We start from the raw sequence: 50,758 nt of genomic DNA, 5'->3' as shown, positions 1-50,758 counted from the left end.
TTCTCTATAAATGAAGGTTTTGCAGAGGTCTCTGAAAGGGATGGGGGAGCGAGACATACTGTAGAAACGATAAAAGCCGAATACTCAACTGAGTATTCGGCTTTTACCTTTCGTGCGCCTGATAGGACTCGAACCTACACAGCGTGAACTACTAGATCCTAAGTCTAGCGCGTCTACCAATTCCGCCACAAGCGCATTTGCGAGTGCAAAGATACATATTTATATTTAGAAACTGCAATTTCCTACGAAATTATTTTGCCAATAATTGTCGGGCATACTCAATGAGCGTATCACGTCCACGTGCGAAATCCGCCGTCGATTGGTGTACCGTATGGTCTGGTTCGATACCAAACTCTGTGTCTTTTTTATCCTTATCGTACATGGGACAAGCACTGAATCGTACACCCCAACCATTGGGTAGCTCACTGGAGAAAGGCAATCCGGCACCACCACCTGTGCGGTCTCCCACCACCACGACGTTCGGACAGCACTTCATATACTTCACAAACTCGTTGGCAGCACTATACACCGAACGGTTTGTCAGCACCACTACGGGTTTTTGCCATCTCACTCCTTTGCTTGGAGAGAGAGTCTGTTCCGTCATCGGCGAGAAGTCGTTGTGTCCCGGACCAGTCTTATGATGCATATAACCGACGAGTATTTGCTCGTTGGTGAAGCGTGCAGCCAACTCCTTAGCACTCGTCATCATGCCTCCGCCATTGTTTCTTATGTCTACAATGAGGCCTCGGCAAGTTACCAATGCCGACAATATATTGTCGAGATTTCCGCTTCCGAAATCGCGATTAAAGGTGGAACAACGCACGTAACCTACGTTATCGTTGAGCACGCGATAGCTCATTCCGTTTGAAATCTTATAGTCTTTCCCCAAATAGATGGACAGCAACGAGTCGCTGAAGTTTTTCGGATAATCTTCATGCCAGCTCCAATTGCGTGCCAAATCGAACGCTGTAAATAGATTCACATGACCGTCTTTCAACTCCGATAACATGTTGGCCAATACCTCAAACAGTTGTGTTTGCGACATGTTGTTGTCTATCTGTGGCGCATAGCGTGCGTGTACTTCGTTCCAATCTACCTTTTTATAAGAGAAGAAACAGTAGTGCTCATCCATGATTTTCCACAATGCTTCGAAATTACCTTGCGGAGTTTGGGCAAATTCTTCTTCGTCTACGCATGATGAAAAACAAAATATCATGCACAAACAGGCGGTCAGAAGCGATATGAAAGGGTGTGGATTCTTCATTTCTTTGCAAAAGAGAAACGTTTGACAAAGCCCACAATGAGGGCGTGGGTATAAATGTGTGTCTTCAAATTGTTCACATACGACTGCTGGAAATCGCCTAAATAACCGGCTCGTATGGTCGTTCTGCCAAGTTTATAATCGAGTGTCAGCATCTGTCGCAAGGATGGAGTAGAGACCGTTGTAGTCGGCACGATGTTATGATCGTAGTTCCCCTCCGAGAATATCTCGTAATAAGCTTGTCCGTAAGCGGGACTAAACATGAGGCCAACGAGCGGTACTGCCACTTCATAACGTACGAAAGTGGGGCGTCCATGCAGTATAAACTGGTAGCTGGCGACGGCTGATGGCTGCAAATTGATGTAGACACGGGCTTGTGCCGGATTGTTTCCGTTGCGGTTATTATAAATAAATCCCACGTTGGTATCAGCCATTCCGCCGAGTTTGAGGTTTAATTTATGATTGGCAAAATGCCAATTGTAATGCCACGCATAGCAGAAGTTGCACATGCCAGCCATCTCAGTTCCGTTGCCGGCGCGATTTCCTGCGAACGCCACATCGCCTTGTATGGTAATCTCGCGCGACCATTTACTATAGTTAGGTTCGCATACCGACTGCCACATCAGGCGTAGTTCGGTGCCTCGATACTTCTCTGGAGAGAGATAGGTGTCTAATAGATTGGTCGTACCTACGCCCACCATGAAGGCATTTAAAACCTTCATGGTATCGCTTTGTGCTTGCATTCCGATGGTCCATAGGCCACTGATTAAGCACAAAACAACCTTCTTGACCGGTTGGGATAGCTTGCTATACATCCACATCATCGAACAAACTCAACTGTCCGGTAATCTCATCTCTCACCTGTTGTTCGCTTTTTCCTGCATCAGGATCAAGGTCTTCGTCTTCCTCTTCTTCCTCATTGGTATCTTGAGATTCAGTGTTTTGAGGTTCTGGGAAGCGCGTTGGCTCCAACTCTTGAATCTCTTCCACCTGCCAAGTGGTAATACGTTTGCCCTTGGCCTTGAATCCTTTGACGCCTACAAACAGCTCTGCGTCTATTTCAAGTGGGGCACGTGAGCCGTCGGCACCACCGAAGTTGACTTGTATACGAGGGTATACCGTGTCGGTAAGCAACACTTCTTTAGACTCCGGATTTTCTCCTAGATAAGTCTGTCTGCGCTTTGTTGCTTCGAGCATGAAGCGTTTCAGATATGGATAATTCTGATTGTCGGCATCGAAGACCACCGCTGTCCACACCTTCTCCGGCACATATTTCTCGATGATACGAATGTTGTCTTCGTAGTGATTGTTTGCATCGAAGTCGGTAATATAGTATTCTCCGTTGTCAAGAACGACGAGAATGCTGTCGTCATCGTTGAATTCGCCGAGGAAACGTCCATGCTCGTCGTAGTTAATACGGTTCACATCGGGGTCGAACCATACCTTGCGACCACCCAAAGTAGAGTGTCCGCGATTCTTCAAACCGATGCGATGAACTTCTTCTTTCACCAAAAGATTACCGCGAGATGCACGTCCCTTAATCTTCACTTCGGCAAAATCTTTCTCTCGGAACAGGCGTGTACGCACCTTCTTCTCGTTCGGTTCGAGTGTAATCTTTATTACTTCGGCCTCTCCGTTGGGGTTGGCTGTCATGTACATAACCTTAGATCCCGGTGTACCGGCAGTTAAATCATACTCTCGATCGCGCGTTACGCCCAACACGTTGAACCGTTTGATGTAGTAATATCCCTTCTTTCCATCGCGATAGACGACGTTGTAGACTGTTCGTCGGTCGTTGCGTTTGAACACTTGTAGGTGGATAATGCCCTTACCCACGAACATTTTGTCGGTTACTTTGGTGATGCGATACTTGCCATCTTTAAAGAATATGATGATATCATCAATATCTGAGCAGTTACAAACAAACTCGTCTTTCTTCAAACCTGTACCCACGAAGCCTTCTTGGCGGTTGATATAGAGTTTCTCATTGGCCTCTACTACTTTGGCAGCTTCAATGGTATCGAACGAACGAATCTCAGTTTTGCGTGGATATTGCTTGCCATATTTCTGCTTGATAAAGTCAAACCAGTTGATGGTAACGTCGGTCATGTGAGCCAAATCATGCTCTATGTCCTTGATTTCGCCTTGCATCTTGGCTATCAGTTCATCGGCTTTATCCTTGCTGAACTTCAAGATACGTTGCATTTTTATTTCCATCAAGCGCATGATATCGTCGTGTGTCACCTCGCGAATGAACGTAGGTTTGAAAGGCTCCAGCCGCTTGTCAATGTGTTTCACGGCTGCATCCATGTTCTTAGCCTCCTCAAATGCTTTGTCTTTGTAGATGCGTTCCTCTATGAAAATCTTCTCTAAAGAGGCGAAGAACAGCATGCCGAGCAACTCGTCTCGGCGTATCTGTAGCTCACGACGCAATAATCCCATCGTGGAGTCTACACTGTGGCGAAGCACATCACTCACAGTGAGGAAGCAAGGCTTGTTGTCTTCAATGACACAACAGTTGGGCGAGATATTCACTTCGCAATCGCTGAAAGCGTAAAGTGCATCTATCGTCTTGTCGGAAGAGACACCCGGAGCTAGATGTACTTGTATTTCTACGTCGGCAGCAGTATTGTCGTCCACCTTCTTAGCCTTGATTTTTCCTTTTTCAATAGCTTTCAGAATGGAATCGATGAGGCTGCTGGTGGTCTTGCTGAACGGTATTTCTTTGATCACAAGTGTCTTGCTGTCGAGCTTTTCTATCTTGGCTCTTACTTTCAAGGACCCACCACGTTGCCCGTCGTTGTACTTACTTACGTCGATAGAGCCACCGGTAGGGAAATCGGGATAGAGTTGGAATGCTTCTCCACGCAGGTAATTGATGGCGGCATCGCATATTTCATTGAGGTTATGTGGCAGCAGTTTGCTACTCAATCCCACAGCGATACCCTCGGCACCTTGCGCTAATAGCAAGGGAAACTTGACCGGTAGAGTGATTGGTTCTTTGTTACGGCCGTCGTAAGAGAGTTGCCATTCGGTAGTCTTCGGATTGAAAACTACGTCGAGAGCAAACTTCGATAGACGTGCTTCTATATATCGTGATGCAGCCGCACGGTCGCCCGTGAGGATGTTTCCCCAGTTCCCTTGTGTGTCGATGAGCAAATCTTTCTGTCCCATTTGTACCAATGCGTCGGCAATAGAAGCGTCTCCATGAGGATGGAACTGCATGGTATGTCCCACGATGTTGGCCACCTTGTTGTATCGACCGTCGTCCATGCGCTTCATAGAGTGTAAGATACGTCGCTGAACGGGCTTCAAACCATCTTCTATATGGGGCACGGCACGCTCCAGAATCACGTAAGAAGCATAGTCAAGAAACCAATTCTTGTACATGCCACTCAGGTGATGTACGGCCGAAGCATCAAACCTGTCGGCAGGCTTGTAGTCGTTTCCTGTGTTCCCAACAAGTGTGTCTTCCGAATTCTCCGATAGTTCGTTGTCTCTTATCTCGTCGTCCATAGAAATATGTTTTCCTTATAATTATAGCGTCAAAGTTACGAAAAAAAACTTAGAAACAAGAAAATATCAGTGGTAGGAAGGCTATTATTGATAAATTGCAACGGCTTGTCAGCGATGCTGTTGAGGCTTTTCAGCATCATTGCCTAGGCTATGCAGCGATGTTGTTTTGACCTTGCAGTCGGGGCATAAAGAAATTGATTTATTGTCAAGTAGATGTGGTATACGATAAAAGGCGAACCATTGGGTTCGCCTTTTAGATTGTTACAAGTCATCGATGAGTGCCGTACTCTTGGCATAGGCCGTACTTTTGGCCTCGAAGAAGTCGGTTTTCACCTTGTTGGCGTTTGAATATTGTGCCACCCATTGCATATCGGCCGGTTCCGAACGATTATCTTCGAAGAGGTAACCGAATCCCAGACTGTGCCAACGCAGGTTGCCTAGATAGCGTATGTAGTCGGAAACCATCTGCTGGGTGAGTCCTTGTACGTTATCGCCAATGACATATTGCCCCCAAGCTATCTCTTGTCGGATGCCCTCGCGCATCATTTCCTCGTACACAGCCATCTTCTCTGACGTGAAGAGATCGGGTTCTTCTTGCTTCAACTCTACGATGATGTTGCGGAAAAGCCATAGATGGGTGTTCTCGTCGCGGTTGATGTAGCGAATCTCTTGAGCCGAGCCCGACATCTTACCGTTTCTACTAAGATTGTAGAAAAACATGAAGCCACTGTAAAAGTAGATGCCTTCGAGGATGAAGTTGGCCATACATGCTTTCATCAAACGGAATTTATCGCGGTGGGCTTGGAACTCGTTGTAGCAGTCGCCGATAAATGTGTTGCGTCTCAACAAGTGTTCGTCGGTCTTCCACTGATAGAGTATGTCGTTTCGTTCTTCGGGCGAACAGATGGTATCCAGCATGTAACTGTAGCTTTGGCTGTGCACACACTCTTGGAAAGTCTGTATATGTAGACAGAGATTTACCTCGTTTGCGGTGATGTACTCACTGATGGTGGGCAGGTTGTTGCTCTGTAATGAGTCGAGAAACACGAGAAAACTCAATATCTTATCGTATGCCGTGCGCTCTGCTTGAGGTAGGTTGGGGTAGTCTTTGGTATCTTGTGTGAGGTTGATTTCTTCCGGAATCCAAAAGTTGTTCATAGCCTGACGATACCAATCGCTTACCCATGGGTAGCGCATATTATTGAAGTCGTTGAGGTTAGTAGAGTTCCCACCTATCATACGGCGTAGTCTTAGGTCGGTGTCTCCTTGTGGATTGAAAAGCGCGTTGCGCTGTAACTGATTATTATCCATATCGTTTATTTTATCAATTCGGTTTATAGGGTGATGGGGTCGTGGGATTATGAGGCACAGCTCTCGCACTCTTCAACCTCCAACGACTTGCTGCGTACGTAGTAAATGGTCTTGACACCGCTCTTCCAAGCAAGCAGATAGAGGTCGAGTACTTGGCGCATGGTGTAGTCGTTGGTAATATAGAGGTTCATGCTCTGGGCTTGGTCTATATGGCGTTGACGGATACCCGATGCCCGTACGCTCCACTGTTGATTGATGTGGTAGGCACCTTTATAGAGCCAGTATGTGCGGTCGGAGAGGGCAGGAGCCACACGTGGAAGCATGGCGCCCTTTTTCTCTTCTAAGAAGAAACGCTGCATGATGGGGTCGAGTCCGGCTGTCGTACCCGCAAGTATGCTTGTACTGCTGGTTGGAGCAATGGCTAATAGATAGGCGTTGCGCATACCTTGGTCGGCAACCTTTTGACGGAGTTGCGTCCATTCTTCCGATTTGTAATCGCGTTTGTCGAAGTATGCCCCTGTCTGCCAGTCGCTTTCGTCGAAGTATTGATACCGCCCTTTCTCCTTGGCTAGGTCTGAACTGGCAGAGATGGCTGCATAGTTGATGGTTTCAAACACTTCGTCCATGAACTCTAGATGGCGGTCGCTCTCCCATTTAATGCCTCTAGTGGCCAGCGCATGATGGTAACCGCTCACGCCGAGACCTATACTGCGATAGCGATGGTTGGTGATTTGGGCGTAAGGAACGGGATAGAAGTTGAGTTCGATGACGTTGTCGAGCGCACGAATGACGGTGGCTACCTTGTCGCACATAGCTTCTTTATCTTCCAAAGGCAATCGGCCGAGCGACAGACTGGCAAGATTGCATACTACGAATTCGCCCGGTTTGACTGTCGTTACCACCACTGTTTCACCGTCTTTGGTTTGTATCTCGCGACTCACTTCGTCGATGGAAGCCATGTTTTGAGCAATCTCGGTACATAGATTAGAGCAGTATATGATGCCTTTATGCGAATTGGGATTGGCTCGATTCACGATGTCGCGGTTGAAAGTGAAGGGAGTTCCGGTCTCAACGGCAGAGCGGAGGATAAGCCTTACCAAGTCTTTGATGGTGATGATGCGGCGTGAGATGCGGGCGTCGTCTATACATTCTTGGTATCTGCGTTCCCATTCTTCGCCGTAATAGTCTTCGAGTGAATAGCCCTTGACGCGCAAAATCTCGTTCGGACAGAACAAGTACCAGTTTTGGTCGAGGCTTTGTTCGGCCATTTTCCAGAATAAATCGGGGTAGCAGATAGCCGGGAATATGTCGTGAGCTTTCATGCGGTCGTCGCCATTATTGGTGCGTAGCTGCAGGAATTCGGGTATATCTTTGTGCCAAGCATCCAGATATACGGCCACAGCTCCTTGTCGCATGCCCAGTTGATCTACTGCCACAGCGGTGTCGTTGACCAATTTCATCCATCTGATGACGCCTCCGGCTACTCCCTTAAAGCCACGGATACTGCCTCCGGTAGCCCTTACTTTGCCGAAGTACATGCCCATACCGCCACCGAATTTGCTTACCTGTGCAAAGTTGTCGATGCTGCGATAAATGCCAGTGAGGCTGTCGGGGACTGTATCGATGAAACAACTGGAGAGTTGATGGTTAGGTTTGCGAGCGTTGGAAAGGGTGGGGGTGGCCATTGTCACTTCCAATTTACTGAGCAAATGGTATATTTTCTCCACCCACATCAAGCGATTTTCTTTCTCCGGCATGGCTAGATGGAGGGCTATACCCATGTACATCTCTTGTACACGCTCAATAATTCGACCGTCGTAAGTGCGGATAAGATAACGCTTGGCCAGCAAGTCGAGCCCACTATAATTAAATAGGTGGTTGCGCGATTCGACCATGAAGCCCTCGGCTTTGGCTATCTCTTCTTTGGAATAGTTGTCTAGTATGTAGCTGCCGTAGAGTCTCTCGTCTGTCAGGTAGCGCAATTTCTCGTAGAAAGTGTTGATTCCTAACTTCCTTTCTTCCTCTTCAATGCCTCGGTTTATTTGGAAGTTGAGCAATCTGCCTGATATCATTTCCCACATCGGACTTTCTGCCGTGGTAAGTTCTACGGCCGCTTTGATGAGCGCGTTGAGTTTTTCTTTTTGGCTCATGAGGGGTTTTGAGAAACTTACAAACTTATCTGATAGAAGTGTGACGCTGTACTCTGCCTCGCGAAAGTCTTGACGAATGCCGTTGAGAACCTCTTCTATGCCATTGTCACCGATATTGAATGCGATGTTCCTAATGTATTTTCGCTGCTCGTTTCGTTGCCATCTGAAGAGGATATAACTTTTGGCTTCGTCGTAGAAACCGTGTTCCATCAAAGTCTTTTCTACCTTGTCTTGAATGTTTTCAACATCTCGTTTGTCGCCATGTTCGTTGAGGTAGCATTCTACCTCGTTTGCCATAGCTTCGATTTCTTGCTCATGTCCAAGATTGTTTACGCTGTTGAAACTCTTCTTGATAGCTGATATTATTTTTTGTAAATCGTATATTTCGATTTTACCATTCCTTTTCTTGATTTCCATTATTGCTGTTTTAACCTAAGTTGTTGATGTTAAATTGGTTATGCTTTGGTTGCTGTTAAACTCTTATTAGACTTTTAAATAAGAGCTATTCTATTTCGTTCAACTTTCGACAAAGTTACGTAAAAAAAGTTATCCAATTGAGAAAACAATTGAAAAGTTTTGTAATGATTACATCTTCTATTATTGTTGCTCAGATAATGTGAACACTATTATGTTTTGTTCTTGCTCTAGAGGTGGTGCTGAAATCAGTTTTTAACAAGATTAAAAAAGTATAAAGAGGGGCGAAAAGTTGGAAATAGGGCGCAAGATTTATTATTTTTGCGATTATAACAATAGAAAACTTTAATAGAAGAAACATGAAAATAAGGCTTAATCATTGGTATAGTGCAATTCTTGCTTCGCTGATTTCGCTGCTCGGTTTTGAATCTTGTGATTCTACAGGTACTGAGGAATATGGTACACCAATAGTGTCTTATCAAGTGAAAGGAAACGTGAAAGGAGACATGGGAAGCGATCTAAGAGGAATTCAAGTGACAATAAAAAGTCGAAATTATCGTGAAACGCAAGGGAGAGATACGGCTTATACCGATGCCAAAGGTAATTTTGAGATGAAGAAGTTAAAGACTTATGGGGAGTCATACTTGAAGAATGAACTTGTTGTAACGTTTGAAGACGTGGATGGCGAAGCTAATGGTGGTACGTTTGAAAAAGACTCTTTGAAAGGTTCGGAGGTCGCTATTGTGCGAAAAGAAAAGGGTTCCGGATGGTATGAAGGCCACTTTGAGGTGACAGCAGATAAGAAACTAGCTAAGAAGTCGAAGTAGATTCACTCCTTATTATAATAGTAACATTTAATGAATTGACCATGAAAGTACAATTTACACATTGGTATAATGCGCTATTGGCAGCATTGTTTACCTTATTAGGATTTGGTTCTTGTAGCAAATCTTTAGACGACCCTGATGGACCAATGATTTGTGAATATGGCGTTCCTAATATTTCATTCCAAGTAAAAGGACAGGTAAAGACGGAAGATGGAGCTCATATCAAGGGCATACGAGTTGTTGCAATACCAACTAATAACTATTTGGGAGGACGCGATACCGTCTATACAGATGCAGAAGGGAAATTCTCTACTAAAAAGTTGTATAGTTCTAGTGAAAGATATTTAAAGGAAGACCTTGTCGTTATGTTTGAAGACGTGGACGGCGAAGCCAATGGTGGCACGTTTGAAAAGAGCTCTTTGAAAGGCACGCAGGTCACTATTGTGCAAAAAGAAAAAGGTTCCGGATGGAATAGAGGGTACTTTGAGGTGACAGCAGATAAGAAATTGAAGAAACAAAAGAAGTAAATGAAAGCAACACCTCTATCATTTCGCCGTAAAGTGGCATTGGAATTGTGGCGCAAAATGCTCAATCAAAAGGTGGAAGAGCATCCCTTGCGCCAGTTGTTTTGGGAATGTACGTTGCGTTGTAATCTTCATTGTAGGCACTGTGGAAGCGATTGTAAGGTGAAGATGGAGGCTAGGGACATGCCGAAAGAAGATTTCTTGCGCGTGTTGGATGGCATTGCTGCCAAGCAAGATCCGCATCAAGTGTTCGTTGTCGTGACTGGTGGAGAGCCTTTGATGCGTGAAGATTTGGAGGAATGTTGCGCTGCTATTTATGAGAAAGGATTCCCTTGGGGTATGGTGACTAATGGGTTGTACTTGACACAAGAACGTTTCAATAAGTTACTGGATGCCGGATTGCATTCCATCACCGTGAGTATGGATGGGCTAGAGGAGGATCATAACTGGATGAGAGGGCACAAGCATAGCTTTGAGCGAGTCTCTTGTGCTATTGATATGATGGTGGCTGCCTATCCATTGGTGTTTGATGTGGTGACTTGTGTGAACCGTCAAAACTATGGAAAGTTGAATGATATCAAGGAGTTTTTGATTGCTAAGGGTGTTAAACTTTGGCGTTTGTTCAGTGTATTCCCTGTGGGTAGGGCTGCCTATGACCCAATGATGCGCCTTACGAATGAAGAATTCAGAGGACTTTTTGATTTCATCAAGCAGACAAGAAAGGAAGGACGAATCCATACGAGTTACGGTTGCGAAGGATTCTTGGGCAACTATGAGGGCGATGTACGCGATAATTTCTTCTTTTGTAATGCCGGTATAACGACCGGATCGGTACTAGTTGATGGTTCCATCTCGGCTTGTGCGAGTATTCGTGCCGACTATCATCAAGGCAATATTTATGAAGATGACTTCATGGAAGTGTGGGAAAATCGATACCAACCCTATCGTAATCGTGAGTGGATGCGTAAGGATGAGTGTGCCGATTGCAAGTATTTCCGCTATTGTAGAGGCAATGGTATGCACTTACGTGATGGTAATGGTAAGTTGTTATTGTGCCATCTAAAACGTCTACAAGCAGTATAAATCACTTACAGGTGTTATTAAGATTTTATGAAAGGGTAAGAACCTTTCCCTATTATATATAATGTAAGAATGAGAAATGGCAGCTATGTATTGATACATAGCTGCCATTTTGTATTTTACAAACTTATTGTTTCTCGGCAATAGCCTGTTTGATTAAGCCTTCAAGTTCCTCGCATAGTTCCGGATTGTCGCGGAGTAACGCCTTGGTAGCATCTCTACCTTGTGCCAATTTTGAACCGTTGTAGCTGTACCAGCTACCACTTTTCTGCACAATACCGTATTCAACGCCAAGGTCTACAATCTCTCCAATCTTGCTAATACCCTCTCCGAACATGATTTCGAATTCTGCCTTGCGGAAAGGAGGAGCCACCTTGTTCTTCACAACCTTAACACGTACTTCGTTACCAATCTGTTGGTCGCCGTCTTTGATGGCTGTGCTGCGACGAATATCTAGGCGCACCGACGCATAGAACTTCAGTGCATTACCACCTGTTGTGGTCTCCGGGTTGCCGAACATCACGCCAATCTTCTCGCGCAACTGGTTGATAAAGATGCAGGTAGTATTTGTTTTGCTGATGGTAGCCGTAAGTTTTCGCAGTGCTTGACTCATCAAACGAGCTTGCAAGCCCACCTTGTTATCGCCCATATCTCCCTCGATTTCCGACTTAGGAGTAAGTGCAGCGACCGAGTCAACGACCAAAATATCAATGGCAGATGAACGAATCAACTGGTCGGCAATCTCTAAAGCTTGCTCTCCATTGTCCGGTTGAGAAATCCAAAGGTTCTCTACATCCACGCCCAACTTTTCTGCATAGAAGCGGTCAAAAGCGTGTTCGGCATCGATGAATGCTGCGATACCGCCGGCTTTCTGCGTCTCAGCGATGGCATGGATGGCTAATGTTGTTTTACCAGAACTTTCCGGTCCGTAGATTTCGATGATTCTTCCGCGTGGGTATCCACCTACGCCGAGAGCCACATCTAGTCCGATACTACCGGTAGGGATGACCTCTACATGTTCTACTTGTTGGTCGCCCATGCGCATGATGGTACCCTTACCGAAATCTTTTTCTATCTTTGACATAGCAGCCTGAAGCGCTTTCAGTTTCCCCTCTTGTGCAGCTTTCAGTGCGTCTGTTGTTTCTTCTTTTGACATAATAAAGGAGTTATGTTGTTAATTGTAGTTATGGAGTTAAGCCAAATGCTTATGGGCGTAATCTCCTTGATATTTATTTTGTTACAGTCTTGATGTTGTTGGAGTTACAGAGGCTTGCGAAGAATTTGTGTAGCGTCTACTATTATCTCATGCATTATATATTTTTTGTCGAAAGAGTGATTGATAATACCCTTACAATATCCATTAAGCAATTTACTAGTAGTTTCTATTTGTATACATAGACTGTCGTGTTGTGGCTGTGATATGTATTTTAAATCTTTCGCTAACAGTATGTAGTATCTGCATTCCTCCAAACTACCTTGAGCTATATTTAGAAACCTTAGCTTGTCGGCTTTGCTGAGTTTGCGATATCCTTCGGCTATATTGGCCGGGATAGAAACGGCTACTTGCTGGAATTGAGAAGTGAGTCCGAATTTCTCAGAATTAGGAAAAGAGGAAGTTACTTGATAAACAGGGAGCACAAACTTATGTGCTTCGCGCCATGCAATAATGTCTTGAAAAGAACAATTCATTGACTTTTATAAGCTTGTGGGAGTATAAGCATTTGGCTTAACTCCCAATTACTCCTCTAACTCCTTAACTCCTTGAAATTACAATTCCAACTCCCCACCGAATACTTCGTGCCAAGGCAGGCCGCACTCATTGAGTTTTTCCATGAATGGGTCGGGGTCGAAGTTCTCTACATTCCACACACCGGGCTTGCGCCATAGACCTTTGAAGAACATCATGGCACCAATCATGGCAGGTACACCGGTCGTGTAACTAACGCCTTGCATGCCTGTTTCCTTGTAAGCTTCTTGGTGTTTGCAGTTGTTGTAAACGTAGTAAGTGAGCTCTTTGCCATCCTTGATACCGCGAATACGGCAACCGATACTGGTCTCACCATCGTAGTTTTCTCCGAGATCTTGTGGATTTGGCAATACAGCCTTGAGGAATTGCAAAGGTACAATCTTTACTTTTGCAGTCTTACCTGAACCATCTGCCAACGGAGCTTCATATTCTATTTCGTCAATACGGCTCATGCCTAGGTTCTGAATACAGTCAAGATAAGTGAGATACTGTTGTCCGAAAGTCATCCAGAAGCGTGCCTGCTTGATGGTAGGGTAGTTCAATACCAAACTCTCCAACTCTTCGTGGTGCATCAAATAGCTCTCGCGAGGGCCGATGTTTGGATAAGTCAGCGCCTTATGTACAGCCAATGGTTCGGTCTCAATCCACTGCCCATCCTTGTAATAGAGTCCCTTTTGTGTAATCTCACGGATGTTGATTTCGGGATTAAAGTTGGTTGCAAAGGCCTTATGATGGTTTCCGGCGTTGCAGTCAACGATGTCAAGTGTATGGATTTCGTCGAAGTGATGTTTGGCAGCATAAGCCGTATAGATACCGCTTACACCCGGATCGAATCCGCAACCGAGGATGGCTGTGAGGCCTGCCTTTTCAAATTTATCTTTATAAGCCCACTGCCAAGAGTACTCAAAGTGTGCTTCATCCTTTGGCTCATAGTTGGCTGTATCGAGATAATTCACCCCACAAGCCAAGCAAGCGTCCATGATGGTGAGGTCTTGATAGGGGAGAGCGAGGTTGATAACCAACTCCGGTTTGAAGCTGTTGAAAAGTGTTTTGAGCTGTTCCACGTCGTCGGCGTCTACCTGAGCCGTTTCTATGGGCATGTTCCATCCAGCTTTATGGATGTCTTCTACTATTTTGTCGCACTTCTCTTTCCGCCGACTAGCAATCATGAAGTCGGTGAATACATCAGCATTCTGTGCTATTTTGAATGCTGCCACGGTAGCTACGCCACCTGCTCCAATCATTAATACTCTTGACATAGTGTTTATTTTGTTGTTTTTGTGATTCTTAATTGACTATCTGTTTAATAGCTCTTTACTTCGTCGGCCTTGATTCCCAGTGCGCTCATGAGGCTGTATCCCAATATTTCTTGCCTGAAATTGCCACCTTCCATGGGTTGCATGGCAAAGATGGTGATGCGCTTTTCGTCGTCTATTTGGCGCAGTGTCTGTCGAATGGTAGCATAGAGCTCGCCTTGTTCTGCGTTAGGGATGACCATGATACGCTTTACTTCCGGGCGTTCCAATGCTAGACAGAGCACGTCTAATATCGCCTCGTCTTTAGAAGTCATCTTTCCTGCAGCGATGGTATTGACACTGAACTCGCCTAACTTCTCGTCTTTGAAAGCACGACCATCCAACTCTTTGGCATAATCAGAAGGTTGAAAGTTGTCCATTTGCAGTTGGTTTTCGTCATGAATGAGAACAATTTGTATTTCATTCTCACCCGGACGGACTCCTCCATCCAGCGCTATACATACACCCCATTGACTCATATCGGCCTTTGGAATGCGTCGTCCAATCATGCGTTCGAAGTTTACGGTGAGGTTAAAGGCCACTTTGTCGATGTAATCGGCATCGGCAATCAACACGTTTTCACTCCATTTGATACTGTTAGTCTCTTGTGGATTCATACTTGCAAAGATAGTGTAATCTACTGGAAAGGCAAAGGAAAGCGTCGTTTATTTTGACTATGAAGGCGTCGTGGAATCACCATTGATTTATTGCAGAGGCTTGGCAGTGTTGCTGTCTCAGCTTTTCAGCATTACTGCCAAGCCCGAACAGAGATATTGCTACGGCCTTGCAGTTTGGTAGTTGAAGAGTTTACAAGTTGGCAAGTAGACGAGTTTAGACTCTAATAGCCCCACTCTTAAATATAAAAAAGGTTATTTTTGTATAGAAAAGCGGTTGGTTATAGTTTGTTATAGATTATTTACCATACCTTTGTTGCGAATTTGAGTTTCGGCTTATTATCGTAACGCTCTTCCTTTTACAAGTTAAATAGTAAGCAGCAGCTCCTTTAATTATTCTCTTAACTCCGATTTCCAGTATTTATTTAAAACATCATTTATTAAAAATGAACATTTACATTTCAGGCCTAAGCTACGGCACAGACGATGCAGCTTTGGGTAACCGTTTTTCAGAGTTTGGGGAAATTACATCAGCAAGAATCATCGCTGATCGCGAAACAGGACGTTCTAGAGGCTTCGGCTTCGTAGAAATGTCCAACGACGACGATGCTCGCAAGGCTATCGACGCACTTAATGAGACAGAGTTCGATGGTCGTACTATTTACGTAAAAGAGGCTATGCCCCGTGAGGAGCGTCCCCGTCGTAACTTCAACAACGACAGGAGAAGATATTAAATAAGAGTTGACGAGTAGACAAGTAAACGAGTAAACTAGTTTATGAGTTTATAAGTGAACGAATGGACAATATGATTGACACCTCGTTAACTTGTCAACTGGTCTACTCGTCAACTTCTTTCAAAAACAAACAATGACATTTCAGGATTTAAAGATTGTAGAGCCTATATTGCAGGCCGTTTCAGAAAAAGGATATACAGAACCTACTCCCATTCAGGAGAAAGCCATACCGGTAGCATTACAAGGGCGCGATATATTAGGATGCGCACAGACCGGAACCGGAAAAACAGCGGCATTTGCCATCCCACTTATTCAACATATCAGTCAGACTTCGCAGAAAAGTCGTGGCATTAGTGCGCTTATATTGACGCCGACTCGCGAGTTGGCTCTACAGATAGAAGAGTGCTTGACCGACTATGCACGTCATACCGGTGTGCGACATGGTGTTATCTTTGGTGGAGTGGGGCAGCAACCGCAGGTCGACATGCTGCGCCGAGGCATTGATATACTCGTTGCTACACCCGGCCGACTGCTCGATCTCAAAGCTCAAGGATTGCTTCGACTCGACAGTATACGCTATTTCGTGCTCGATGAGGCCGACCGTATGCTCGATATGGGATTCATCCACGACATCAAGAAGCTATTGCCCATGCTGCCGAAACAGAAGCAGACCATGCTCTTCTCGGCTACCATGCCACAAGAAATACAGGAGATTACGCGCAAGATATTGCACAATCCCGCCCGTGTAGAGGTGACACCGGTCTCTTCTACCGTCGATACCATCGACCAACGACTCTATTTCGTAGAGAAACAAGAGAAGACTGCGCTACTTATCTCACTGCTCCATGAGCGCGACGAACGCTCCGTACTCGTGTTCTCTCGCACCAAGCATCGTGCCGACAATATCGTCCGTAAGCTTGTAAAAGCAGGTATCAAGAGTCAAGCCATCCATGGTAACAAGAGTCAGTCGGTTCGCCAATCGGCCTTAGGCAACTTTAAGACCGGTAAAACACGTGTAATGGTGGCCACCGACATTGCTGCCCGTGGTATTGATATCAACGAACTACCATTGGTTATCAACTACGATATCCCCGATGTTCCGGAAACTTATGTGCATCGTATAGGTCGTACCGGCCGTGCAGGAAATGAAGGTTTGGCTCTCAGTTTCTGCTGCGATGACGAAAGGAAACAGTTGAAAGATATACAGAAGTTGACGGGTAAGCGCATTCGAGTGGCTCAATAGAGTCTTAGTCCTTACCTATTAGCTTTTTATCATTATCTTTTAGAGCTCTTCAACTCTAAAAGGTTAATTTCTGGCCATGCCCCCAATCGAAACGGCATTGTCCCCCCTAAGCCCAGCGATACATAGAGTGTCTGCTGGGCTTCTTTGTATATACCACCCCATTCTCGGTATGCGAACCGTGCCGGGGAGAGTCGTCCTATCTTCACTTGTCCAGCATGCGTGTGCCCACTCAGCGTGAGTGCGATGTCAGTCCGGTTCACAATGCTGCGTCGCCAGTGCGTAGGATCATGACTTAAGAGTATTTTATACATGTCGTCGGGAAGCCCCTGCATGGCTCGCTGTAGGTCTCCATAAGAGGGAAATGGTGGTCGGCTGGTGTTTTCCACACCAATAAGAGCAATCTTATCGGATGCTTTTTCGAGCAATACGTGCTCGTTGAGCAGCAGTCGCCAACCCATTTTCTCTTCTATGTAGCGCAACATGCGCTGGTTGCGTTCCACATTTTGGAGCGTATGGTCTTTGCCATACTCGCAGTAGTCGTGGTTTCCTAGAATCGAATAGACACCGTATGGAGCGTGTAGTTGGCGTAGATCGCGCATGAATGGCATCACTTCATCGGCGCTCACATTCACCAAATCGCCTGTAAAGACAATGAGGTCGGGATGTAAACGGTTGATTTCTTGTACGAGATGTTGAATGAACGAGTGACTTCTGAGGAATGTCCCGGCATGCAAATCAGAGAAATGAAGGATGCGGAATCCGTCGAACGATGGCGGTAGAAGTTCAGACTTGATAGTCTCTCTACGCACTGTGAGTCGCCGCCAACCCGCAATGAATCCGTAAGCAATGCTTGCCACCAAGGCCAAGGCAATGGTTAGACTTAGCCACGTGGGTAATATCAATGATAAAAGAGCGAATACCAATTTCGGTAATACGATGCATAGATTCAGCGAAAAGAAGATACGCAGGCATGTATTGTGATAGAATCCCAGATTGCCGGCAATGAAAGAACCTATTAAGACCACTGTCGGCAGTGCATAAAGCAGCGTTATCCACCATGCAACATCTGTACCTATGAAGTGAATCCAGATGTAAACATCGGGTACTATGAGTGCTATAAGGAAGGCTATGAAAGCTTTAAGCATAGTGATGTATGATGGTCCTGTTTTTACAAAGATAGCGTTTTCTTTGGTAAAAAAAACATAAACCGACGTGTTTTGTTGCGATTCTTTGGATATATTCCGTTAACTTTGCAATCTAGATTTAACAAAAATAGGTATTAAAAATTATAGGTAATGAAGAATCAAAAGATAACTTGGATAACCTCTGCATTGGCGGTTTTGGCGATCATATTGTTGATAAGTGCCATGCCGGGTAACGATATTATCACCCAAGATAAGGATACAGCCGTAGTCAATACGCAATTGTTGGGCAAGAATGTGAAAGGGTTTAGAAGTATGACGCCCCTTAAAATCTATATTCGTAAGAATAAAGTGGTGAAGATAGAAGCCCTTCCCAACCACGAGACTCCCAAGTATTTCAATCGTGCCAAGGCCCTGTTGGCATCTTATATAGGCAAGACTGTCAGCAAAGCAGCTAAGATGGACGTTGATGGAGTGTCTGGTGCTACTTACTCTTCCAATGCTTTGAAGAAGAATGTACAGCTTGGCTTGGATTATTACAAGCAGCATAAGTAAGAGAGCAATTCCTTCTATAAGTCCCCATGCAATGAGATGAGTCTGTTTGCATGGGGATTTTTGTATCTATATGTAACAATCCTCTTAAAATAGAAGTGCAAAATCAACAAGTTGATAAAGTAAGTAGCATGTTGCCGGTAATTCACTTGGCGACGAGACATATATATTAAAATTCCCCGATAAAGGAGCTTTTACCATCTTCTTTATCGGGGGTGACTTCACTGGGAAGTCGTTTTATTTTCAACTTATATTCTATTTTTTAGGCAATTCAAATTTATGTGGTTTGAGCATCTCTTTGGGGTCGAGAGCCAAATCGAGTTGTTCTTTGGTCATAATGTCTTGCTCTAATACGATGTCGTAGACTGAACGATTGGTTTCGAGTGCCTCTTTGGCCACCTTGGTACTGGTTTTATAACCGATGTAAGGATTTAAAGCAGTAACGATACCGATGCTGTTTTTCACCATTTCGTAGCAACGTTCGCGGTTCACGGTGATGCCGAGCACGCACTCTTCGGTCAATGTATCGATGGCATTACGCAACCACCAGAGGCTTTCAAACATACATTCGGTAATCACAGGCTCCATGACGTTGAGTTCTAACTGGCCTGCTTCGGCTGCAAACGAGATGGTTGTATCGTTACCGATGACCTTAAAGCATACTTGGTTGGTCACTTCGGGGATGACGGGGTTCACCTTTCCGGGCATGATAGAAGAACCGGGAGCCTTCGCAGGTAGGTTGATTTCGTGCAAACCACATCGGGGTCCCGATGCCATGAGGCGGAAGTCGTTGCATATCTTAGACAGTTTCACGGCCAACCGCTTCAATGCCGATGAGTAACTAACGTATGCTCCTGTATCAGGAGTGGCTTCTACGAGGTCGGATGCAGAGATGAATGTCTCGCCAGTGAGTTTGCTTAGATTGGCTGCGCATAGCTTTGCGAAGCCCGGAACAGCATTCAGACCGGTTCCGATGGCCGTACCGCCCATGTTAATTTCGTGCAATAGCTTCACATTACGCTCTAGATTCAGTATCTCTTCTTCCAAGTTGTTGGCGTAAGCATTGAATTCTTGTCCGGCCGTCATAGGTACAGCGTCTTGCAACTGCGTGCGTCCCATCTTGATGGTATCCTTGTATTCGTCGCCCTTGTAGCGCAATGCGCTGATAAGACCGGTGAGGCTGGCTACCAAACTCTTATTCATGCGAATGATGGCAAGGCGAATTGTGGTGGGATAAACGTCGTTGGTAGACTGTCCACAGTTGCAATGGTCGTTGGGATAACAGTATTGGTATTCCCCTTTCTTGTGCCCCATAATCTCCAATGCACGATTGGCTATTACCTCGTTAGCATTCATGTTGACCGATGTTCCAGCTCCTCCCTGCATCATATCAATGGGGAAGTTCTCGTGTAACTTTCCGTCTATAATCTCTCGACAAGCCTGTGAGATGGCTCCGGCAATCTCGTCGTTGATGACACCGAGGCTATGGTTGGTCTGCACGGCAGCCAGTTTAACGTACGCGATGGCGATGACGTAGTCGGGATAGTCGCGCATTTTTTTGCGTGAGATATGATAGTTGTTGATACCACGTTGTGTTTGTACGCCATAATAAGCGTCTGCCGGAACCTTCAGTTCGCCTAAAAGGTCGGACTCTACTCTGAATTTTTCTTCCATATTATTGTTTTTTGTAGGAGTAAGAATAAAGTTATCGGGAGTTAAACAACTTATCGTTGTATGGAGTTAGCAGACAAATGTATATTTGTTAGAGTCTATTTACTATTGTCTGCTAACTTCTGTTGTCTCCAGTTATCTTCTATTTACTCCAGTTATCTCTTTCTCATTAGAAACATTTAATTCTGTACATGAAGCCTAGTTCGATGCGGTTGGTGTTGTAGTCGGCCAAACCTGACTTCTCACTATAATTGAACTTACGCCCTATATAAGCTAAGAACAGGCGGAAATCTTGCTGGTGTACGGGGTAATATTCGATTGAGCCCATGTATCCAAACGATTTGCGATAGTTCTTATACTCTTCTATCTTAGAGACGCTAGCAGTCTCGTACATACCCTTGAGCATGAGGTTCCACTGTGGAGCAAACTGCCAATTGATTTTGCTGATGAACGAGTTATAGTGCACATCGCTGAAGTATCCGGACTGTTCGGAGCCAGTTTGGAGCAGACTACCCAGTTCTCCACTGGCGATACGAAGTCGGTCTAGGCCGTCGAACGCGCCCATATAGTCGAAGTACCATTGGAATTTGGGGAGATTCAACTTCTGTCCCAAGGTTATCATGCGCGAATATTTATGGCGTGCCTGCGTCTGAATACCCCACGCCCAACGAGTCTGTAGCACGTCGTTGAAGAAACTTCCATTCCAGTTGACAATGTAGGTAAGGGGATTATTGCTGCCTGTAACGGCCTTTAATTCGCGTAATGAAGGACCCGCAGTAGCTACAACATTACCGCCATAGTAGTCGGCAAACTTGTCATTATCGGCATCAGAGACTTCTACGGCAATCTCTTGTGTGGGTACAGGTTTATAAGATAACACCACTCCGGCGGTGAAGTTGTCCATGTTATCAACCATATCAGAGTACTGATAGATGTACATAGGGTTCTCATCGAATTCAAATCCCCCCCATATCTGGCACATCTTACCGGCTTGAACGGTCAGTTTGTCGTTGAAACTATAGCCTACCATCATAATGTCGGTGGCTTTGGCAAAGTTGTCTTTGCTCTTGGCCGCGTCGCTTTTATTCAAGCGATGGCGGAAGCGATAGAACAGTTTGTCGGTGATATTACCCTTGATTTCCAAGCGTAACTGCTTGTTGGCGAATCCCGTTCCCCATACACCGTTTGTCTCTGTGGCGCTTCCTGAAGCCGCATAGTTGAAGTATACGTTGAAAGCATCGGTCTTCTTTTCCAGTTTCAGTACTCGTTCGGCCAAGGATTGATAATTCCCGTCTTGTCCGCCCATGCCTGTATTGCTGCCTTGTGCTGCCGCACCCATCGAGATACATAGTGCAGCTACAATTGATAGATATTGTTTCATAAGGTGCTAAATTTGGTTGGCTTTGCCGAAGAGTAGGATGAGTGCGGCCACAGACATCATGATAATCTCAATAGTTTCGGGCATGCCGAGTGTGTTCTTCACACCGTCTACCATGAACGAGGGGCGCAATGAAGGAGCTGAACCGAATATGACGACGAGCACAACTCCTAAAAGGAAAGCCCATACAGAACGTCGTGCATATTTCGACGGATGGCTTTCCATCTCTTCCATCTTGCGTAAATCGGCTTCGGGATTGATGATTCCCTCGCGCACTCGGCGCTGATATTCGGGATCGTCTTCCAACTCTTTACCCACAAAGTTTTGTACAAAGGCCGATACAAGAATGGCAATGAGCGATGCAGGAATACAGATGATGAGTATATCTTTGAGTTCGATGCCACGCCCACCCAGCAAGTCGGTACTGATAATGGCTGCTGTTGCGGCCGAGACAGGGCTTCCAGTGATACCTAGTGAAGCCGCGATGGTGGCCACACTTAACGGGCGTTCAGGACGAATTTTGGAATTCTTGGCTATTTCAGAGATGATAGGTAGCAGCGAATAAGATGTGTGTGCTGTGCCGGCAACAAGGCAGAAGAGCCATGTAGTGAGTGGTCCGTAGTACGTAATCTGTTGTGGATGACGGCGTAGAAAGCGTGCTGCCACGCCCACGAGATAGTCTAATCCACCGGCAGCTTGCAATGATGCAGCAGCCGTAATGACCGAAACGATGATGAGCATCACGTCAATAGGTAGTTTACCCGGCTTGAGTCCGAAAATGAAGACGAGTATAAATACGCCCACCATGCCATAGATACCGAGTCCGATGCTGCCAACTCGTGCACCGATAAATATCAGTGCCAATACGATAGCAAGCTGTATGAGTACCATTGTTGTTATCATAGATTGTTCGTTTTTAAATCCTTAATGTTTTTGTCAAGTAGTAATCTATCACAAAGATAGTGCAAACGAGTGCAATAAGAATTTATTCTTAAATTGCCGAGTGCAGTTTATCTTATACAAAGTTAGCTCGAAATGCAGTATCGGTCTTTATAAATTTCTGCTTGTTTTTTGTGAATATCGAAACAATTTGTAACTTTGTGATGTACACATCATAGGACTGTCATGGTTTTGAAGCATCTTTTTGGCTTGTCGGAAATAGCCGAACAATACCATATTTCCGATGTTTATGGCGAGGATGTAGCCGCTTTTTCTACGGCTGCCACGCCCGATTGTACGATGGCTTTCTTTGAAGGAAGAATCAGTTTCTACCTATTATTGTTGTTGAGGTCGGGGAGTCTGTCGGTAGAGATAGGCGATAACAGTGTGGAATTGCATGCCGGCGACCTGTTAGTTGTGGCTCCTTTCCAATTGGTACACTGCCTTTCCAACGATTCAGACACCGTTTTAGAGGGCTTGATGATTGATAGTGCGTTCTACGCTGGCATGCGTTCGGTGAGCAACGACTCTGATGTGATGATGCCGGAAACCTTTTTGACACAAGCACCGGTATATCATCTAGATGACCAGAAAGTTGCTGATCTAAGCAGATTGTTTCATCAAATCCGTACAGCCATTAGGTATTCGCATTTGTATAAAGTAGAGATAATTCGCTCGTTGGTACATGTTTGTCTGTTGTTTATCGTCGAATTACCATACGATGACAAACTCTTCACGCACGATTTCAAGCACAAAGAGAATATTTTTAAAATCTTTATGCATCTTGCTAATATGAATTTTAGACAGGAACGGCAGGTGGTTTTCTATGCCGATAAGTTGAATATGACGCCTACCTACCTCTCTCGTACGGTGCGAGAAATATCAGGTGCGACGGTCAGCGAGCATCTATCGCAACTCACTTACAGGGAAGCTTGTAACCTTTTGCGTAGTTCTGGGCTTACGATAGGGGAGATTTCTGAAACCTTACATTTCAACGACCAGTCGGCTTTTACTAATTTCTTCAAAGCCAAGTCGGGTCTTACACCACAGGGATATAGGAATAAAAGGGATACACACTAGCCTGAACAACACAACCACATGAACCATTTGTCCAACCTACAATCTATACCTTTAGTTCGCATAGCAGCCGTTTTTATTTTCGGTATTCTCATTGGCAACCATTGGGGCGATACTTTTTCGCTGCGTATATGGACGAGCGTGGGACTGTTATTTGTGTTGTTGGCATGGTGGATACGCTACCGTGTGTGGCAAACCGTCATGATAGTGTTGGCGACCATGGTCGTCGGCATTTGGCTCATAACTTTCCATAACCATCGACTTCATCCGACTTTGCCTGATGAGAAATGCCACATAGAGGCTGTAGTTATAGGTAATCCGACCGTTCATGGGCGTGTAGTGATGTGCGATATGGATGTTCAGACGATACAACGGCATTCACTCAAGCGGTCGCTCAAGGTACGAGCGTCGCTCTATGGCGACAATGTGCGTAGTATGCGGTTGGCAGTTGGTAATCGAGTGGAGTTCGTATCGCGATTGGAGAGGCCGCAAAATTTTCTTTCTACCGGGCATTTTGATTACGAGCGATGGATGCGAGTGCATGGTTATGTAGCCACGGCTTTCGTACAGATGAGTCAATTGCATGTGCTGTCGGGGCATGAAGCGGGAAGTTTCAGAAATCTTTTGTTGCAATGGAGGCGATTGTTAGCCGACCGATATATGGCTTCTGGCATGCAGCAAGACGTCTTGGCCGTAGTGGTAGCTATGACCCTTGGTGACAAGTCGATGCTCAGTAGGCAGACGAAACATGAGTATTCGGTAGCGGGAACATCACACATCCTTGCCCTATCTGGGCTCCATCTGTCTATCATTTTCATGGTGTTGACACTGCTGTTCGGTCGTTCTTTGATAGGCAGACTGGCTGCCCTCGTGGCTATTTGGGCGTATGCCATGCTAGTAGGACTTCCACCGTCGGTGACACGTGCAGCCACGATGATGACCGTTTATTCGCTGGTGACGCTGTTACATCGTAACAACATCTCGCTCAACACGCTGGCATTGGCTGCCATCATCATGCTTGCCGCCAATCCACTTTGCCTTTGGGATGTAGGCTTTCAGCTCTCGTTCTGTTCCGTAGCAGCCATCCTCTGTCTGTATAGGCCACTCTTCGATTGGCTCAACCCTGCGAATTCAGTGCTGCGTTGGGTGGGAGCGATGATGTGTACGTCGGTTGCTGCCCAAGTGGGTACGGCTCCATTGGTAGCTTATTACTTCGGTCGATTCTCGTGTTATTTCCTGTTATCCAATCTCATTGTGATTCCTTGTGCCACGTTGTTGCTCTATATGGCTTGTTTGTTGTTGCTCATCGGTTGGCTACCGCTTTGTGCTCAAGTGTTGGAATGGGCTGTCGGGCTGATAGCTGGAGTGATGAATGCGGTTGTAAGTGTTATTGCTCGGTGGCCCGGAGCAAGTATTGAGCATATTCATATTGGCGGTTTGCGAGTTTTTTTGCTCTATGTTATTATCGTCGGAGTTTGCCTTTTAGCCTCCTTTCATCCTTTACGGCCTATCGGAAACAATGGTGTTTAAGATTCATCTCGTTTACTTGATAACTCTATATAATCTTCCTTTCTCAAGAAGAGGGTTGAGGTGAGGTCGCTGCAAACACATAACAGCAATACTGCAAAGCCCGCACAGCGACGCTGCATGGTCGAGGCAGCAAGATTGCCCAGCCTTTGCAGTTGATAAGTAAACAAACAGACGAGTTGGCAGGTAGGCTGTTTTTTATAATGATTTGGTTTGCATAAGCTCGGAAAGTTGTGTATCTTTGCGCAAAACAATCTTATCATATGGACAGGAAAACATTCATCTTATTGGCTATGGCCACGGCCGCAACGGCTGGAAGCATGCGAGCTGTGGACTGCCAAGCAAAGCCTTTGGTAGCAGTCCAAGCCGACACACAAGCAGAGGCAAAGTACATGGACTTTTTATATCGCTACATGTCGTTGCCTGATAAAACCGACTATACGCGCGATTTCTATCGCGAAAATGTAGAGATGTCGCTGCAGGCACAGCGCGATATGCCGTGGGGAAAGACTGTTCCCGAACGAGAATTCAAGCACTTTGTGATTCCTGTGCGTGTGAACAATGAAAATTTGGATCATAGTCGCAAGGTGTTTTATGGTGAATTAAAAGACCGTGTGAAAGGTTTATCAATGAAGAATGCCATTCTAGAAGTGAATCACTGGTGCCATGAGAAGGTGACTTATAGACCATCGGATTCGCGCACGAGTAGTCCGTTGGCATCGGTTTGTACAGCTTATGGACGTTGTGGCGAGGAGAGCACGTTTCTTGTTGCTGCCTTGAGGGCAGTGGGGATACCGGCTCGACAGGTCTATACGCCGCGTTGGGCACATACTGATGACAACCATGCATGGGTAGAAGCGTGGGCCGATGGTAAGTGGTATTTCCTAGGTGCATGCGAACCTGAACCGGTATTAAACTTGGGGTGGTTCAACGAGAGTGCCTCGCGTGGTATGTTGATGCATACCAAAGTGTTCGGCGATTACGACGGTCCGGAAGAGGTTATGAGTCGTACTCCGAACTACACGGAAATCAATGTGATAGACCACTATGCCCCCACGGCTGAGGTAAAAGTAGAGGTGGTGGATGCTAAAGGTAATCGTGTAGCTAATGCGAAAGTGGAATTTAAGGTGTATAACTATGCCGAATTCTACACGGTGGCAACCAAACATACCGATGGGCAGGGTAGGGCGTCGCTCACAGCCGGCAAGGGTGACATGCTCTTGTGGGTGTCGAAAGATGGTAAGGTGGCCGTACAGAAGATTTCGTTCGGTAAGACTCCGGAGGTCAAAGTGGTGTTGGAACACGCGGAACTGGCCGAAAAGATGGATTTGGATATTGTTCCGCCACCAACAAGTGGACAGTTGCCCGATGTGACAGCGGCTCAGCGGGCAGAGAATACACGGCGTATGGCTGAGGAAGACGCTATTCGTCAGGCTTACGAAGCAACGATGAAAGACGAGTCGCGCGGCAATCATGCTACGATAGATGCTTTTCTTGCCGGTGCAAAGAACAAGGTGATGGCACAGAAACTGTTGCAGGTGATTTCAAAAAAGGATTTGCGCGACGTGCCATTGGATGTGTTGCGTGACCATGCCGTAGAGCAGACCGATACGTCGGACATATATTGTTGCTACGTGATGAATCCTCGTGTGGAGAGTGAATGGCTTACGCCTTACAAGCATTTCTTGCGCGAGAAGATGGCCGGCGTGAAGAGTGTGGCACAGTTGGTGGCGTGGTGTGAGAAGAATATCCGTATCGATGAGGTACACAATCCACAAGGATTGCGCATGCAACCGATGAGTGTGTGGCGCGATAAGATAACAGATAAGCTAGGGCGTGATATCTTCTTCGTGTCGGTGGCACGCAGTTTAGGCTGGCCGGCTCGTATCAACGAGGTAAATGGTAAGTTGCAATATTATGCCGGAAACAATTGGGTAGATGTGGAATTTGGTGGTAAGACTGAGGCTGTGGTGGCCCCGAAAGGTCGATTGGTGCTTGATTATCAGGCTTCGAAGTTTAATGATAATCCCAAATATTACATCCACTTCACGCTGAGTCGGATAGAAAACGGACAAGCACAGTTGCTCACTTATCCGGAAGACGCGACATGGAAAGGTGATTTTGCCAATGGTGTGGACTTGGATGAAGGCGAGTATATGTTGACCACCGGTTCGAGAATGGCTAGTGGTGCGGTGTTGGCTCATACGGAAGTATTCCGTGTCAAGAAGGGAGAAACTACAAAATTAAGTTTCGCTCTGCGCGAAAGTAGCGATGATATACAGGTGATTGGTAGCTTGAATGCGGAGGATATTTACCACGATAAGGCTACGAATACAGATAAGAGTCTGCTTTCTACCGTTGGGCGCGGATATTATATGGTAGGTATTGTAGCTCCGAATCAGGAACCGACAAACCATACTTTGCGCGACATCAGTGCTTACAAAGAGCAGTTTGAAAAGTGGGGAAGAAAGATGGTATTGCTGTTCCAAGACGCCGAACACATGGAACGTTTCAACTTTAAGGAGTTCGACCGTCTGCCTTCTACCGTTGTTTGGGGAACAGATGTAGATGGTAAGATTTTGAAAGAAGTATGCGAACAGTTGAAACTACGAACATCTTCGTTACCAATCTTCGTGATATGCGATAGCTTTAACCGCGTGGTATATGTTCAACAGGGATATACCATTAATATAGGTGAGCAAATATTGAAGGTGATAGGGAAGTTGTAAAGGCTTTCCCTGTCGCGAGTTGGCACAAAAAAAGAGGGATTATGGATGGTTGCATGATTGCAATTTCCATAATCCCTCTTTTCTATTCTTATAGTCAGATTCCTTTCCTTTTGATGGGGAAGAAGATTAAATCAGTTGCCTAACAATCTCTGCCTGCGTTTCTTTTCGGCCATTTGGCGAAATTCCGGAAGCAGAACCATGTATCTCGATGGCTCCTGTTTCGTCGATAATGCGATGTACATTGCCGGGATTAACGCCTCCGCCGGGAAGGATAATCATTCTGCCGGCGGTGTGATGGATGTATTCGCGCAATTGTGGAATGCCCTTTTCGGCTGTAGATTGTTGGCCGGAAGTAAGCACACGGGCGCATCCTAATGTCATTAATTGGTCGAGTGCTTGCATCGGATTCCTGCATACATCGAATGCACGGTGATAGGTGAACGGCTTACCTTGGGCTGCCACGATGAGTCGGCGAGTGGTTTCTACATCTATATCTCCCTCAGGTGTGAGTGCTCCACTGACGATTGCATCTACATAAGGGAGCAATGCTGTAATGTCATGTTCCATCACTTGTACCTCTTCTTCGCTGTAAATGAAGTCGCCTTCGCGCGAACGAATGAGGGCGTGGATGGTGAGTTGCGGGAATAATGTGCGTACGGTTTGTACTAGTCCCAGCGATGGAGTGAGACCATCAAGGCTGAGTGCTGAGCAAAGTTCTATTCGCTTGGCACCGCCTTTGACGGCATTGATGACGCTTTGAAGACTGCCTGTGCAGACTTCTAAAGTATAATTTTGGTTCATTTTGTTAGTTCTATGACGTAATCAGGGGTTGTGTCGGCTGTGAATGTAACTGTAGCTTGCTTGGTCTTTTTGTTGTATTGGCAAGCCAATGGGCGACGTGTTACGAAGTCGATGACCTTTCTGGGCTTTTTATCAATCGTGAATGTGAGTTTTGACAGCGTCTTATCGAACACGTGTAGATAAATCTTATTGTCTTTAGCTGTGCTTGTTCCCCATTTAGCTTCGCCTACTTCACTAGCCTTGGTGCCATAGATGGTTTCGCCATATTGCTTCATCCATTTGCCCAAACCTTGTAGACGGTCGAGCGCGACAGCCGGAAGTTCACCGTTAGGTTGCGGGCCTATGTTCATAAGAAGGTTGGCTCCCTTGCCGGCAGAGCGTGCTAAGAGTTCTATGAGTTGGTCGGTGGTCTTGTAATTGAGGTCAGATACCTTGTAACCCCACATGCCATTCATGGTCTCGCAGGTCTCTAATGGCAACTTACTGATGTCTTGTCCCGATAGTCCGGCTTTGTTTTCACCGGGCAGGTCGCGCTCAAACATTTGGAAATCTTCACCGTCAATCGGGGTAATATGGTGGTTGTTGCCTACGAGGCAAGCCGGTTGGATGTTATGGATGTAGCGATAAAACTCTTCCATACGCCAATTAAAAGGAATACTATCGCTATCATGATCCCAATAACCATCGAGCCAAATGGCACCTACTTTGCCATAGTTGGTAAGGATTTCTCGTATTTGATTCTTCATGAAAGTAAAGTAAGTATCGTAGTTGGGAGCCAGTTTGCGACCGGTATAAAGTCCGGTTCGACCGATAGGATAGTCTTCGCGAATCCAATCGAGGATAGAATAATAGACGTGAAGACGCACTCCTTGCTGTTGGCAAGCGGTAGATAGCTCTTTCAATACATCTCGTTTGAAAGGTGTTGCATCCACAATATTGTATTTGGTCTCGCTTGTATGGAACATAGAGAAGCTGTCGTGGTGGCGTGAGGTGAATGTAATATACTTGGCACCAGACTCCTTGATGGCTTTTACCCAAGCATTTGCATCGAACTGAATGGGGTAAAAGCAAGAGGCAGCCTTGGCATATTCGTCTTTATTGATGTGACTATTGAGGTACCATTCGCCTTGTGCGAATTCACTATAGATCCCCCAATGGAGGAAAATACCGAAGCGGAAACCTTCAAATTCCTTTCTTGCTTCGAGGTTCTCCGGTGTAGGTACATACTTTTGCTCGGCTTGCATAGACAACAGGCTTAGCAATAATAAAAACGTAATAAATGATAATTTTTTCATGAGATATAGGTTTATACTTGATAGATGTTATTCTATAATGGTTCTAAAAAAGCCGAGTCGTACTGCTGTAGACTCGGCTTTTGCTTGTATGAATAGTATTATTCCTTGTTTTCAGCATCAATAGCTTTGATTTTTTGCTTCACCAATTCGAGGTCATCTTTCAGTTTTTGTACCTTTCGATTCATCTCATCGATGAGACTATTGCCCTTTTTACTGGTGCTATTGAGGAATCCTAGATTGTTCTCATAAGTGATAATCTCTTGTTTCAGAGCCTCATAGCGATGCATCAGTCGGCCACGTTCGTTGCCCAAAGCGTCTTCTCCGCGCTTCGCTATGTTCTTGATGTTGTTGCGGAAGTTGTCTAATCGTTTGCGGGCAGTAGTGATATTCAACTCCTTATAGAGCTTATCCAGCACGTCGTGGTATTCCTTATAGACTTTATCTTTGTCTTTGAAAGGCACGTGACCAACCTTATTATACTCGTCAACAAGGCTTTGTACCTTCTCTTGGATGTTGTCGGAGGCCTCTTCGCACAGGGTTTTGAGCTGCTCAATGATGCTATGTTTCTTTTCAAGATTGGCATGCTCTTCGTTTCGAGTACCCGAATTGGCTGCGTTACGAGCTTCAAAGAACTTGTTACATGCACCGAGAAACTCTTCCCATAGTTGGTCGCCTAGCTTTCTAGAAACCATTCCTATGGTTTTCCACTCTTTCTGTAGAGCAATCAGTTTATCGCTGGTAGACTTCCATTCTGTGCTGTCTTGTAATGCTTTTGCTTTTTCTACGAGTGCTTTTTTCTTCTCTGCATTCTCAGCAAATTGTGATTTCATCGTCTTGAAATACTCTGCCTTGGCATTGAAGAATGTATCACAAGCAGTACGGAAACGCTCGAATATCTTCACATTCATCTTTTGTGGAGCAAATCCAATGGTCTTCCATTCGGCTTGAATGGCTATGATTTCCTTGGTATGTGTCTCCCAATCGGCAGCGTTCTTATTCTCTTGTTTGCATATCTCTTCGGTTCTTTCGCAGAGTGCAGTCTTCTTGTTTAGGTTCTCTTCTTCCTTAGAACGCAACTCTTCGAAGTGCTGTTGATGGCGCTTATTAATGACGGTTGATGCGGCTTTGAAGCGAGTCCAAATCTCTTCGCGTAGTTCTTTAGCCACCGGACCAATCTCTCTATACTCCTGATGTAGCTCTTGTAGCTGGTGAAAGGCGCTTACAATGTCTGTTTCTTCAGCCAATTTCTCGGCAGCTTCACATAACTTTGTCTTCAATTCCAAGTTTTTCTTGAAATCGTATTCGCGTGCTTCGATGTTCAGTTTCAGTAAATCATAGAACTGCTCTACATAGAGTTGGTAGTTTCGCCACAACTCATTGGCTTTGTCAGCTGGTACAGCTTTGATTTCTTTCCACTGTTGTTGTATCTCTTTGAATTCTTGATATGACTTATTGGCTTCATCGGGTGATGTGGCCATATTCTTTATCTTCTCAATGATTGCGAGCTTTTTCTCTAGGTTAGCTTGCTTCTCTTCTTCCTGTTGTTTGAAGAGTTCGGCTCTCCGTTCTTTGATGACACTCATCTCAGCCTTGAATATTTCTTCGGCTTCATCGGGCAAAACCTGATATTTCTCCGGGTCTCCTCCTTCTTCCAAATATGCTTTTTGCTGTGCATCGCGCTCAGCAATGTGCAGTTTATAGAACGTTGTTTTCAGGTGATCCAGTTCGTCCTTGGTAGGATTTTCGTTGTTGCCGACGATTTCTTTCAGCCGTTCTATCACTTCTTGTTTGGTGGTATAGGCCTTCGTTGCAACTTTTTCTTCTTGTTTTCCCACTTCAAGGGCATTTTCTTGAGAGTCCATCATGTCGCTATTAAGTTGATGAGATACAGTTAATACAATGTCTTCTAATAAGACATATCTCATGCAAACTTAAATAAAATAATTGTAAATTCCTAGTAGAATTGATATTTTTTAACTACAATCTCACAGCAAACGCTTGAAGCGGAGAATCCACCAAGAGAGCCCTGATACGAAGATTGAAATAAAAAGTGCTATACAGAAGCCCCATCGACTGGTCTCCATACCATTGATAAGGTTCATTCCGAAGAGTGATGCGATGAGTGTCGGGAACATCATGATGATAGATACGGAAGTCAGTGTACGCATCGTGGTGTTAATGTTGTTGTTGATGATGCTGGAATAAGTATCCATCGTTGACTCTAAAATATCTGAGTAGATGGCCGTGGTCTCGCGTGCCTGTGTCATCTCAATGTTGACGTCTTCGATAAGGTCGGCGTCTAATTCGTCCACTTGTAGCTTGAATTTCAACTTTGACAGCAGGTTTTCGTTTCCTCGAATAGAAGTGGTGAAATAGGTAAGTGAATCCTGTAATCTGCTCAAACCTATCAAACTTTCGTTGTTCACTCCTTGGTCCAGATTATGTTTAGCCTTTTCTATGAGTGCATTAATTTGCTTTAGACGTTTCAGATACCACACGGCTGAAGAAAGGAATAGCCTGAAAATCATGTCGACATAGTCCGTAAAGCCTTCACTACGTTTCTGCTGATAGCTTACGAAGTCAATCATCATGTTGGTCTCGTAGAAGCAAACAGTGATGGTAACGTCTTTCTTATGGATGATACCTAAGGGCACAGTGGTGTATGGCGTACGCGAACGAATCTCCTTCACATACGGTATACGCAAGATAATGAGCATCCACCCGTCGTCGTATTCATAGCGGGCACGCTCGTCGGTATCGCTGATATCTGATAGAAAATAGTCGGGTATGTTAAATTCTTCTTCCAACAATTGTTGGTCTTCATCTGTTGGACACGTTACTTGTATCCAGCAATTGGGTTGCCATTCTTTAATGGCGGTCAAGTTATCTGTAATATTCCAGTAGGTTCTCATGTCTGCCAATCTCCACATTAAATAATAACCGGTGTGGGGATTCGCATCTAGCTAAATCCTCACGCCAACGAATTAAAGTTTTCCGCGTGATAATCGTCCATAGGAATTAATAGTTTGATTTAACTTTGCAAAGATACATTAAAACGTCCGCATTTCCAAGGAAACCCCATGATTTTTTCTCCATAGCGATTTAGGCAGTCTCGTTTTCTTTACGAATACGAAACTGTGTGAAATATACGAAAAGGATGTTACGAATCTTGTAGTTCTTAGATGATGCTTTGAATTAGAAAAACATAATTATTAGAAGTGGTGGTGTGGATATTGGTAGAGTTCATTTTTTGTCGGGCATATGTATTTCACCGTTTCTCACTTGAGTGGGTGTGCCATGCAAATGGAGCTTACAAAACGTCGACATACTTTGTTGCGAGGAGAAGTGGAGTCTCTCAGCTATCTCTAAATTACTTTATTTTTCGGACTTATTTTTTTTTTTTGAATTTTTGGCATAGTTTGTAATGATTTTGCAAAAATATAATTCTATACCTTGATGGAATTCCTTTGTTTTGACCGAATTATAAAAAAATAGACACGAATTAGTAAATTAAAATTGTATTTAAGTCTTTACTTTTGTCTACATCAAGTGGATAGATTTATATATATGCGAAATTATTTACCCTGTTTTTCCACTATGACTGTTTAGCAGAGCCTGCATAGACATCTAGTGTTTGTGCAGGTCTCTCTATTTTTTATAGCTAGATTGTAGCAATTTTGCTATAATAAAGACCGGGAAGAGGCTTCTGCTTCTTCCCGGTCTTTATTATTTAATAGGTTTATTGTAATTTATAATCTCATTTTTTCTTTCCTACTTGCTTCAAAGCTTCTTTCAGTAGGTTCCAGAAAGGAGCCACGGTGGCAATCTCGCAACGCTCGGTAGCGGTGTGAGGACTGCGAATCGTAGGTCCAAGACTAACAACATCCAAATGTGGATATTTGCCGAGAATGATAGAACACTCCAATCCAGCGTGGTCTACTTGTACGATTCCGTCTGTCTTATTCTGCTCTTTGTAGATGTCCAGCAATGTGTTCAGTGTCTCGCTATCGGGATTTGGATTCCATCCACTGTAGCTTCCACTCATTGTAACCTTCATGCCGGCCATATTGAAGCAGCTCTCTAAAGTCTCAGCTATGCACTCCTTCATCTCGTCGTTAGAACTGCGAGCCAAAATTTTGAACGAAGCATTGCCGCCACCGATATTGATAATAGCGAGGTTGGACGATGTCTCTACCACTTCTGGGATAGCCGGAATCATACGCATCACACCATTGTGGCACGCGTAGATGGCATTCACAAGGTTATCGCTAATCTCTACAGGCACTTCCTTTTCGGGTGTTTCTACATCTTCGGCAACAAGCATAATGTCTTTCTCAATGCCCTTGTATTCTTCATTAAACTCTTCGCACCAGTCGGCTACAAGTTCTTTCAGTGCTTCGACATTCTCCTTTGGCAATGTCAATACTACTTCGGCCTTGAATGGGATGGCGTTACGCATGTTGCCACCTTGCCATGTAGCCAAGTGAGCATCGCACTCGCTGATGGCCGAACGTACGAAACGAACCATAAGTTTGTTCGCATTACCGCGACCTTCGTGTATCTCCAAACCGGAGTGACCGCCACGCAAACCACTCAAAGTCACTTTCACGGCAGCATCGTTCTTGTCTGTAGCCACTTCCTGATAGCCCATATCTGCTGTCACATCGATACCACCGGCACTACCGATAACGAATTTTCCCCATGATTCAGAGTCTAGATTCAGCAGGATATCACCCTTCAGTACGCCCGGTTTCAAGTCGTTCGCTCCGAACATACCGGTTTCTTCGTCGGCAGTGATGAGTCCTTCTACCGGTCCGTGCTGTAAGTCTTTCGCCTCCATCACGGCCATGATGGTAGCCACGCCCATACCGTTGTCAGAACCAAGTGTGGTGTTATTGGCATATACCCATCCGTCTACGATGCGTGTTTCGATGGGATCGGTTTCAAAGTTATGATTGCTTTCGGGTGCTTTTTGGGGTACCATGTCCATATGAGCCTGCAAGATGATGCCTTTACGGTCTTCCATTCCGGGGGTAGCGGGCTTACGCATGATGATATTTCCGGCCTCGTCTTGGAATGCCTCTACGCCTACACGCTTAGCAAAGTCGAGCAAGAAAGCTTGGATTTTTTCCAAATGTCCCGATGGACGAGGTACTTGTGTCAGTGCATAAAAGTTTTCCCAGATACATTTAGGGTCTAGATTTCTGATTTCGCTCATAGTCTTTATGTTTTTAAATGAATAATGCTTATTTTGCAACATGATGTTTCTTGGTGAACGATAGTACCAACCATGCATATATACCCAGTGCTACGACGAGCAACGTTTGTATGGAGTGCACGATGAGAACGAAGTTCAGTGCGTCGACAGCTTGCACACCATAGAGTATCAACATGGTCTTTACGGCAAAATGCCAAGACCCTGCACCGTTGGGAGTGGGTACGATGACGGCGATGCTTCCTACGATAAATGTCACCAATGCGCATGACATGCCAAGCCCGGCCGTGCTCTCAAAGCAAAAGAACGTGAGATAGTAGTGCAGGAAGTAGCTCCCCCAAATGGCCAGCGTGAAGAAGATGAAGCGTGGCAGATTGCGCACTTTGCGCAGCGACATGATACCTTGTTTGATGCCGTCTACTGTCTCTTTCACCTTATTAAATACACTAAGCTTCTTCAGTATGACCCCTCCCAATGCTATGACAGCCACCAAGCAGATACCTGTAACCATCCATCCCGTACTTGTAAAGCTGTGTATGAGGTGGTCGAGACTCGTGCCGGTCTTCAAGAAGAACGTGTCGAACGTTCGGAGTTGGAAGATAAGGGTAAGTGCTGTAATCAACAATACGAGTAAAGAGTCAATGGCTCGTTCGGTCACCACGGTACCCAAGGCTTTTGGAAATGATGTGCCGTCGTAGCGATGGAGCACACCGCAACGGGCAAATTCGCCTACGCGAGGCACCACAAGGCTTACGGCGTAGGATAAAAATACGGAATTGACGAGTGTCGACATGCGCGGATGCTCACCTACCGGTTCCAATGTTTGGCGCCAACGCCAACCTCTGAAAGCCTGAGCCAAGACACCGAAAGGGAAGGAGAGTAACATCCATCCCCAGTTCATTTGGTGGAACAACACGTCTTGCACGGCGTGGAAATCGAATCCACGATACATCCAATAAAGGATGGCTCCGCCTAATATCAGCGACAGTGCTACTTTAGAAATATCTCCTATTGTCTTTTTCAAGCCGGTTGCGTTTTCTTAGTTGCTATTAGCCACAAAGTTAAGAGAATTCAGTCTAAATACAAAGAAAATACCATTCTAATTTCCTTAAATCGTCGATGAGAGGTGATAATGGGGTAAGGGAGGGAGTGTTGCATCCCAAGTCGGCTTATATTTACCGCCTAAAACAGACTTATACATGATAGGAGCGAATTGTATTTGCTCTTTTAGTATGTGTCTTTTCGTACTAGACAGATAACTCTTAATTTGTTGCAAAGGCTAGGCAGCATTACTGCCACATCTTTTCAGCATTGCTGCAAAAGCCAAACAGCAATACTGCTATGGGATTGCAGTTTGCTAATAGACGAGTTAACGAGTAGACAACTAAATGAGTTGGGAGTGAGAAATGAGGAGTTTTGAGTGATGAGTTGGATTATACTTTCTGTTTAACGATGACGGTGACACCGCTTAGAATCAGCAAAATGCCGAGGCAGAGGCGCAGGGTTATCGTTTCATGGAACAAGCATACACCGATAATAACGGCTGTAACGGGTTCTAAGGCGCCCATGATGGCAGAGGGAGTGGAACCAATTTTGGCAATAGCTATATTCATAAAGAAGAGCGAAAGTACCGTGGGCAGCAAGGCCAATTGGAATGCGAAAGCCCAGTCTTTGGCTGTATGAAGCATCTGAATGGGCGCACCGGCCAGCAAACTGAATAGGTAGACGGCGATAAATCCGAAGAAGACAACCCAAAAGGTGTATTTCAATGGTGGAATATCCACGCTCCACCGGTTTACGGAGACAATGTACACGGCATAGAGCAACGACGAGAACATGACGAGCAGGAAACCGGCTGTGCTGAGTTTGCTGTCTCCCTCACCATGGTAGAGTAGCGCTACACCGCTTAACGCCAATAGGATTGCCAGGGACGCCCCCCACGTTATGCGCTCGTGAAAGAGTAAGGTCATGAGCATAGCTGTCATGATAGGGTAGACGAAAAGCAGTGTGGAAGCGATGCCGGCAGCCATGTAATGGAAGCTCAGGAAGAGCGTCATAGACGACAAAGCGAAAATGCTGCCCAGTAAAGCCAGTCGGATGGCATGGCCAAGTTTAATACGGAAGTTCTCTCGGCGTACCAACATGATGACGGCAAAGATGACTATGGCTAGCCCATAGCGATACATCACGACCGAATAGGAGTTGATGCCATCGGCATACAAAGGTAATGCGCCGAGTGGATTAGTGCCATAACAGATGGCAGCCATGGTTGCTGCCAAGAATCCTTTTACGTTGTTGCTCATCGTTCTGAGATTATATTTGGCTGCAAAGGTAAGGCAAATAAATGATAAAAGTTTCGCATGGATGCTCTACTTTGGAGTAATCGGGAGTTAAAAGGAGTTAGCAGGAGTTACCAGACAAATGTCTGTTGTCGGCATACCGGTAAAGAGTAAACGGACTAATAAATATCGATTCAGTGCAGATTATCGCATAGTTTTTGTATTTTTGCAGACACATCAATCCATAGACAGATGAAACTAGTCAAACCAAAGAAGAATCTGGGACAGCATTTCTTGACCGATTTGAATATCGCGAAGCGCATTGCCGACACCGTAGATGCGTGTCCGGATATTCCCGTATTGGAAATCGGACCGGGTATGGGTGTCCTTACGCAGTATCTGGTAGAGAAGCCTCGCGAAGTAAAAGCTGTGGAGATAGACAGCGAGTCGGTGGCTTTCTTGTACGAGAAGTTCCCCTCGTTGCACGAGAATATCATAGGTGAAGACTTCTTACGCATGGATTTGAACGATATATTCGGTGGCCGTCAGTTCGTGTTGACGGGCAATTACCCTTACGATATATCCTCGCAGATATTCTTCAAGATGCTTGATTACAAGGATTTAATACCCTGTTGTACGGGTATGATACAGCGAGAAGTGGCGCTACGTATGGCTTCGGCACCGGGTAGTAAAGCCTATGGCATCTTGTCGGTGTTGATACAAGCGTGGTACAATGTGGAATATTTGTTCACCGTTGATGAGCATGTGTTCAATCCGCCTCCTAAAGTGAAGAGTGCCGTTATCAGAATGACGCGCAACAAAGTGACCGATTTGGGATGCGACGAGAAACTTTTCAAGCGATTGGTGAAGACTGTGTTCAACCAGCGTCGTAAGATGTTGCGTGTAAGTATCAAGCAGATGTTTGGTGCCGAGAAGCCTGAACAGGCCTTCTTCGAGCAAGATATTATGACCAAACGTCCAGAACAATTGAGCATAGCAGAATTTGTAGAACTGACTAATCAGCTGAGTAAGTTGGCATTATAACAGTTTTAATCGATGTCTCGAATAATCGGTTATTCGAATATAATTAATTTATGACCCCACAATATACAACCCTTTACCAACAGATTAAGAGTTTGATAGCCAATGAAACCAACGTAGTTGGTGTGCTAGCCAATGTTTCCGCTGCCTTACGAGAGGCTTTCCCGGAGCGTTTCTTTTGGGTAGGGTTTTATCTAAAAGTAGGTGATGGCATGTTGAAGTTGGGACCGTTCCAAGGTTCGGTGGCCTGTTACAATATCCCGTATGGTAAAGGCGTGTGTGGCACGGCATGGAAAGAAGGGCGCACACTCGTGGTTCCCGACGTGGAAGCGTTTCCCGGACATATTGCTTGTAGCAGTCTGTCGCGCAGCGAAATAGTAGTACCGATGTACGATTCTGCCCACCAATTTTGGGGTGTCTTGGATATTGACAGTACCGCTCTTGCCGATTTTGATGAGCCAGATCAAGAGGGATTGGAGGCTATTGTGGCTTTGGTGATGGACGAGATAGGCGACTTGATGTAAAAAAAATAAGCACCTAACACTTGTGAATATCCGAATTAATACCTAATTTTGTGAAACAGAAATTTTACAATACGATAATATGATTGACGTACAAGCAACATTAAAAGATGCGGGAGAGCGCATGGAGATGGCAGCAATGTATCTCGAAGACCAACTCTCACACATTCGTGCAGGTAGAGCCAACGTGGCAATTCTCGACGGAATACGCGTAGAGTCTTACGGACAACGTGTCCCTTTGAATCAAGTGGCTAACATCTCTACCCCCGATGCACGTACTATTGCGATTAAGCCTTGGGATCGTAAGGCCATCAGAGACATCGAAAAGGCTATTATGGATTCCGAAGTGGGCATTACACCTGAGAACAATGGCGAGATTATTCGATTGGGAATACCTCAGCCAACAGGCGAACGTCGTAAGGAATTAGTGAAGCAATGCAACAAAATTGGCGAGAAGACGAAAGTCGAAGTACGTAATGTGCGTTCTGAATTTAAGGACAAACTGAAGAAAGCTATCAAAGACGGGTTGTCCGAAGATAACGAGAAGGACGCCGAAGCTGACTTGCAAAAGGTTCACGACAAGTATATCAAGCGCATCGACGATGCTTTGGCCGAGAAGACCAAAGAGATTATGACGGTGTAATTTGAATGGGTGAGGGATAATAAGTGATGGATTAGAGTTTATAATCTTTCATCTATTATTTCTCACTTCTTATTATTTGCATGCACGGACTAGTCATAAAAAACACGGGTAGTTGGTACACCGTGAAGACTGATGATGGGAAAATCATCGACAGTAAGATTAAAGGAAACTTCCGACTAAAGGGTATCCGAACCACAAACCCTGTAGCCGTGGGCGACTATGTGGAGTTAATTACCAATCAAGAGGGTACGGCTTTCATCTCGGCTATTGATGATCGGCGTAACTATATTATCCGAAAATCGCCCAATTTATCGAAACAAAGTCAGATAATCGCAGCCAATCTAGATTTGGCTATGCTTATTGTGACTGTTAATTATCCCACTACTTCCACCACATTTATTGACCGTTTCCTCGCTGTAGCAGAAGCTTACCGCGTGCCGGTGGTGCTTGTATTCAACAAAAATGACCTTTTGAGTGAAGAAGAACGACATTATCAGGAGATGATGATGACACTTTATGATACCATTGGCTACCAGTGTGTAGCCGTATCTGCCGAGACCGGAGAGGGAATAGATACCTTGTTACCCCTGTTGCAAAGCAAGGTGACTCTGTTGAGCGGTAACAGTGGAGTGGGAAAATCGACACTTATCAATCGGTTAATACCCGGAGCCAAACAGCGGACTGCCGAAATCAGCGATGCCCATAACACCGGAATGCACACTACAACATTCAGTGAGATGCTCGAAGTGCCCAGTGGTGGCTATGTGATAGACACACCGGGGGTAAAAGGATTCGGTACGTTTGACGTGGAAAAAGAAGAGTTGACAAGTTATTTCAAGGAGATATTCCACTTCTCGAAAGACTGTCGGTTCTCTAATTGTACGCATACCCATGAGCCCGGATGTGCGGTGTTGAAAGCTGTGGAAGACCATTATATTGCGGCAAGCAGGTATCAGAGCTATCTCAGTATGTTGGAAGATAAAGATGAGAATAAATATAGGGAAGCCTTTTAAGAGGTATATCCTTTCTCAACCATAAAATTAAAGAGAGATAAAAATAAAAAAGTTGATGCATTTTTTGTTTCCTTCTGCAAAGGAAACACCACAAATGTCATTGGTATTATTATTGGCGCGAGTTATCTTCGGCCTCTTGTTGGCTAGTCATGGATGGCAGAAATTGATGGCATTCAGTGCGATGTCGGCTCAGTTCCCCGACCCGATTGGTGTGGGAAGTGAGTTCTCTTTGGCACTTGCTATCTTTGGTGAATTGGTTTGTTCTGTTGCTTTTGTGTTCGGTTTCTTGTCACGTTTGGTCGTTATCCCGATGGCTTTCACACTGTTGGTAGCCTTTGCAACGGTTCATCACTTCTCTATTTCAGAGGGCGAACTGGCTTTCGTTTACCTCATGGTCTACTTATTGTTGTTTTTGACCGGTCCCGGACAACTCTCAATAGATGGTTGGATAGGTCGTAAATTGAGCAGAAGATAAACAAAAATACAGACCGATTAGACGGTCTGCATGCCTATACGCAGTTTCAACATCTCTGTTGGAACTGCTTTTTTGATGTGTTCTGCCAAGGTATCGCGAAGTGTTTTGCGGATAAAGTCTTTACCTGTTATCATTACGATGTGGCGCGTTGGTACCGGAAGAGCGAACGGACGGACAAGTTCTTTTTGCTCCGACGTGAGCTGAGGCAGAGCTAGTTCGGGGATAAAAGTAACCCCTTTGCCGCTCTCTACCATTCGCATGAAGGTCTCAATGCTGCCTAGGCTGTAGGCTTTCTTGCTACGATTGGCCTCTTTAAGTTCGCAGAATTTCACCAATTGGTCGCGGAAACAGTGGCCTTCATCAAGCAACCAAAGGTATTCACCAGTCAAGTCGACGGTCTTGATAAGTTTGTTTTCGAAGAGTTTATCGCCTTTAGCCACATAAGCGAAGAACTTTTCGTAGAACAACGGAGTCACATCGACATCGTCCATGCCATCAAGTTGCGCCACGATACCGGCATCGATTTCTTCATGTAATAAAGCTTTCTTCAGTTCTTCTGTCTTCATCTCTGTGATGCGGACATCCATATCGGGATGCTCATTCATGAGTTGTGGGAAGAAACGAGGTATCAAGTAAGGGGCGATAGTGGGCAATATGCCGATGTTGAAAGTGCCTAATAGTGAGTTACGCTCCTCTTCTACGGTTTCTTTGAGGCGTCGTGCCTGTACTAAAACCTGCCATGCTTGCTCAATAACGGGCATCCCCTGTACCGTCGGAACGATGGGTTGCTTGCGTCGTTCGAATATTTTTAGTCCTAATTCTTCCTCTAGTTTCTGAATCATCGAGCTGAGAGTAGGTTGCGTAACGTTGCAGGCATCGGCTGCTTTGGCAAAGTGTTTGTGCCGATAGACGGCTATCACGTATTCTAGTTGTTGTAGTGTCATATTATATTTATGTCTGTGTTGGTTGTTTACAAAGTTACGTATTAAATTTTAAGTAAATGGTATCGGGCGACTAAAAATATAATCGATTGATAATGACCGTGTTATCATTGGTGATAGTTTTTATCTATCGACCGATAGATTTTATCTGTTTGAATCGCTTGATAGATTGATTATCTTTGCATCACAAAGAAACAAAACCAACACAATTAACACAAAAATAAAAATCAAAAGTATGACACCAATTATCAATACACAGGTTCCTGAGTTCAAAGTAGAGGCCTATCACAACGGTAGCTTCAAGAGTGTATCAAACGAAGATATCAAAGGCAAGTGGGCAGTATTCTTCTTTTATCCCGCTGACTTTACTTTCGTATGTCCTACAGAACTTGAAGATTTGCAGGAAAAGTATCAATACCTCAAGTCAATAGGGGTGGAAGTTTACTCTGTAAGTACCGATACTCACTTCGTACATAAGGCTTGGCACGATGAATCTCCTAGTATTAAGGCCATTGAATATCCTATGTTGGGCGACCCTCGTGGCGTTTTGACACGCGGTTTCGGTGTTTATAAGGAGGATGAAGGAGTGGCTTACCGCGCTACATTCGTTGTAAATCCGGAAGGACTCATCAAGGTTGCCGAGGTACAGGATAACAATATCGGTCGTAACGCAGCTGAATTGGTTCGCAAGATAGAGGCTGCTCAGTTTGTAGCTACCCACGATGGCGAGGTTTGTCCGGCTCGTTGGATGAAGGGTGACAAAACCTTGAAGCCCGGAATCGACCTTGTAGGTAAAATCTAAGAATCATTCTTGATCGACCAACATAAAATCTGTTAGATATATTTATTCAAGTTTTACCCATGTCAGTGGCTGCTAGAAGCTACTGCATGGGTATTTTTTATGGGGTTATTTGATAGAAGTTATCTTCTTGTCATAGATAATATCTAATATCCGGCAGCCCAAAGCGATGCTGAAATGAGTGTCATCATAGAAGTTATGATAGTCGCTCCATGCCAAATAAGGGCGTGAAGCAAAGTTGAATACATGCTCTTTACCGAAGATTTCTTCCAGTATCTTTACGTCAGAAGGATTGGTTAATACTTTGTCTAAACGTGGAGATATAATAATTTTAAACTTAGTTTGATGGCGCCGACAAATTTCATAGATGCGTTGCAGACACTCTCTTTGTTGACTATATATATATTGTGGTGCTGTGCGGACGGTGTAAGTATGTTCTTTCAATGGCTTTCCCGGTCCGTCGGTCCAATACTTCTCGCCGGTAGCCTTTATCTGATTGTCGGCATCTATGACGGCGTCGTTGGTGTAAGTGGCACGAGTTGGCAGTGTAGGCTCAATCACTCCTTTCATCTTGTGCGTATATTGGTGAGTGAATTGATACTGCAAATAGGGAAATAAAAATTTCGGTGTGAAGAACGATTGTAAGAACATAGCCTGAAAAACACACTCGCTTTGCCCCGAAACTTCGGGTGGAACAGCGTGCATGATACCCGATTGTGGCTGCGGTTTAGCCAGACTATTGGCTTCGAGTACGATGAGTATATTCTTAATTTTCTGTCCTTCTTGTCGGTCGAGTGCTTCTAATTTCAATGCTATATCACCTATAGCCTCGTTGTTACCGAACATTCTGAACGGACTTCCCTGTATATATTTACTCCAGTAAGTGGTCTGGAACGACATGGTAGTCGATGTTCCCATGACGAAAGAGTCATAATGTCGCAATGCACGAAAGCGTTTGTACTTCAGCCAACTAATAGTTCCTTCGCTTTGGTAGACCCTTGAATGATCGTAATCGGTGTACGAACGTAGTACCATAAAGGGATCGGCTGCTACGTAATAACCTACTAATAGCAAGAACGGCAGGGCTATCAGCAGGCTCTTAATATAGAATTTTCTCTGCATGATGAATCAAAATTGAATATAGATAAAGTTGTCTACACCGAATGCCCCATATATGAATATGAGCAACAGCAGTACATAATAGCATGCCCAACGTACCAAAGGGCGTTGACGAGCGGTCCAATCGATGAGGTTACAACGCTCGTGATGGATATATTCTACAACCAACATGACTACCGTAGCGATTCCAAAATAAATCCAATAGCGGTCGGCCATGCCTAGTTGAAGTTCTTTTATGGAGTAGTTAATACCGTCGAACATGTGGCGATAAGCATACAGCGTATCGCTCAGCGTGGCGATACGGAATAGCAAGAGTGATAGAGCGAACAGAATATAGGTACGCGCTATCATGATGGTTGTCCACAACCAAGAGGGCAACCACTGTCTAACGCGCTCACGCATATTGTGGGCTGCGGTCTCATAGATGATGATAACGCCTTGGAAAAGTCCGTAGAGTGCAAACGTCCAACCGGCTCCATGCCATACGCCGATAGTGATAAAGGTAACCAAGAGAGCAAAGTAAATGCCCGTTTTTCCCCATTGTCGGCAGCTGGCAGAGAGGGGCATGTAGATATAATCGCGCACCCAAAAAGAGAGAGACATGTGCCAACGGCGCCATAACTCGCCCGTAGAGGTAGATGCAAATGGTCGGTTGAAGTTGGGAGACAGGGTGAATCCCAACATTAGAGCGAGTCCGATGGCCATGTTGGTATATCCTGCAAAGTCGGCATAGAGTTGGATAGGGTAGATGAGTGTGGCCTGTAGAATCTGCATACCTGATGCTTCGCGCACGCTATCGAAGACCGTACTGAGTGGTGTTGCGACACGATCGGCCACCACTAGTTTCATGAAAGCACCCCATGCAAGCAACTTTGTCCCTGCTACCACTTTGTCGTAGCAGAACGTATGAGCCTTCTTGAATTGTGGCATGAATTCTTGTGCCCGCTCGATAGGACCCGACAAGAATTTCATGAAGAGCAGCATGTACAGCGTAAAGTCCAATAAATCTTCTTCATCATCTTCTCCCCAATAGATTTCTATGAGGTAAGAAATGGCTTGAAAAGTATAGAACGAGATGCCCAAAGGAAACACCGGTAGCCAATAACGACTCACGAGCCACGTACCGGCAAGTATTGCCAGTCCGCCCATAAAGATGTATGGGGCTTGCTTGGTCTCTGCTTTGCGATGTAACCAACGTCCCCATACGAAGGTGACGAGGCTCATAGCAACGGCAAAAATCAAGTAAACGATGTGGTAATAACCTATGAAAACACAGCTCGAAAGGAGCAATATGCCCCTCTGCCACTGTCGTTCGGCCTTCGCATAAAACAAGATGAAGGCCAGAAACATACAGCAGAAAAACGGTATCGAAAGAAATTCCATAGACCTATCTTAGCTGTTGCGGATGATGACGTCGCACATATCACCTACGTTCTTCGACTTGATGATGTCGCGCATCTTAAAATGTATGCCGTAACGCGATTCTATTTCGCTGATGATAGTCATGTTGGTAATAGAGTCCCAGTTGTCAATATCATTGGTCGACATGTCGAAATTGAGTTGTAACTCCGGTTCGTTCAGTACGCTTCTGAAAATACCTTGTAATTGTTCTAATACCTCGTTTCTTTCCATTTTGATGTCTCTTTTTATATAATGTTGCTTGATTTCCTTAAGATATGTATAGGAGTTGTCGGGAGTTAAAGCTGCTTAGCTGCTTGAAGTAAACGGACATGTGTCTGTTAACTCCGTTAATTATTCCAACGTCTCGAAGAGATGTTTAACTCCCGATAACTTCCGAGTTGTCGATTCTCTTATATTTCTTCTTTTAACTTCTTCCTATCAATCTTGTTATTCACATTGAGTGGGAACTTATGGCGATAATGTATCTTGGCCGGAACCATGTAGACGGGCAACTTCTTCTTCACCCTTTCCATGAGACCTTGCTCTGTCGACGTGTCGGCCGACTCTACTACGAGTTCTATTCTGTTTACCCCACGCTCGTCACCCATAGGCAATGCCACCACGGCCGTGCTGTTATCGAAGTAGTCACGAGCTACACATTCTATCTCGCTGAGTTCGATACGAAATCCTTGTATCTTGATTTGAGAGTCTTTACGACCATAGTACATGATGTCGCCATCCTCATCGGCTACGCAAATATCGCCTGTACGATAATATCTTTTGCCGTCTTTCATGAAGAAGGCTTCACGGTTCTTTTCCTCATTACGCCAATAGCCCGGTGTCAGTTGGGCACCGGCCAAGCACAGTTCACCTTTTTCGCCTGTTGCAACTGGCCGGCCTGCGTCGTCGGCTATGAATGTATCAACCCCTTGCATACCGCGCCCGATGCTGACAATACCGTTTACCGTCTTATTGGGCTGGCCGGGATGGTAGTCGTAATAAGTGCAAAGGATGGTGTCTTCGGTAGGTCCGTAGGTGTTCATGATGCGTGCGTTAGGCACACAGGCAGCCCATGCTGCGAGATCATCGTCCATCAAAGCCTCACCGGCAAACATGGCATAACGCAACTGAGGCAAGTTAAGCTCGTCAACGTATGGCCGTAGATAGTGTATCACCGAGGGCACCATCATGAAGAAAGTAATAGGGTAGGTGTCGAGAAGTTCAAATGCTGCCATGTATTTCACGTGCTTATAAGACACTGTGTACACACATCCACCGGCTAGAAGCGGCAGCAGATACGACATGACGGAGAGGTCGAAAGTGAGGTCGAACATCTGCATGCCCTTGTCTTCGGGTGTCAATGTGATGCCCATGGCGAAGAAAGCATCGACAAACGCCTGTAGATTGCCACGCGTAAGAGGTACACCTTTGGGGCGACCAGTGCTTCCCGAAGTGAATAAGATATAGGCCAATTCGCTGTCATCGCATGCTACCGGCTGCTCTAACGTAGCATTCGCACCATCTAACTGAGCCGTCATGATGACATCAACATGTTGATAACGCGTCTCAGAACTTGAATCCAAGACGAGCGTCATGTCCATTTGTTCAATGATATCAAGGCATCGTTCGAGCGGTTGCCCGGGATGCAAAGGAATATAACACTTGCCTTCCATCCACAAAGCGAGGATAGATGCGTAAGTCTGTAAGTCGTCGTTGGCCACTAAACCGACGTTTTTTTCTGGCCTACTTTGTAATTCCCAGCGAATGGCAGCAATAGTTTCTGCTAGTTGTTGATACGAATAGTAAATGTGTTCTATACAGAATGCCGGACGTTCTTGATAAGTTTCTAATACCTGAGAGAGTTGGGCGATTACTTGTTTCATAAGTTTTTTAACGAATTAAGCCGTATCTTTATGAGTTATATATATGTTTTTAAAACGCGGAAAGTCCGAAAATCCCCCTTCAAAATCTTGATTTTTATGATTCTTTAACGTATTTATAACATTTATTTTCGTACACAATCGATTTTCTGCAGAGCTGTGGCAAGATTGCTATTAAGTCGAGTCAGCATTGCTGCCAAGGCCAAACAGCGATATTGCCGAGCTATTGCAGTAAAATGGTTAAAGCATCTGAATTTGTTTTAAAAGTCACGTTTGCGATTAAACGAAGCTTATTTTGTCTCGTCATAAGATTAAACGTTGCCAATAAGGCAGGCGAATAATATCAAATTTATTATATCCTTAATGTTCCTCTAACGCCTGTTTTTGGTCCTATTCTTTTTGAATGGCTAATGAAATCTAAAGCTAATCATAAGTCATCTGATGATTCAAGAGTTCTTCCTCCTAATATATTGATACCGCCATCATCCCCGTTTCTTTAGTATATTTTTACGGGTAATGTGTATCTTTTTTGCCTTTATGATGAGTTAAACGTTTTTTATAGTCAATAATGTAGTTATATATCAGTTGAAGAATTTGGTAATTTTATTGTTTTAGTATCAGAAGGTATTACTCCTATAAATAAAGAATCGAGATGAAGCTAAGACTTCATCTCGATTCTTATATTTTGCTCATATTTTGTTTATAGAGGGATTTGGTATGCCCTCTCTTTGACCTTTATAAGCTTTTCTGATTGAATATTAGAAGTTATAGTAGAAACCTAGTGTTACGTTGTTGCCGTCGAGATTGGCTCCCCAAGCATTGCTGCTCTTGTCGGCACCGTCGTATTTCTGTGATTTCCAGCCCAAGAAACCTGCGTGAGCCACAAAGCTGAACTTCGGATTCAGGTTTAATGCCACACCCGGTTTTACACCTACGTTCCACTCATTGATAGAAGGAGCAGCAGTACCGGCGTTGTTGTAGTGTGTATAACCAAAGCCACCATCAACAAATACGTTGACCATCTTGCTGTGGAAGAATGTATAACGTGCATACGGAGATACGGTGATGTAGTTTCTGCTGTTGTCTTCGATAGAGACAGGGTCGCCCTTTCCGAAGCCGACAGTGGTACCTACAGCCCAGTCGCGGTTGACATTGTAACCCAGTTCGGGCAACACCGCATACGTAGTAACGCTTTCGCCACCTGCCAATTTAGAAGATGCGATACCAAAGTTACCACCTAAATACACTTGTGCGTTTGCTGAAACAGCTATCAATGCAGCTGCAAAAGCCATCATAATTTTCTTTTTCATAATCCTTAAAAATTAATCCTATTGTTTTGTAAATACTGTCTACAAGACGATGAAAAAGCGATAGATGTTACACGAGAAATATGTTTTTTAACACAAAAACACTGATACGAGGTATTGCACCTTATTATATATAAACTGCAGTTTAAGGATATTAACAGAGATAAACAGTCTTTATCATATCACGGCTTGGAATAAATAGAATCGCCATGCAAGTAGATTTTCTTGCATGTGCTAATCCGTTTGTGATGATACAGTTGTTTGTATTCATGGTGTATATAATTGGTTTTGAATACAAAATAATAAATATAGGCCGAGAGTGGACGGTTGTTACTGCTTATTTTATTAAGAATGTAGTCTAAAATCATAATAAGATAATGAATAGATGTGTATGAGATGAAAAAACGTTATCTTTGTAGAAGCTAAGCCGCACTCGGCAAATTGAAAGTAAACTTTCATTGCGCTCGTGTGCGTTATCTTTGTAAAATAACGTAATACAAAATGAATATTCAAGACTATTTTAATTTGAAAGACGACTTAAGCAGTCGTGAAGAGACCATAGAACGTATATCCGGAGGTGCCTCTTTTAAAGGGGCTTCGCTTTGGATTCTTATCTGTGCTATTTTCATAGCATCGTTAGGACTCAACGTAAATTCTACGGCCGTTATTATCGGAGCCATGCTTATATCTCCATTGATGGGACCTATTATTGCCATGGGGTTGGCTGTAGGGATTCGCGATCTCTTGTTACTGCGCCGGGCGTTTAAGAATTATCTGGTAGCTACAATTATTAGTATCGCTACTGCCACCATCTTTTTTATGTTATCACCTTATCATGAAGTGCAATCGGAGTTGTTGGCACGTACTTCACCTACGTTGTACGACGTGTTGATAGCTTTTGTTGGTGGTGTGGCCGGGGTGATAGCGTTGAGTATTAAAGATAAGGGAAATGTGATACCGGGTGTTGCTATTGCCACAGCTTTAATGCCACCGCTTTGTACTGCAGGCTTTGGTATTGCTTCGGGGAATCTAGCCTACTTTGCCGGAGCTTTCTTCTTGTATTTTATCAATACCGTTTTTATAGCGTCGGCAACATGGATTGGAGTGCGTTTCATGAAGTTTACACCCCGTACATTTGATAATGACCGCCGTGCCACCATCGTACAACGCTGGATAGTTGGAATCATTGTTGTAACGATGATACCGGCTGCTTTCATGACATGGAACATCGTTAGAGAGAGCTATTTCAAGACACAAGTAAACTCTTTTGTACACGACCGGTTACGTTGGGAGGGTTCGCAGGTGGTGACAAGTAATGTAGGAGCTGACAGTACTTTGCGTGTTGTGGTAGTCGGTAAGACATTGAGTGACTCCGTGATAGCATTGGCTAAGCAGTCGATGATAGCCTATCCGGCATTGACTGGATATAAATTGAAGTTAATTCAAGGCTCTGTATCAGATAGTTTACGGGCTGTCGCAGGTTTACAAGCTACGGATACTGAGTCTGAGAAAGTACAGTTGTTAGAGAAGCAAACGCAAGAAAACGAGGAATTGACGGGAAAACTAGAGCAATATACGCGGTATGAAAGGCTGAGTAAACAGATGTGTAGCGAAATGCATATATTGTTTCCGGAGGTTCATAGTTTAAGTATGTCTTCTTCGTTAGAGGTGAGTGCTGATACCATCAAGCCTCAAAGGCTGATTATAGCCGTTGTTGGAACCACGAAAAGAATGCCGGATATGAGTAGAGAAAAGTTGAAAACTTGGATTGAAAATAGAATTGGAAAGTCTGTTTTAGGTAATCAATCTACCGGCGGAGTGAATTTAAAGGTGCTCTATGAATAAGAGATGGAGAAGAAAGTATTCTTGTAATAGCCTTCTATAGAATCTTATAGATAGATTGCAGAAGCCTCGAGAAATTAGTATCTTTGCACCATGGATTTATCAGAACTCAAGGATAAGCGGATAGCTGTGCTGCTTTCGGGCGGCGTAGACAGCAGTGTAGTGGTCTATGAATTGGCCACTAAGGGACTGAAGCCCGACTGTTTCTATATCAAAATTGGACCGGAAGAGCAGGAAGAATGGGATTGCTCATCGGAAGAAGATTTGGAAATGGCAACGGCAGTAGCAGCTCGTTACGGCCTAAAATTGGAAGTTATAGACTGCCATCATGAGTATTGGAACCAAGTAACCAAGTACACTATGGACAAGGTGAAGGCTGGCTATACGCCCAATCCCGATGTGATGTGTAATCGACTGATAAAGTTTGGTGCTTTCGATGAGAAGCGTGGACACGA

Annotated in this window: 42 protein-coding genes, 1 tRNA gene and 1 pseudogene (1 of these 44 running past the window's edge); 17 read left to right on the top strand and 27 right to left on the bottom strand. The window is 44.8% G+C overall.

Annotated elements, in window-relative coordinates:
• Nucleotides 1-113: 113 nt before the first annotated feature.
• From HMPREF3034_RS03435 to HMPREF3034_RS03410, 6 genes are all read right to left on the bottom strand, one after another.
• A tRNA-Leu gene (locus HMPREF3034_RS03435) sits at nt 114-195 on the bottom strand.
• Nucleotides 196-250: 55 nt separating this feature from the next.
• Nucleotides 251-1,264: a S41 family peptidase gene (locus HMPREF3034_RS03430; RefSeq protein ID WP_062433173.1), complete on the bottom strand. Its 1,014-nt coding sequence runs from the start codon at nt 1,262-1,264 to the stop codon at nt 251-253.
• On the bottom strand, nt 1,261-2,085 hold the full coding sequence (locus HMPREF3034_RS03425; protein WP_369796360.1) for a DUF3316 domain-containing protein: 825 nt from the start codon (nt 2,083-2,085) through the stop codon (nt 1,261-1,263). Before HMPREF3034_RS03425 ends, HMPREF3034_RS03430 begins: the two co-directional genes overlap by 4 nt.
• On the bottom strand, nt 2,069-4,777 hold the full coding sequence (locus tag HMPREF3034_RS03420) for a DNA gyrase/topoisomerase IV subunit A (protein ID WP_062433168.1): 2,709 nt from the start codon (nt 4,775-4,777) through the stop codon (nt 2,069-2,071). Before HMPREF3034_RS03420 ends, HMPREF3034_RS03425 begins: the two co-directional genes overlap by 17 nt.
• 261 nt (nt 4,778-5,038) lie before the next feature.
• Nucleotides 5,039-6,088 (bottom strand): ribonucleotide-diphosphate reductase subunit beta, encoded by a 1,050-nt coding sequence (locus HMPREF3034_RS03415; protein ID WP_036900618.1) that lies wholly within the window; start codon nt 6,086-6,088, stop codon nt 5,039-5,041.
• A gap of 47 nt (nt 6,089-6,135) precedes the next feature.
• Entirely contained in the window at nt 6,136-8,655 is a 2,520-nt protein-coding gene (locus HMPREF3034_RS03410) for a ribonucleoside-diphosphate reductase subunit alpha (protein WP_062433165.1), read from the bottom strand.
• A 356-nt stretch (nt 8,656-9,011) separates the two neighbouring features.
• On the opposite strand from HMPREF3034_RS03410, the gene HMPREF3034_RS03405 reads away from it, so the two are divergent.
• The 3 genes from HMPREF3034_RS03405 to HMPREF3034_RS03395 are packed head-to-tail and all read left to right on the top strand — an operon-like array spanning nt 9,012 to nt 11,086.
• Nucleotides 9,012-9,479, top strand: a complete 468-nt coding sequence (locus tag HMPREF3034_RS03405; RefSeq protein WP_062433157.1) for a radical SAM-associated putative lipoprotein — start codon at nt 9,012-9,014, stop codon at nt 9,477-9,479.
• A gap of 41 nt (nt 9,480-9,520) precedes the next feature.
• Nucleotides 9,521-10,006 (top strand): radical SAM-associated putative lipoprotein, encoded by a 486-nt coding sequence (locus HMPREF3034_RS03400; RefSeq protein WP_036900612.1) that lies wholly within the window; start codon nt 9,521-9,523, stop codon nt 10,004-10,006.
• Nucleotides 10,007-11,086, top strand: coding sequence for a TIGR04133 family radical SAM/SPASM protein (locus HMPREF3034_RS03395; protein ID WP_036900610.1), 1,080 nt, complete (start codon nt 10,007-10,009; stop codon nt 11,084-11,086).
• Between the two features lie 124 nt (nt 11,087-11,210).
• Here HMPREF3034_RS03395 and recA read toward each other — a convergent pair whose 3' ends face one another.
• From recA to HMPREF3034_RS03375, 4 genes are all read right to left on the bottom strand, one after another.
• Nucleotides 11,211-12,239: a recombinase RecA gene (gene recA, locus HMPREF3034_RS03390; protein WP_062433154.1), complete on the bottom strand. Its 1,029-nt coding sequence runs from the start codon at nt 12,237-12,239 to the stop codon at nt 11,211-11,213.
• Nucleotides 12,240-12,343: 104 nt separating this feature from the next.
• On the bottom strand, nt 12,344-12,772 hold the full coding sequence (locus tag HMPREF3034_RS03385; RefSeq protein ID WP_082721677.1) for a four helix bundle protein: 429 nt from the start codon (nt 12,770-12,772) through the stop codon (nt 12,344-12,346).
• A 78-nt stretch (nt 12,773-12,850) separates the two neighbouring features.
• Nucleotides 12,851-14,089 (bottom strand): saccharopine dehydrogenase family protein, encoded by a 1,239-nt coding sequence (locus HMPREF3034_RS03380; protein WP_036899083.1) that lies wholly within the window; start codon nt 14,087-14,089, stop codon nt 12,851-12,853.
• A 44-nt stretch (nt 14,090-14,133) separates the two neighbouring features.
• Complete coding sequence (locus HMPREF3034_RS03375; RefSeq protein ID WP_062433151.1) at nt 14,134-14,742, bottom strand: DUF6621 family protein; 609 nt, start codon at nt 14,740-14,742, stop codon at nt 14,134-14,136.
• A gap of 443 nt (nt 14,743-15,185) precedes the next feature.
• Between HMPREF3034_RS03375 and HMPREF3034_RS03370 the strand changes: the two genes are divergently transcribed.
• Nucleotides 15,186-15,473 (top strand): RNA recognition motif domain-containing protein, encoded by a 288-nt coding sequence (locus HMPREF3034_RS03370; protein ID WP_036899077.1) that lies wholly within the window; start codon nt 15,186-15,188, stop codon nt 15,471-15,473.
• 133 nt (nt 15,474-15,606) lie between these two features.
• A complete protein-coding gene (locus tag HMPREF3034_RS03365; RefSeq protein ID WP_062433149.1) occupies nt 15,607-16,716 on the top strand; it encodes a DEAD/DEAH box helicase in 1,110 nt (369 codons plus the stop codon).
• Nucleotides 16,717-16,748: 32 nt separating this feature from the next.
• On the opposite strand, the gene HMPREF3034_RS03360 is transcribed toward HMPREF3034_RS03365, so the two are convergent.
• Entirely contained in the window at nt 16,749-17,861 is a 1,113-nt protein-coding gene (locus HMPREF3034_RS03360; protein ID WP_082721676.1) for a metallophosphoesterase, read from the bottom strand.
• 150 nt (nt 17,862-18,011) lie between these two features.
• On the opposite strand from HMPREF3034_RS03360, the gene HMPREF3034_RS03355 reads away from it, so the two are divergent.
• Nucleotides 18,012-18,413, top strand: a complete 402-nt coding sequence (locus tag HMPREF3034_RS03355; RefSeq protein ID WP_062433147.1) for an FMN-binding protein — start codon at nt 18,012-18,014, stop codon at nt 18,411-18,413.
• A 252-nt stretch (nt 18,414-18,665) separates the two neighbouring features.
• On the opposite strand, the gene aspA is transcribed toward HMPREF3034_RS03355, so the two are convergent.
• The 3 genes and pseudogenes from aspA to HMPREF3034_RS03340 form a co-directional block, all read right to left on the bottom strand.
• The gene (gene aspA / locus HMPREF3034_RS03350; protein ID WP_062433145.1) at nt 18,666-20,084 is read right to left on the bottom strand and encodes an aspartate ammonia-lyase; all 1,419 of its coding nucleotides are present in this window, start codon (nt 20,082-20,084) and stop codon (nt 18,666-18,668) included.
• A 166-nt stretch (nt 20,085-20,250) separates the two neighbouring features.
• Nucleotides 20,251-21,462 (bottom strand): porin, encoded by a 1,212-nt coding sequence (locus HMPREF3034_RS03345; protein WP_062433142.1) that lies wholly within the window; start codon nt 21,460-21,462, stop codon nt 20,251-20,253.
• An 18-nt stretch (nt 21,463-21,480) separates the two neighbouring features.
• Nucleotides 21,481-22,362 (bottom strand): annotated as a pseudogene (locus HMPREF3034_RS03340) (anaerobic C4-dicarboxylate transporter family protein); the annotation flags it as partial.
• A gap of 222 nt (nt 22,363-22,584) precedes the next feature.
• On the opposite strand from HMPREF3034_RS03340, the gene HMPREF3034_RS03335 reads away from it, so the two are divergent.
• The 3 genes from HMPREF3034_RS03335 to HMPREF3034_RS03325 all read left to right on the top strand — a co-directional run bounded on the left by HMPREF3034_RS03335 (nt 22,585) and on the right by HMPREF3034_RS03325 (nt 27,731).
• Complete coding sequence (locus tag HMPREF3034_RS03335; protein WP_036899056.1) at nt 22,585-23,478, top strand: AraC family transcriptional regulator; 894 nt, start codon at nt 22,585-22,587, stop codon at nt 23,476-23,478.
• 18 nt (nt 23,479-23,496) lie between these two features.
• Entirely contained in the window at nt 23,497-25,005 is a 1,509-nt protein-coding gene (locus HMPREF3034_RS03330) for a ComEC/Rec2 family competence protein (protein WP_062433139.1), read from the top strand.
• A 260-nt stretch (nt 25,006-25,265) separates the two neighbouring features.
• Entirely contained in the window at nt 25,266-27,731 is a 2,466-nt protein-coding gene (locus tag HMPREF3034_RS03325) for a transglutaminase-like domain-containing protein (RefSeq protein ID WP_062433132.1), read from the top strand.
• Nucleotides 27,732-27,857: 126 nt separating this feature from the next.
• On the opposite strand, the gene HMPREF3034_RS03320 is transcribed toward HMPREF3034_RS03325, so the two are convergent.
• The 7 genes from HMPREF3034_RS03320 to HMPREF3034_RS03290 form a co-directional block, all read right to left on the bottom strand.
• A complete protein-coding gene (locus HMPREF3034_RS03320) occupies nt 27,858-28,532 on the bottom strand; it encodes a copper homeostasis protein CutC (RefSeq protein WP_062433130.1) in 675 nt (224 codons plus the stop codon).
• Entirely contained in the window at nt 28,529-29,827 is a 1,299-nt protein-coding gene (locus HMPREF3034_RS03315) for an alpha-L-fucosidase (protein ID WP_062433128.1), read from the bottom strand. The genes HMPREF3034_RS03320 and HMPREF3034_RS03315 overlap by 4 nt, the downstream gene beginning before the upstream one ends.
• A 98-nt stretch (nt 29,828-29,925) precedes the next feature.
• The gene (locus HMPREF3034_RS03310) at nt 29,926-31,692 is read right to left on the bottom strand and encodes a DUF349 domain-containing protein (RefSeq protein ID WP_062433193.1); all 1,767 of its coding nucleotides are present in this window, start codon (nt 31,690-31,692) and stop codon (nt 29,926-29,928) included.
• Nucleotides 31,693-31,812: 120 nt separating this feature from the next.
• Nucleotides 31,813-32,739 (bottom strand): magnesium transporter CorA family protein, encoded by a 927-nt coding sequence (locus HMPREF3034_RS03305; RefSeq protein ID WP_062433190.1) that lies wholly within the window; start codon nt 32,737-32,739, stop codon nt 31,813-31,815.
• Nucleotides 32,740-33,584: 845 nt separating this feature from the next.
• Nucleotides 33,585-35,045, bottom strand: a complete 1,461-nt coding sequence (locus HMPREF3034_RS03300; protein WP_062433187.1) for an aminoacyl-histidine dipeptidase — start codon at nt 35,043-35,045, stop codon at nt 33,585-33,587.
• 28 nt (nt 35,046-35,073) lie between these two features.
• Nucleotides 35,074-36,066 (bottom strand): lysylphosphatidylglycerol synthase transmembrane domain-containing protein, encoded by a 993-nt coding sequence (locus tag HMPREF3034_RS03295; protein ID WP_062433125.1) that lies wholly within the window; start codon nt 36,064-36,066, stop codon nt 35,074-35,076.
• 409 nt (nt 36,067-36,475) lie between these two features.
• Entirely contained in the window at nt 36,476-37,345 is an 870-nt protein-coding gene (locus HMPREF3034_RS03290; RefSeq protein ID WP_062433122.1) for a DMT family transporter, read from the bottom strand.
• A gap of 228 nt (nt 37,346-37,573) precedes the next feature.
• Between HMPREF3034_RS03290 and rsmA the strand changes: the two genes are divergently transcribed.
• The 5 genes from rsmA to HMPREF3034_RS03265 all read left to right on the top strand — a co-directional run bounded on the left by rsmA (nt 37,574) and on the right by HMPREF3034_RS03265 (nt 41,014).
• Nucleotides 37,574-38,365: a 16S rRNA (adenine(1518)-N(6)/adenine(1519)-N(6))-dimethyltransferase RsmA gene (gene rsmA, locus HMPREF3034_RS03285; protein WP_036899038.1), complete on the top strand. Its 792-nt coding sequence runs from the start codon at nt 37,574-37,576 to the stop codon at nt 38,363-38,365.
• Nucleotides 38,366-38,415: 50 nt separating this feature from the next.
• Nucleotides 38,416-38,886 carry a GAF domain-containing protein gene (locus HMPREF3034_RS03280; RefSeq protein WP_062433119.1) on the top strand — a complete coding sequence of 157 codons (471 nt, stop codon included), beginning with the start codon at nt 38,416-38,418 and terminating at the stop codon, nt 38,884-38,886.
• A 79-nt stretch (nt 38,887-38,965) separates the two neighbouring features.
• Nucleotides 38,966-39,526 (top strand): ribosome recycling factor, encoded by a 561-nt coding sequence (gene frr / locus HMPREF3034_RS03275; protein WP_036899033.1) that lies wholly within the window; start codon nt 38,966-38,968, stop codon nt 39,524-39,526.
• Between the two features lie 80 nt (nt 39,527-39,606).
• The gene (gene rsgA, locus HMPREF3034_RS03270; protein WP_062433116.1) at nt 39,607-40,539 is read left to right on the top strand and encodes a ribosome small subunit-dependent GTPase A; all 933 of its coding nucleotides are present in this window, start codon (nt 39,607-39,609) and stop codon (nt 40,537-40,539) included.
• Nucleotides 40,540-40,633: 94 nt separating this feature from the next.
• A complete protein-coding gene (locus tag HMPREF3034_RS03265) occupies nt 40,634-41,014 on the top strand; it encodes a DoxX family protein (protein WP_369793954.1) in 381 nt (126 codons plus the stop codon).
• A gap of 17 nt (nt 41,015-41,031) precedes the next feature.
• Here HMPREF3034_RS03265 and HMPREF3034_RS03260 read toward each other — a convergent pair whose 3' ends face one another.
• Nucleotides 41,032-41,958, bottom strand: coding sequence for a hydrogen peroxide-inducible genes activator (locus HMPREF3034_RS03260; protein ID WP_062433113.1), 927 nt, complete (start codon nt 41,956-41,958; stop codon nt 41,032-41,034).
• Between the two features lie 232 nt (nt 41,959-42,190).
• Here HMPREF3034_RS03260 and ahpC point away from each other — a divergent pair, with 232 nt between their 5' ends.
• Nucleotides 42,191-42,757: an alkyl hydroperoxide reductase subunit C gene (ahpC, locus tag HMPREF3034_RS03255; RefSeq protein ID WP_036899026.1), complete on the top strand. Its 567-nt coding sequence runs from the start codon at nt 42,191-42,193 to the stop codon at nt 42,755-42,757.
• Nucleotides 42,758-42,862: 105 nt separating this feature from the next.
• Here ahpC and HMPREF3034_RS03250 read toward each other — a convergent pair whose 3' ends face one another.
• The 5 genes from HMPREF3034_RS03250 to HMPREF3034_RS03230 form a co-directional block, all read right to left on the bottom strand.
• The gene (locus HMPREF3034_RS03250) at nt 42,863-43,876 is read right to left on the bottom strand and encodes a hypothetical protein (RefSeq protein ID WP_062433109.1); all 1,014 of its coding nucleotides are present in this window, start codon (nt 43,874-43,876) and stop codon (nt 42,863-42,865) included.
• A 6-nt stretch (nt 43,877-43,882) separates the two neighbouring features.
• Entirely contained in the window at nt 43,883-45,256 is a 1,374-nt protein-coding gene (locus HMPREF3034_RS03245; protein WP_062433105.1) for an MBOAT family O-acyltransferase, read from the bottom strand.
• 9 nt (nt 45,257-45,265) lie between these two features.
• Nucleotides 45,266-45,505, bottom strand: coding sequence for an acyl carrier protein (locus tag HMPREF3034_RS03240; protein WP_062433101.1), 240 nt, complete (start codon nt 45,503-45,505; stop codon nt 45,266-45,268).
• 179 nt (nt 45,506-45,684) lie between these two features.
• Nucleotides 45,685-47,157: an amino acid adenylation domain-containing protein gene (locus HMPREF3034_RS03235; protein ID WP_036899015.1), complete on the bottom strand. Its 1,473-nt coding sequence runs from the start codon at nt 47,155-47,157 to the stop codon at nt 45,685-45,687.
• Between the two features lie 755 nt (nt 47,158-47,912).
• Complete coding sequence (locus HMPREF3034_RS03230; RefSeq protein WP_036899403.1) at nt 47,913-48,464, bottom strand: outer membrane beta-barrel protein; 552 nt, start codon at nt 48,462-48,464, stop codon at nt 47,913-47,915.
• 498 nt (nt 48,465-48,962) lie between these two features.
• Between HMPREF3034_RS03230 and HMPREF3034_RS03220 the strand changes: the two genes are divergently transcribed.
• Both HMPREF3034_RS03220 and mnmA read left to right on the top strand, forming a co-directional pair.
• Nucleotides 48,963-50,306, top strand: coding sequence for a DUF389 domain-containing protein (locus tag HMPREF3034_RS03220; RefSeq protein WP_082721674.1), 1,344 nt, complete (start codon nt 48,963-48,965; stop codon nt 50,304-50,306).
• A gap of 90 nt (nt 50,307-50,396) precedes the next feature.
• On the top strand, nt 50,397-50,758 hold the start of the coding sequence (gene mnmA / locus HMPREF3034_RS03215) for a tRNA 2-thiouridine(34) synthase MnmA (protein WP_036899401.1). Its footprint extends 715 nt past the window's final position; only the first 362 of its 1,077 coding nucleotides appear in the window; its start codon is at nt 50,397-50,399; the stop codon falls past the right edge of the window.

It is taken from the genome of Prevotella sp. DNF00663, assembly GCF_001553265.1.
Taxonomy (GTDB): Bacteria; Bacteroidota; Bacteroidia; order Bacteroidales; family Bacteroidaceae; genus Prevotella.
Note: the sequence above shows the minus strand (reverse complement) of the source record. Positions and strands in the feature narration are given on the sequence as shown.

Excerpts from the sequence above, each read along its gene's own strand:
- HMPREF3034_RS03430 (WP_062433173.1), bottom strand. The coding sequence starts at position 1,264 with ATGAAGAATCCACACCCTTTCATATCGCTTCTGACCGCCTGTTTGTGC.
- HMPREF3034_RS03425 (WP_369796360.1), bottom strand. The coding sequence starts at position 2,085 with ATGATGTGGATGTATAGCAAGCTATCCCAACCGGTCAAGAAGGTTGTT.
- HMPREF3034_RS03420 (WP_062433168.1), bottom strand. The coding sequence starts at position 4,777 with ATGGACGACGAGATAAGAGACAACGAACTATCGGAGAATTCGGAAGAC.
- HMPREF3034_RS03415 (WP_036900618.1), bottom strand. The coding sequence starts at position 6,088 with ATGGATAATAATCAGTTACAGCGCAACGCGCTTTTCAATCCACAAGGA.
- HMPREF3034_RS03410 (WP_062433165.1), bottom strand. The coding sequence starts at position 8,655 with ATGGAAATCAAGAAAAGGAATGGTAAAATCGAAATATACGATTTACAA.
- HMPREF3034_RS03405 (WP_062433157.1), top strand. The coding sequence starts at position 9,012 with ATGAAAATAAGGCTTAATCATTGGTATAGTGCAATTCTTGCTTCGCTG.
- HMPREF3034_RS03400 (WP_036900612.1), top strand. The coding sequence starts at position 9,521 with ATGAAAGTACAATTTACACATTGGTATAATGCGCTATTGGCAGCATTG.
- HMPREF3034_RS03395 (WP_036900610.1), top strand. The coding sequence starts at position 10,007 with ATGAAAGCAACACCTCTATCATTTCGCCGTAAAGTGGCATTGGAATTG.
- recA (WP_062433154.1), bottom strand. The coding sequence starts at position 12,239 with ATGTCAAAAGAAGAAACAACAGACGCACTGAAAGCTGCACAAGAGGGG.
- HMPREF3034_RS03385 (WP_082721677.1), bottom strand. The coding sequence starts at position 12,772 with ATGAATTGTTCTTTTCAAGACATTATTGCATGGCGCGAAGCACATAAG.
- HMPREF3034_RS03380 (WP_036899083.1), bottom strand. The coding sequence starts at position 14,089 with ATGTCAAGAGTATTAATGATTGGAGCAGGTGGCGTAGCTACCGTGGCA.
- HMPREF3034_RS03375 (WP_062433151.1), bottom strand. The coding sequence starts at position 14,742 with ATGAATCCACAAGAGACTAACAGTATCAAATGGAGTGAAAACGTGTTG.
- HMPREF3034_RS03370 (WP_036899077.1), top strand. The coding sequence starts at position 15,186 with ATGAACATTTACATTTCAGGCCTAAGCTACGGCACAGACGATGCAGCT.
- HMPREF3034_RS03365 (WP_062433149.1), top strand. The coding sequence starts at position 15,607 with ATGACATTTCAGGATTTAAAGATTGTAGAGCCTATATTGCAGGCCGTT.
- HMPREF3034_RS03360 (WP_082721676.1), bottom strand. The coding sequence starts at position 17,861 with ATGCTTAAAGCTTTCATAGCCTTCCTTATAGCACTCATAGTACCCGAT.
- HMPREF3034_RS03355 (WP_062433147.1), top strand. The coding sequence starts at position 18,012 with ATGAAGAATCAAAAGATAACTTGGATAACCTCTGCATTGGCGGTTTTG.
- aspA (WP_062433145.1), bottom strand. The coding sequence starts at position 20,084 with ATGGAAGAAAAATTCAGAGTAGAGTCCGACCTTTTAGGCGAACTGAAG.
- HMPREF3034_RS03345 (WP_062433142.1), bottom strand. The coding sequence starts at position 21,462 with ATGAAACAATATCTATCAATTGTAGCTGCACTATGTATCTCGATGGGT.
- HMPREF3034_RS03335 (WP_036899056.1), top strand. The coding sequence starts at position 22,585 with ATGGTTTTGAAGCATCTTTTTGGCTTGTCGGAAATAGCCGAACAATAC.
- HMPREF3034_RS03330 (WP_062433139.1), top strand. The coding sequence starts at position 23,497 with ATGAACCATTTGTCCAACCTACAATCTATACCTTTAGTTCGCATAGCA.
- HMPREF3034_RS03325 (WP_062433132.1), top strand. The coding sequence starts at position 25,266 with ATGGACAGGAAAACATTCATCTTATTGGCTATGGCCACGGCCGCAACG.
- HMPREF3034_RS03320 (WP_062433130.1), bottom strand. The coding sequence starts at position 28,532 with ATGAACCAAAATTATACTTTAGAAGTCTGCACAGGCAGTCTTCAAAGC.
- HMPREF3034_RS03315 (WP_062433128.1), bottom strand. The coding sequence starts at position 29,827 with ATGAAAAAATTATCATTTATTACGTTTTTATTATTGCTAAGCCTGTTG.
- HMPREF3034_RS03310 (WP_062433193.1), bottom strand. The coding sequence starts at position 31,692 with ATGATGGACTCTCAAGAAAATGCCCTTGAAGTGGGAAAACAAGAAGAA.
- HMPREF3034_RS03305 (WP_062433190.1), bottom strand. The coding sequence starts at position 32,739 with ATGAGAACCTACTGGAATATTACAGATAACTTGACCGCCATTAAAGAA.
- HMPREF3034_RS03300 (WP_062433187.1), bottom strand. The coding sequence starts at position 35,045 with ATGAGCGAAATCAGAAATCTAGACCCTAAATGTATCTGGGAAAACTTT.
- HMPREF3034_RS03290 (WP_062433122.1), bottom strand. The coding sequence starts at position 37,345 with ATGAGCAACAACGTAAAAGGATTCTTGGCAGCAACCATGGCTGCCATC.
- rsmA (WP_036899038.1), top strand. The coding sequence starts at position 37,574 with ATGAAACTAGTCAAACCAAAGAAGAATCTGGGACAGCATTTCTTGACC.
- HMPREF3034_RS03280 (WP_062433119.1), top strand. The coding sequence starts at position 38,416 with ATGACCCCACAATATACAACCCTTTACCAACAGATTAAGAGTTTGATA.
- frr (WP_036899033.1), top strand. The coding sequence starts at position 38,966 with ATGATTGACGTACAAGCAACATTAAAAGATGCGGGAGAGCGCATGGAG.
- rsgA (WP_062433116.1), top strand. The coding sequence starts at position 39,607 with ATGCACGGACTAGTCATAAAAAACACGGGTAGTTGGTACACCGTGAAG.
- HMPREF3034_RS03265 (WP_369793954.1), top strand. The coding sequence starts at position 40,634 with ATGTCATTGGTATTATTATTGGCGCGAGTTATCTTCGGCCTCTTGTTG.
- HMPREF3034_RS03260 (WP_062433113.1), bottom strand. The coding sequence starts at position 41,958 with ATGACACTACAACAACTAGAATACGTGATAGCCGTCTATCGGCACAAA.
- ahpC (WP_036899026.1), top strand. The coding sequence starts at position 42,191 with ATGACACCAATTATCAATACACAGGTTCCTGAGTTCAAAGTAGAGGCC.
- HMPREF3034_RS03250 (WP_062433109.1), bottom strand. The coding sequence starts at position 43,876 with ATGCAGAGAAAATTCTATATTAAGAGCCTGCTGATAGCCCTGCCGTTC.
- HMPREF3034_RS03245 (WP_062433105.1), bottom strand. The coding sequence starts at position 45,256 with ATGGAATTTCTTTCGATACCGTTTTTCTGCTGTATGTTTCTGGCCTTC.
- HMPREF3034_RS03240 (WP_062433101.1), bottom strand. The coding sequence starts at position 45,505 with ATGGAAAGAAACGAGGTATTAGAACAATTACAAGGTATTTTCAGAAGC.
- HMPREF3034_RS03235 (WP_036899015.1), bottom strand. The coding sequence starts at position 47,157 with ATGAAACAAGTAATCGCCCAACTCTCTCAGGTATTAGAAACTTATCAA.
- HMPREF3034_RS03230 (WP_036899403.1), bottom strand. The coding sequence starts at position 48,464 with ATGAAAAAGAAAATTATGATGGCTTTTGCAGCTGCATTGATAGCTGTT.
- HMPREF3034_RS03220 (WP_082721674.1), top strand. The coding sequence starts at position 48,963 with ATGAATATTCAAGACTATTTTAATTTGAAAGACGACTTAAGCAGTCGT.